The organism is Streptomyces sp. NBC_00554, assembly GCF_041431135.1.
Lineage (GTDB): Bacteria > Actinomycetota > Actinomycetes > Streptomycetales > Streptomycetaceae > Streptomyces.
The window spans coordinates 1-57,671 of record NZ_CP107799.1 but is presented as its reverse complement, the minus strand read 5'-3'; the positions used below and the strand labels follow the sequence as shown (position 1 = coordinate 57,671).

Genomic DNA, 57,671 nt, shown 5'->3' with positions numbered 1-57,671 from the left:
ACCCGGTCCCGAGCACCCGAACTACCCCGCCACCAGCGGCCATTGGGTACGGTCAAGCCGCCACTGCGGCTGAGCGCCGCGTGATGCGTGCAGGGCAGGACGTCCGGGTGAATAGGGCTTGGGCAGCTGGCAACGAGATCATGAAGGAACTGATCGGACGGGATTCTGGGGTGTGACCGGCTCTGGGATGGCCTCTCCCCGTGCAGCGATCAGCGGCCCCAGTAGCTGCGTGCCCGGCCCCACCCGCCCGCCGGGGCCTGGCAGTTGGGTCGTGTCGGCTACCGTAAGCGGCTCCCGGCAGCCGTCGCAGGCCACGACCGGCGTGGCCAGGTGCCCGCAGGCATCGTGGCGGATCTGGGCAGGCGGCCCGGCGGGCCCTGCGTACCACTTGTCGCCCCAGGTCATCAGCGCCAGCAGGACGGGGTAGAACTCCCGGCCCTTCTCCGTGGCCACGTACTCCTCGCGCGGCGGAGCGGCCTGGTACCGCTCGCGCGTCAGTACGCCCTCCTCGACCAGCACGGCCAGCCGCGCGGCGAGGGTCTTGCGGGACAGGCCGATGTCCTCCGCCAGCTCGTCGAAGCGGCGGATACCGACGAGGACGTCGCGCATGATCAGGGCCGTCCAGGCGTCGCCGAACAGATCGGTCGCGCGGGCGATCGAGCACGCGACGCCGGAGAGGGGGGTACGGGTCACGGGCCCATCGTATCGCCGCCGGGTTCCCTCAGGGAACTTACGGATGCTAGGTTTACTAAGGGAACCTGACCTGACTTGTCGAGGGAGCCTGCCATGGCCGCCGCCCCGCACATCGCACTCGACACGGCCGGACCCACGGCCGTCGACGGCCGCCACATCCGGGCCCTGACCTTTCAGTCGGTACGCCTTGAGTACCTGCGCCGCGTGCTCCCGGAGGTGGGCCTCACAGCGGCCGGCAGCCGGGCGCTCGTCGTCGGGAGCGGGCGCGGCCTTCCCGCCCGCGGCCTCGCCCAACTCGGTTTCGAGGTCGTCGCCGCCGACTCGTCCCCCGCCGCGACGGCCCTCGCCCAGGAGGCGGACGGCGGTCTCGGCATCACGTACTTAACGGCACCCGCGGAGCAACTCGGCCTGCCGGACGACTCCTTCGACCTCCTGTACTGCGCCGACACCCTTGAGATCACCGAACGTCCGGACGCAGTCCTCGCGGAGGCGGCGCGCGTGCTGCGCCCCGGCGGAACCTTCGTCTACGACACCGTGAACCGCACCCCCATCTCTCGCCTCATCTACCTCGGCGCCTTCCAGGCCTTCCCCGGCACACGGATCATGCCCCGCGGCCGCTACGCCGCACACCGGCTGCGCCGCCCGGAGGAGCTCGCCGAGGCCCTCGACCAGGCGGGACTGTCCGCGCAGGACGTCTCGGCGTTCAAGCCGCGCGACGTACGCAGCCTGGTGCGCGCGACACGCGGGCGCAGGCGCGGCACGCTGACCGACGAGCAGCTGCCGGAGCTGGTCGACATGGTGCTCGAGCCAGAGGGCAGCCCGGTGGTGACGTATCTGGGCCACGCGATCCACCGGGCATGAGCCACAGCCCCCGTCTCGGTCCGGTCACCCAGGGCGCACCTCAGAATGGCGTCGGTAGCTTTTGCCCAGCGGGCCTTGCTACGACGGAACCCGATTACGAAGTGGCCTTCTTCAGCCGTCGCCAGCAGATGAGGCTGCAGGCCAACGAGACGACGGCGTTGTGGAGTTCGAGGCGTCGTTCCCAGCGCACGGCCAGGCGTTTGAACTGGTGGAGCAGGGCGAAGGTTTGCTCGACGACGTAGCGGAGCCTGCCCAGGCCCTTGATGTTCGGGGCGCCCTTGCGGGAGATCACCGGCAGGTTCCGGCGGCGCCGCAGTTCGCGGCGTACGGCCTTGGAGCCGTGGGCTTTGTCGCCCCAGCAGGGAGTCTGGGCGGCTGCGCGGATGCTCCACCCGTCCGGCGATGGGCGGGACGCCGTCGACCAGGGTGAGGGCCTGGGTGATGTCGTTTGACCGCAGGCCGACAGGCCCTAATCGCCCTGACTCACCTGCGATGAGGGCACACGTACACCCAACTCGCGGCCGGCTTCGGGATCTGGCTGGCCACCGTCTACCGGTACATCGCCGAGGCGGTTGAGGTCCTGGCCGCTCTCGCCCCACTCTTGAGCAGGCCACGACCGTCGCCGCCAACAACGACAGCAAGGGAGCCCGCCCACCGTGGCAGACGTCAGAGTCACCTACGACAAGACCGTGGACGCAGCTTACGTGTACCTCACCGAACCGCAGGCCCGCGTGAAGTCCGCGCGCATGTATCCCTGCTATCCGGTGGACGTTGACGCCATGATCAACCTCGACTTCGACGAGCAGGGCCGTCTCATCGGCATCGAGGTGTTGGCGGCCAGCTCAAAACTGCCCGAGTACCTGCTCCAGTCCGCGGAGCGGCTGGACACCGAAGGTGCATGAAACAGTCGAGCACCGCGCTCGCGGACACCTCGGCGACGTTGAATCAGCACAGCGCGTAATCGGACCTATAGGCGATGCCGGCGGATCCCGTCGCCGGACGACGTGCGGGCGAACCAGGTCCGCGTTTCGTCTGCGGTCAGGACGCGGGTCAACTCGGCCGTGCCCGGGAGATGCGGGAAGAACCGGTCGGCGTTCCAACTGCGCTGGTATGTCGGCTCGTCGAGCACGAGCAGGCGGCGTCCCTCCACCACGGGGATGTCGTCGGGCAGCCCCTCGTTCCAGATCGTCTCGCCGTCTGCCGCGAGGAGTTCGAAGGTCCCGGTCGCGACGGTCTGGGTGCGTCCCTGGGCGGGCTCGGGGTCAGTGGCCAGGCGGACGCTCTCCGCCGAAGGCGTAGTGCCGGGCACGTGGCCGCCGCCGACGAGGACGTGGGCGAGCAGCGTGTGCAACTGGAAGTTGTCCCCGATGCCGCCGATGTGCACCTCGAACCCGGTCCCGGTGGGCCTGTGCAGCACCACAAGGGGCTCGTCGTCCAGAACCGCCAGCGCGTAGGCCAGGCATTTGAGGTCGTGCCGCTCCAGGGCCGCCAGGTCGCGGCAGGCGGGGAGGAGCGCCGATGCGTGCCGACGGCGCACCTCGGCGCTGCGGCACAGCACGGCCAGCGCGGGCGGCTGCCACTCCTCGACCGAGCACCAGGCCAGCGCCAGCCGCGTGGCCTCGTACACGTCGCCGCCCAGGCGGGCCAGAAGCGCGTCGTCAATGATCTTCTCGTCCGGCTCCGGCAGTTCGTCCTCGGCCGCGCCGGTGGCGGTCCAGCGGCGGGCGAACTCCAAGGCGTCGAGCAGGTCCCGGTGGACGCCGTCGAGGATCGGCTCGGCGCAGGCCGCCGGATCGGCCCCGCGCTCGACGCAGAAGCCGGCCGCCATCGCCAGCATGGGCCGCGGGCCAGTGGGTGGGAAGGCGGGGAGCAGGACCGCCAACCGGGGCCCTGCCACAACGCGTTCAGCGTCCGACGCCGACTGCACATCGTTCATCACTGCGGTGAAGGCACGCCCGGTGCGGCCGCCATCGCGGGCGGCAACCGCCTCCTCCAGCTCGGACACGGTGGCGGCGAGGCCCGAAGCCTCCCGCTTCCTCTTGAAGATCACCGGCACACCTTAGGCCCGAGGTCTGTCCGGCGTCATCAGGCCTGGACTGTTCGAATCTCTCGGACCGCCATCTGCTGTCGAAAGTGATGGACATTTGCTGTCGGGTCTCGTGAGCAAAAGCCACGGTGGGGCAACCTGTCCGCCGACGGCGTCTTTGCGAACGTCGTCGCGGCCGGCACCCTGGACACGCTGGCGTCCATGGAGGAGGTCTCCGAGCGGCTCGGGGTGGCGTGAGAGCCCCGCGAGGTTACGCCCGGTCATGGAGATCGCCGGTATCCCGTACGAGCTGATCGGCTGGCAGTCCACCCGCCGTCAGCAGATCGAGGACGCCAACGACGGCCAGGTCAAGAAGTACCGCGATGATCACGGGCGCGAGCCGGGGTCAGCGGGCCACCTACAAACTGGCGCTGATCGCCGCCGACCGGACCCACCCGCCAAAGGGAAACTCGCAGTCGCCCCGTGCCGAGCTGCGCCTGGCATGGGTGGTCGGCCCTTCACGCATGCCCTTTTGTCCGTCGTCTTTCACCGGCGGCCGGCGAGACTGGTCCAGGGGAAAGGTGCCGGACTATTGCCGTCGACGTCCGGGCGGAGTCGGGACGCCGCCCAGAGCGCAGGATGCGGCGCATCTCCATCCGGCTGGTACGGCTGGGGTTTGCCTCGTTAAAGGAGGCACGGATGGCCCGACTGCCAGGGGGAATGTGCACTGCACTCGGACCCGTGCCTCCTCCCGAGCCTCAGCTGTCGCTGCTTATCACTTCCACGATCACCGCCCAAAGAGCGCGAGCGCTCAATGATGCAGCAATGCGTTTGGCGAGCTCTGCAACTAGCCGTGCTCGATGGGATGACGTTTTGTCACCCATATCCCACCTCCCTTATAGGACTTCCGGCGCCTTTCAACGCCGGTTTCCCCCTGGTGGGAGTGGGTGGGACAACTCTCAATGTAGCGCTACGAGTTGGACAGCGGCATGGATTCACGACATCTCACGTACCGGCAGATCGAGATCGCCCGAGCGCCAGCGTGACCACCACCGCCGATTGGGCGCTTCCGCATGCGAGACGCGGACACCGCGGCCGCGCTCGACTTCGGCTTTCCCAGCGGATGCGACTGGCAGTGGCGGGGCAGTGCAGCGAGGGGCTGGGAGCTCTGCACCATCCACGCCCTCGTTCGGCATGCCGTCTGTGAGCGCGGCCATTGGACCAGGCGACCTCGATCACCCGTCGATGAGAGTGCGCAAGGCCCGGAATCCAGCCTTACAGGGGTGTCTCACTTGGCAAGTTTCGCGAGCTTCTCGTAGCAGGTCAGGTCAGGCGGCCAGGCCGAGGAAGGCGAGGAGGTGCGAGCCCTTTCGTTCGTATCGGACGGTGAGGCGGCGGTAGCCGAAGAGCCGGGCGATCGACCGTTCGATCTTCCAGCGGTGCCGACCGAGGCGTTCGCCGGACTCGATGCCGGGCCGCCCGATGCGCGCGACGAGCCCGCGCTCGCGCAACCAGGCCAGGTGTTCGGCGGAGAAGTACGCCTTGTCCGCGCAGAGTTCGACGAGTCGGCGCCGCGGTGGTCCCCGGCGGGACCGGACGGCGGGTATGCCGCGGATGAGCGGCTTGAGGGCGAGGCTGTCGTGCATGTTCGCGCCGGACACGACGACGGCGAGCGGGATGCCCTGGGCATCGGACAGCACGTGCGGCTTGCTGCCCTTCCTGCCGCGATCGACCGGGTTCGGCCTGGTCAGCGATCCCCCCCCTTTGGCGCGAACGGAGGCCGCGTCGACGATCGCCGAGGTCCAGTCCACCTCGCCCCGGGCCCCGAGTTCGTCCAGCACCGCCAGGTGCAGCCGACGCCACAGGCCAGCCTGGGTCCATACCGTGAAGCGGCGATGCGCGGTGGCGGGCGACGTGCCGAACGTCGGCGGTAGATGCCGCCAGGCGCAGCCGCTGGTCTGCGCGTACACCACTGCCGTGAACACGGCCCGCTCGTCACACGGAGCGGTCCCACCACCTTGCGGACGAGCAGCGAACGATGACAGCAACGGGGCGGCCGGCTCCCAGAGTTCATCGGGAACCAGACGCTTCGATGGATCAGCACCCACGACCGGCATCGTGCCGCACGAACATCACGTCACGTGAGACAACCTCTAAAAGAGCGTTTTGTCCCGGCAGGGCTGTTTCAGAAGTCGATGGTTGGTCGCCGCTCGGGGCTGCTCTGATCCCAGGAAGGGCGCCTCTGGCAAGATGACGTCATGTTCGATTTCGGCATCGCGGGCTACCAGCCAACATGGTTGGACGGCCGTAGTGACGTCGTGCAGGAGCATGGGCATCGGCTGCGTGGTCTTGCTGGCCGGACGCTCACGAGAGTCTGGATGGTCTGGGACCTCAGGGATGACGAGTGGTTCTGCGACTGCCCGGTGCTGTTCGACTTCGATGGCCAGCAGGTCGAGATCAACTATCAAAAGCTGGGCGATCTGTCCCTGACGTGGAACACGATCGACCCCACCTATCCAGTCCGGTGGCCCGGCTTCGATCTGCAGTGGCACCCGGAACCTTTTCCCGGGCTGCAGGCTCTGCGGGGGCTGCCACTCAAGGCGGCCGAACTGCTCGAATGGACGGGCGGGGACGTCGCTCAGGGAAACGTCGACATCAGCTTCGCTTTCGAGACGGGGCGCGTGACTGTCTTCAATGCACTCGACGAGAACGGGGTGAGCTTTGACCCTCCCGGTCCGAGTCAGCGATCCCACCCGTTCCATTGACGCACTCGGAGTTCAGGTATCGCGCCAGTTCGGGGTGGATTCCCTGGTCAGGCGGCGGCTTATCAGGTCGACCATCGCCAGCTTGATCATGGCTTCGGAGCGGTGGGGGTGGGTCTCGTAGTCGCGGGCGAGGCGGCGGTGGTTCATGAGCCAGCCGAAGGTCTGCTCGACGACCCAGCGCCGCGGAATCACCTTGAAACCCTTGTGGGCAGGGTCGCGGCGGGTGACTTCGAGGTCGATGCCGAGGCGGGCGCCGTGGTCGATGACTTTGGTGCGGTAGCCGGTGTCGGCCCAAGCTTTGGTGATGCGGGGGTGGTCGGCGGCGATGTGCGAGAGCACATGGATGCCGCCGGCGTTGTCGGAGACGCTGGCGGCGGTGACCAGCACGGCCAGGAGGAGGCCGAGTGTGTCGACGCCGATGTGACGTTTGCGGCCTGCGATCTTCTTGCCCGCGTCGATGCCCTGACCGGCCGCGGCCACGTTGGCTGAGGTCTTGATGCTCTGGGCGTCGAGGACGCAGGCGCTGGGCTCGGCGTCGCGGCCTTCGGCTTCCCGGACCAGTCGTCGGAGGAGACCGTTGAGCTGATCGAAGACCGCGTCCTTCTGCCAGGCGGCGAAGTATCCGTAGACGGTTTCCCACGGGGCGAAGTCGTGCGGGAGGTATCGCCAAGGGATACCGGTCCGGTCGACGTAGAGAATGGCGTCCATGATCCGGCGCAGGTCGTGCTCGGGCGGCCGCCCGATGTCCAGGCCTTTCCCTCTTCTTTCGGCCCGCCAGGCTGCCAGAGTTGGTTCCAGCAGTTCCCAACGGGCATCGGACAGGTCACTCGGATACGGCCGCTGTCGGCGAGGCATGTTTCTGTAGTACCGATGGCCGCCGTCCCGCCACAGGGCGCAAACAGGCGTGCCCGGGGGCGTGTCGGGATCAGACAGGAGCGAAGGGACCGAAACGGACCCTCGAAGCCCGTCATCCGCCACACCTGCCACAAAAAACGTCTACTGCCTCAGCCAGCCCGAAGCGGTCCGCCACCTGAACTGCACTGAAACAGCCCTGCCGGGACAAAACGCTCTTTAAGACGTCGTTTCATTTGGTTGAAGTGGGTGCTGACGACCGGCCCAGATGGGTGTCAGTGTGGTGTGAAAGTCTCCAGGCATGAGCTACGACCTGGCTGTCTGGGAAGGCGAGCGGCCGGTGGATGACAAGACCGCCGGCCGGGTCTTCAACGTCCTGCACGACCGCTATCTCGACGGTGAGGCCGTGGAGCCTCCGTCTGAACGCATTGCTGCCTACGTTGCCGCGCTTCTGGAGCGGTGGTGCGACATCACCGAGGACGAGGAAGAGACCTCGCCCTGGTCGGTTGGGCCGTTGATCGAGAGTGCAAGCGGTCCGCTCATGTACTTCGGGATGGGCTGGAGCAGGGCCGAGGAAGCTTCGGCCTACGCGGCAGACTTGGCGGACTCGATGGGACTGGTCTGTTTCGATGTGCAGGAGAACCGGCTCAGGCCTTGAGCAGGGTGGCCAATCGGCGGTTACAGATGAGGGCTGCGGCTATGCCGACGAAGGCCAGGAAGTGTTCTACCTTGCGTTCGTATCGGCGGTGGAGCCGACGGCAGCCGGCGATCGTAGTCGTAGCCCTTGTCTCCGTGGAGCTTGGAGGGGCGCCGTCGACGAGGTCCTCGACGAGACCGGATCGGCGGGATGCCCCGTACGAGTGGTTCAAGACCGAGGCTGTCGTGCATGTTCGCGCCGGAAATGCCCAGCGAGAGCGGCAGTCCGTTCCGGTCGGTGATCAGGTGGATTTTCGATCCAGGCTTGCCACGGTCGGTCGGATTCGGTCCCGTCAGAGGCCCCCTCTTGCAGCCCGCATGCTGACCGAATCGATCGCGCAGCGCGACCAGTCCAGTTCTCCGCGGGCCCCGAGTTCGTCGAGGATGACGCGGTGGAGTCGGGCCCAGACCCTGGCCCGACTCCACTGGGCGAATCGTCGGTAGACCGTCTGCCAGCTCGGGCCAAACACCGGCGGCAGCTGCCGCCACGTGCAGCCCGAGGTCGCCACGAAGATGATCGCGGCCAATGCCTCGCGGTCACCCGCTCGACGTCGGCCGCCACCTTGCGGACGTATGACTTCCGTCGGCGGCACCACCCGCCGGAACAGACCCCACAACTCGTCCGGCACCAGCCGCTCAACCAGATCCATCACGCACGGTCCAACGAACGATCACACCATTAGAAACGACGTCTGAGTCTTGATCGGTGCGGCCGATCTGGCGGCCTGCTCGATCTTCGCGCAGTGGGCTGCACGGGCTTCCTCGTCGATCGGCTGCTCGTGTTCGGGGCGCATCCCGGTCCGGCCGTCGAGGCCCTCGCGCAGGATGTCGGCGTGCCCGGCATGCCGGTTGGACTCGCCGAGGACATGGACCATGACGGCGAACAGGTTCGTGTTGAGATAGGGCTCGGGCCACCACGGCACGTGGCCGGGGGCGTCGAGGGGAAGCTCGTTGATCGTCGCGTCCGAGTGTTCCCACGTGCGCCGGTAGAACCCGATGATCTGATCGCGGGTCTCGTCCTCGGTCGCCCACAGATCGTCGCCGTTGTGGTCCTGCCATCGGGGCAGCGGTTCCGGGGAAGGGCGGTCGAAGACCTCGCCGAAGTACCTGGCCTCGACGCTGGCCACGTGTTTGACCAGGCCGAGGAGGTTGGTCCCGGTCGCTGTCAAAGGCCGGCGGGCGTCGTATTCGGACAAGCCGTCGACTTTCCAGAGCAGCGCCTTGCGGTCCCGCCGCAGTCTCCCGTGCAGGTTGTCCTTGGCGAATTCATCGATCATGCGGCATGAGCCTTCCATGGGCTGCTCGTGGTCTCAAGATCCCGTACGTGGTCCGCAACCACTGGCAGAGCCCAGGCCTGGCCATGGCCGCCGCCCTGACCTGCTACAAGGAGCTCGCGACACTTGCCACGTGAGACAACCTCCAAGTCGGGTGCTGAACCGTATGAGCTGTCGGTGTCCTCGACGCTCGCTTGCGGAGCGAGTGATTCACCATCGCCGGACAGCCGAGTGCGGATACGGTACTCGTCCGGACGGTGATGAAGGCTCCTCAGTCGGGGGTTTGGGGTGGGGCTGAGTTATCGGGATGCTATTCGCCTGCTGGGTGCGTCGGAGGAGCGTACGGTCGAGGCGTTGGACCGGTTGACGGGAGGGCTGCTGCTTGCCACCTCAGCCACGGGCGTCGGTCTGCTTTCCAGTCTGTTCGACGTGCGGGGTGAGTTGGCCCGGCTGAGTGCGGGTCTGGTGCGCAGTCTTGGTGAACAGGCGCGCGGGCTGGCCCGGTTCGATCGCAGCGAACGCCTGGCCGCGGCCCACGCGGTGGTGGTTCTTTCCGCGTATTTCGAGGTCCTCTCCGAGACGGATCTACCGTGCGATCCGCGGGATCTTGAGCTGACGGCTGCCGAACAAGCGAGCCTGGCGGGGGGTGATGCGGTGACTTCCCGGCGGCTGGGTTCTCTTGCCGCCGGCTTGCTTCGGGCCGAGGTTCCGTTGCCTGTGCCGCAGCGGCCTTACGAGACGACACTGGAAGCCCTTTCAGAGTTCTACGGGCGTCTGTCCGGTGAGGTGACCCGGTTCGTGTCGGGTCTGGCGGTGTGGGACGGTCTCGACGACACGCACAAAGAACGGTTCGCGCAGACGCTCTCGAATGATCTTCCTGGGAGGGCCGTCACTCGATATGAGGAACTCTTCAGGCAGTTGGCGCTTGAATGCCCGGAGGTCGCTTTCTGGGCCAACCTGGTGGATCACCAGGCGACCCGGGCGCGATTAGGGACGGTGAGCGCCTCCCTGGAGGGGCTGCAGGAGGTCCTCGCGCCGATCGCGCAGCGTAGACCTGCGGATGCTTGGATCACCGGTCTGGCGCGTGCTCACGCGGCGGTGCTTGATCGTCCGATCCTCACTTCCCGCGATGCCCTGGACGGGACGAGCCTGCCACTCCTGGGCGCCGCGTACGTCAATCCGGACTTCCGGGTGTGCGATGTGGGCCCGTCCGACCCATTCGCCACCGAGAGCTGGTGGCAAGAGCGGCCGGTGCGCGGCGACCTGGATGCATTCTTGCTGGGGTACTTGACGTCGGTGCAGGCCGTGCGCGTCCCGCTGCTCGTACTGGGCCAGCCGGGCTCGGGCAAGTCGGTGCTTACGCAGGTGCTGGCGGCCCGTCTCCCTCCCGCCGACTTCCTCGTCGTACGCGTCGTACTGCGGGAAGCCGCTGCTGACGCCGACCTGCAGACCCAGGTCGAGCAGGCGGTCCGCTCCTTCACCGGCGAGTCCGTAAACTGGCCCGAGCTGGTACATCGCGGCCGGCGCACGCTTCCGGTGATCATGCTGGACGGCTTCGACGAGCTGCTGCAGGCGACCGGCACCAGCCAGACGGATTATTTGCTGCGGGTGGCCGAGTTCCAGGCGCGCGAGGCCAGTCAGGGGCGGCCCGTCGCCGTCCTCGTCACCAGCCGCACGGCAGTCGCCGACCGGGCACGTGCCGCGGAGGGCATGATCGCTTTGCGACTGGAGCCCTTCAACGACCGTCAGGTGGCACAGTGGTTGGAGGTGTGGAACACCACCAACACTGCCGGCTTCGCCGCCCGCGGCCTTCAACCCCTCACTGCGGTCACCGTACTTGCGCACCGCGAGCTGGCGTCCCAGCCGTTGCTGCTGCTCATGCTGGCGCTGTACGACTCCGACCGCAACGCGCTGCAACTCCACAGTGCCGCACTGGGCCAGGCTGAGCTCTACGAACGCCTCCTCATCAGCTTTGCCGAACGGGAGGTCCGCAAGAGTGCGGCTGGGTTGACCGAGGAACAACTCGGCGAGGCGGTGGAAGAAGAGCTCACCCAGTTGTCGATCGTGGCGTTTGCGATGTTCAACCGCGGCCAGCAGTGGATCAGCGCGGCGGAACTGAACACCGACCTCGCCGCCCTCGGGCCGGAAAGCCTCTCCGCTCCCACCGGCCTGCGCGCCCACCTCACGGCCGCACAACTGCTACTGGGTCGGTTCTTCTTCGTCCACGAGGCGCGGGCCAGCCGCGAAGGCCGGACCCTGAGCGCCTACGAATTCCTCCACGCCACCTTCGGGGAGTACCTGGTAGCCCGGCTCGCCACGCAAGAACTGCACGATCTGGCCGAGTCAGTGCGCCACCCCACACGCCGCACCAGGCCGTCCACCCTGGACGACGCGTTCCTGTATGCGTTGCTGTCCTCAATGCCGCTGACCACACGCGGAACGACCGTTTCCTTCCTCGTGGAACGGTTGCAGGGCTGGCCGCGGTCGCTGCGGACGCAAACGCTCACGGTCCTGCTCAGCCTCTTCCACCGTGCGCTGCACACACGCCACGACAACCGCTACGACGACTACATGCCGCAGCGCGTGCCGGTGCCGACCCGGCCGGCGACGTACTCGCTCAACCTGATGCTCCTGGCCGTAGCCGTCACTACCCCTGAGGGGCTCCGCGCCGACGACCTGTTCCCCGACACCGGCGAAACCGTCGCCGCATGGCGCCGCCTGGCGCTGCTGTGGCGTTCCCAGTGTCCGTCGGAGGGCTGGAGCGGGCTCATCGACATCGTGGCGATCGACAGGTTCTGGGACGACGGCCGTCGGCAGATCCGGGTGCGCCTGCGAGACGATTCGGAAGCTGAGCCGTGGAGCACGGACCCGTTCTGGACGTACGACTTCGGGCCGGACCACCGGTACCGGCCCCGGACGGACGACTATTGGTTCTCTTGGATCCGGGACGACAACCATCAGTTGCAGCAGCAGGCGAAGTTCCTCTGCGACGTTGCTGATGACATCTTCGCGCATGGGCTGCAACCGTGGGCCGGTGTGTGGGGCACGGCCGTCGTCACCTTCCACGCGACCACAGGACGCCCTGTTGTATCCGCTGCGAACGCGCTTGTGCACCTGTGGCTGACCAGCGATCAGGACAGCACGCCAGCGGACCTCACCGCCGCCTTCGACGTCTGCCTTCAGATCGCTCTCAACGGCTTCGCCCCCTTCGACGCGGACACCAGACGGCGCTTTCGTCTGGTGTTTTTGCGCCGCCTTGCCGCGGACTGGGAAAGGCTCGAGCACGACTGGGTGGAGCGGGCGATACGGGCCATTCACGAAGGCGGGAAGGACGCCACGGACGAAGGCCCACAGTTCCTTGACGCGGCCCGAGAAATCTTGCCCGCCCCTCTGGCCGCGCTGTGGCCCGATGAGCAGTAGCTGACACTCCCGCCGTACCCGCGCCGCCGGCGAGCTGTCATTGAACTTGAGGCCATCGCTCCTCACCAGCGGAAAGAGCGGTCCCTCGAAGGTGGCTGCCGTATGGCTCTCAAGCAAGATCGAGAACGAGTTCAAAGAAGCGTGCGCTAAACGCCCTTCAGAACACGATCAAGTGCAGCCCGGCCTGCGGGTCCCCAGTGCGGCTTGCCGCCGGGAAGGCCCCGATCTCCGTTCTGCCCCATGAGCATCAGGAAGAGGCTCTTCATAGCGGCCAGCCCGCGGGCGCGCCGGATCGCCGCCTCGTCCGCATGCGCGTACATGTCGAAGAACCGTGAGGCCGTGCCCGCGGGTAGCAGCACCCATGCGGCGGCGAGGTCCCATGCCGGATCGCCGGCGAACATGTCACCGAAGTCGACGATGCCCGAGAGCGTTCCGTCCGAGACGACGACGTTCGCGGGATGGAGGTCGCCGTGCACCCACACCGGCGGCCCCTCCCACGCGTGGGCCGCAACGGCGTCGTCCCAGACGGCCCGGACGTCGGCAGCGATGTCGTCGGGGGCAACGGCCTGGAAGAAGTCTCGAAGCCGGCCGCGCAGTTCCTGGGATGGGCACCGCGGTCCGTAGCGATCGGCGCCTCGGCGGGCGCCTCCACATGGAGCGCCCGGAGGAAGCCCGCGAGCGTGTCGGCCGCGTGGGCGCCGCGGCTGATCGAGCCGTGGTCCAGCGGCTCGCCGGGAACCCACGTCATCACGGTCCAGTGCTTGGGGAAGCGCTCGGACGGTTCGCCGAACCGCACCGGGGTCGGCACCGGGAGCGGCAGGCGCGGGGCCAGCACGGGTAGCCAGCGTCGCTCCTTGAGCTGGAGCTCCGGGGTGGGGTCCATGCGCTGCATCCGCACGGCCAACTCGTTCCCGAGGCGCCACATTTGGTTGCCCCAGCCGCCCGCCACCTCGCGGATGGCCAGCCCCGCAAGGTCTGGATGTTGCTCCTGCAGTAGGTCGCGGACCAGGTCTGCGGTGATCTCGATCTCGGTCATGCGAAGTGACAGTACTGAGGCGGCAGGCGGAGCGGCTCTCGCTCTTACGGGCTGACCCGCGATTGATCTCGGGGGCGTGCTGGCCTGGGGTTCGGCCGGCTGGTGTTCACTCGCATATCGGCCCGCTACTCGTACCGGTACTTCAGCGAGTCTGCCTCCGTCTGTTCGATGTCGGCGATCGTCAGTTCCGGCATCCGCAGTTGGGCCAGCGTCACCTCGGCCGAGGTCGGCTGGGCGTCCGCGGGCAGCCACTGCTCCGGCTTCCAGGCCCCGCTGCGCAGCAGCGACTTGGGGCAGTGCGGGTAGACCTCCTCGATCCCCAGTACCAGCGCACTGGCCGGCGGCCTTCCCACGGCGGTCAGCTGCGACAGCAGCTCCGGGCGGGTGGAGACGACAGCCCGGCCGTTCACCCGCAGGGTGGTGGTCCGCCCGGGGATGACGAACAGTAGCCCGGCCCGTCCGGTGGCGATGACGTTCTGCAGGGTGTCCAGACGCTTGTTGCCGGTCGCGTCCGGAATCGCCACCGTCCGCGCGTCCAGGACGGCGACGAACCCGGCGGGGCCGCCGCGCGGCGAGACGTCGCAGTTGCCCTCGGCGTCCGCGCTGGCGACCAGGACCAGCGATGAGCAGCCGATCAACCGCCGGGTGTGCTCGGTGAGTTCGGTCATCTGCTTGCGCACGGCAGCGTCGCCGGGGAGTTCGTACGCCCGGCGCAATGCCTCCTGGTCGGGCACGGCGTCGAGACGGAGCGAGTCGAAGGCACTGCGGGCAAGGGGTGTCGTCATGCCTCCGACCCTAACGAGCCGACCTGCGAGAGATCTTGGTCGGTGGGGGCGGGGGCATGGAGACAGCCGCGCAAGTTGTCTGGTGTGTGACGATCCAGCAGGCTCGCGCGGCCGTGTCCCAAATTCGGTTTCAGAGAGCTGCAGACCAGAGGCTTTGGGGCGGAACGGTCCCAAAGTTCAGAGAAGGGAGGAAGAAGCCAACGCTTTCATCGCGCCAGTCCTGGGATTGCCGGAGCTGCCTTTCATTCCCTGGCCCCCCCACGGGTTCAGCCCGGAGGCGGTGTGTTCTGGAAGACGCCTGAGATCGTCGCGTGGGCGAAAGGCCGGGCGTTCGTTTGGATCGACGACGAGATCACAGAGGCCGATCGAGCCTGGGTGAAGGAACACTACGACGGTCCCGCCCTACTGCACCGGATCGACCCCCGATGCGGTCTTGCCATCGACGACTTCGCCGCGCTGACGGCATGGGCGACCGGCCTGGACTGACTTCACCGCCGGTCGACAACCGCCCCCGACGCGTTCTGCACAAACATTGCGAGACGCGATGCTGTCCCGCCAGCGGCCCGCGAGGCATTCCTCGGATACTTCCGCCACGTCGCTCGTTCACTGATGACGGGACGCCGCGAGCGAGGTCGTGCGCGCGTGCGTACAGGGACAGCCGTCAGCCATGCGATCTCGTTCGTGACATGGCACTCGCTCGTCCGGGAGGGATCGCTCACGAGCGACGAGGCTGCCGATCTCATGGAGGCGATGGTCGGCGCGGCGGCGGGATAGTGCTTCGTGTGAGCGAGCGTCGTGACGATGGGAACAGGCACGGCTTGATCTGGATCAAGGCCCTCGCGCCAACCGGATGATCACCACTATTTACGCGCCCTAGCTGCCCTTGGGATCCGCTATCTGATCCAGGATCACCTTCCTGCCCTGGCGGTGAGGTGTGGCGTCTGGCGAGACGGCCCGGCGGTGCTGCCGGGCGTGTGGTGATCTTCGGGCGCAGAGGATGGAGGCTGAGGCGGAGTTCAGCTCGGGCTCCGTGCGTGCCCAGAAAATCAGGCGACTCAGGGCACTCGATCGTCGATAATCCACGCGTGGCCACCTCGAACGTCGACAGGACTGAACGCGGCCCGTCCCCCCGATCCTCCCTGACCGCACTGGCCGGACGTTCCTTCGACGCGATTCCGCCAACGGCACTGGTACTGCTTGGCATCGTGAGCGTTCAGGTGGGCTCGGCATTGGCCAAGCACCTGTTCAGCGCGGTGGGCAGCTTCGGGACAGTCGCGTTGCGACTGTTCTTCGCGGCGGCGGTGCTGATGCTGTTGTGGCGGCCGCCGCTGCGTATGAATCGTCGCGCGTGGACCGTGGTGCTCAGTTACGGCGTGATTCTCGGCTCGATGAACCTGTGCTTCTACCTGGCGCTGGCCCGGCTGCCGTTGGGGATCGCGGTGACCATCGAGTTCCTCGGGCCGCTGGCGGTGGCCCTGGCCGGGTCGAGGCGATGGCTGGACGCGTTCTGGGCCGTGCTCGCGGCAGGCGGTGTGGTCCTGCTGGTGGAGGGGCGTGGCGACCTCAACCTTGTCGGTTTTCTGTTCGCCCTCGCCGCGGGCACGTGCTGGGGCCTGTACATCCTGGTCGGCGCGGCGCTGGGCCGCCACACCACGGAAGGCAATGGTCTGGCTCTGGGAATGGCCGTCGCGGCACTGGTGGCTGTGCCATTCGGCGTGGCCGACAGCGGAACGGCGCTGATCCAGCCGTGGGTCCTGATTGCGGGGCTCGGCGTGGCACTGCTGTCGTCGGTGATCCCGTACTCGCTGGATCTGGAAGCACTACGCAGGATCCCACCACACGTGTTCGGCATCCTGATGAGCCTCGAACCAGCGATGGCGGCACTCATCGGCCTCATCGTGCTCCAGGAGTCGCTGCACTGGTCGCAGTGGATCGCGGTGCTGTGCGTGGTGGCCGCATCGGCGGGCGCCACACGCGGCGCCCGCCCAGACGTCTAAGAACTCGCGCGGATTGGCGCGATGGAGCACCTCGGGAGCAGAAGAGGCACGGGTCCAGCGATCATGGAATCGCGTCGCCCCGCGATCACCGGGAAGACCTGTGCCTGCATTGCCATCACCGCTGCGCTTCAGCTTCAGCTGATGCGAGCTCCGACGCCGCTGACACGGACGCGCGGGTCACCCGCGCGCAGCGTCACCGTGAGTTCGCCAGGGCGTCCCAGATCCGCGCCCTGGTGCAGGGTGAGGACGGTGTCCTCGGGGACCAGGTCGAGATCGCGGGCGTAAGCACCGAACGCGGCGGCTGCGGCGCCGGTCGCCGGGTCCTCGACGACGCCGCCGACGGGGAACGGGTCACGGACGTGGAAGACGGTGGCCGACTCCCGCCACACCAACTGGACCGTGGTCAGGTCCAGTTGGTGCATCAGGGCTTCGAGGCGCGCGAAGTCGTACGCGAGATCTGCGAGGCGGGCGCGCGTCGCCGCCGCGAGAACGAGATGGCGGGCGCCGGCGAAGGCGATACGGGGTGGGAAGGCCGGGTCGAGATCGGCGGCCGGCCAGTCGAGCGCGGCGAGCGCCTCCGCGAGGTCGGCGTCGGCGATCTCCTCGATGTGCGGCTCGACACTGGTGAGCGTGGCCCGGAGTGTCCCGCGCACCTCGGTCACCTCCACCGGCACGGTGCCGGCACGCGTCGCGAACACCAACTGCCCGGGACCGATCCGCTCGGCGAGCGCGACGGCGGTCGCGACGGTGGCGTGCCCGCAGAACGGCACCTCGGCCTTGGGGCTGAAGTAACGGATGCTGTACGCCCGCCCCTCTTGGCCGCTGAGGCCCTCCGGGGGCGCAGTCAGGAACGCGGACTCCGAGTATCCGAGGTCGGCGGCGATGGCCAACATGTCGCTGTCGTCCAGTGCGGTGGCGTCCAGAACGACACCGGCGGGGTTTCCGCCGTCGGGGTCGCTGGAGAAGGCGGTGTATCGCAGCACCTCGGGCCTCGGCGTATTCGTCGTCATGCTCGTGGCAACGCGGGGCGGGGTCATGGCGTTCCCGGACGCTGGTGGAGGCGGAGGTGGGCGCCTGCGGCGAGCCCACGCGGGGAGTTGGCGTCGAGGCATTTGGCCGCCATGGGGCAATTGCCGTTGTGGTTGCCGGTGGTCGGCCCGCCGGCCACGTGCTGAATCAACCAACGTCGGTCTGCCGATGCGGATCTGCTGTTCCGCTGGGGGTTGGGTTGGCCGCCGACATCAACCTCCGGGATTCGCGTTGAGCAGGTTACGCGGAGGGTGAGGGCGGCCTGGACGAGTGCGGTGATGCGGGTGATACGGCACCGTTTCGTGGGCGAGGAAATCGGTCGCGCCCCGTGAGGCGAGCCGTTAACTTCCCCCCTGAGCGCAGTGAGGTACGAGACGCGACTGCGAAGGGAACCCGGCATGGGGACAGAGGGCGCGCGGACCGACCGCTTGGGCTTACTGCTCGACCAGTTCGACCGTGCCAGGGAGATGGCGCAGGTGCGGCTGGCGGGGCTCAGCGATGAGGAGTACCTGTGGGAGCCGGTGCCCGGTTGCTGGTCGATCCGGCGGCGGGGTGTGGCGGTGACGCCGAGGGCGTTCGGGCCGGGGGAGTGGGTCCTCGACTTGGGCGCCGCGGACATCCCGGCGAACGAGTATGCCGAGGTTGCCCGGCAGGCTGCCGGTGGCATGACCGTGGCGAAGATTGCCGATGACTGGGGCGTGAGTGTCGGGCGGGTTGAGCAGGTCCTGTCCCACACTGGTGTTCCGGAGCCCGACGCGGCGCCGGTCACGACCATTGCGTGGCGGCTGGGGCACCTGCATTCCTGCTTTGCGGGTGGGTGGGAGTGGACCTTCGGTGAACGGCGCGAGGATCCGAAACTGTTGGTCGACTTCACTCCCTTCGCGGCTTTGGCGCTGGAGCGGTTCTGGGCGGTTGTCGACTGCTGGCGTGGCAGTGTCGCGGCTGTCACTGACGAGGAGTTGGACAGGGTCGGTTTCTCGCAGTATCCGTACGGTTCCGATCCCGACGACCGGTACGTCGAGGTGCTGTCGGGGACCAACCTCGAATTCATCCACCACATGGCCGAGATCGCTCTGCTCCGTGACCTGTGGGGAGCCCGCTTCACCGCTCGAGGGTAGGTCCGGGTGCGCTGCGGGGGTGTTCAAGGGTGTTTCCGGTCCACATGCCGGTGAGCGGTTTGCGACCTGCGGCGTGTGCTTGCCGGTTGGGCTGGCGGGCGGCCTCGGAGCCCCGTACTACCAGCGTGCCCAGACCCTCGCCGCCCTCGGTGACCACATTGGTGCAGCCGAAGCTCACACCACCGCCTCCCTGCGTGCCCGGACCCGCGGCGAACACCAAGCCCGCACACTCACGACTGGGGCGGCAACCCGGTCCAGACCGGCACCGAATCTTAGTTGTGCTGTCTCATGAGGTTGGTGCCACGGCCTCGATCACTGGCTCTCCGGCCGGACTTCGGGGATCGGTCCGCTCAGCGACGAGCCGCCGGTAGTTCGGGCACTGGGTGACGTCCTCGTACTCGCAGCTCAGGCCTCCCTCGATGAGCTCCAACGAGGCCTGGGCCGCTGCGATTCTCGACCGGAGTTCCTCGGCCGCGGGATGCAGGATCTCGTGCCGGGAGGCGCGGTCGACGGTTGCGGACAGGCTCCTGATGGTGTTCAGGCCAAGGCCGGCCTCCTTCAGGATGAGGATCGTCGCCACGCGGGTGAGGTCGTCCGCACCGTAGCGGCGGCGCCCTCCAGCGTCCCGCCCGGGGTGGAGCAGGCCCATCGCCTCCCAATGCCGCAGCACGTGCGTGGCCAGGCCGAACCGTGCCGCGAGGGCGCCGATGCTCAACGTGCCAAGGGCGCCGTCTTCGCTTGACTTCATGCCGACATTAAGTCGCAGCATGACGTCCATGTCCAAGAATCAGGAAGCGGTGGAAGAGCACCGCGACACCGAAGCCCTGCTGGCCGTCCTCGACGCTGCGGACCAGATGCCGAATGCCACTCGGCTGCGGGCCCGCTCGTACGAACTGCTGTCCCTCGTCCCGGGCTCGACCGTCGTGGACGTCGGCTGCGGCGCCGGACGAGCCGTCGCCGAACTGGCCGAACGCGGCGTCCACGCGGTGGGCGTGGATCCCAGCCCATGGATGCTGGCCGCGGCCCGGGAGCGGTGGTCGGAGGCCGAGTTCCGGGAGGCGAGGGCGGAGGATCTGCCGTTCTCCGACAAAAGCGTGCGCGGCTACCGTGCCGACAAGGTCTTCCACGTACTTCAGGAGCCAGGGCGCGCGGTGGCGGAGGCCCGACGGGTCCTCTACCCGGGCGGCAGGATTGTCCTGGTCGGTCAGGACTGGGACGCCATCATGATTGACTCGGATGACGCGGCGCTCACCCGCACGATCGTGCACGCCCGCGGCGACCTACTGGGCACGCCCCGCGCCGGCCGCCAGTACCGCAGCCTGCTCCTGGCCGGCGGCTTCGACGATGTCACCGTCGAGGTGCACACCAGCGTGTTCACCGACCCCTCAATGCTGTCGCTGCTCGCGAGGCTCGCCGAGCCGGTCTGCGCCAGCGGCGCCGTCGGCCGTGACCAGGCTGACGAGTGGCTCGCCGAACAGCGCCGACGCGCCGAGGCAGGCCGCTTCCTCGTCGCCATTCCGTTCTTCGTGGCCTCCGCCTCCGCCTAAGCGCTGTCCGACCACCTGCATCGGAAGCCGTTCGAGAACTTCGTGGAACCAACGTCTTGAGACACCACAGACCTGCCCACCGGTGAGACCGCTGCTCACGTTGAATGCGTGATGTCGACCGTTGCGCTGGAGGTCACGGCAGGAATTGTCCCGGTCCCCGTTGCCGAGTCTGGAGCCGTCGGGGCACGGCATGATTCGTATCGTGTCGAATGAATCTTCAGGACCGCGTCGCCCGCCCCTGCTGTGGGAGCAGCACTGCTGCCTGCCGTTGGAGAGGCGTGCGGATGTCGGTGAACTGGCCCGCTACCGCAGGCCGGGGGGCAGCTTCGTTTCGGTGAACGTGGGCTATGCCCCCCACAGCACTGATGACGTCACCGGTCTGATCGCGAGTTGGCGGGAACGGATCGCCGCGGATGAGCGTTTGCGGCTGGCTGCGAGCGTCGACGACGTCGAAGCCGCCGGGGCAGCGGGTGACGTGGCGGTCGCCTTCGACCTGGAGGATTCCGGTCCGCTCGATGGGCAGTTGGACCGAGTGCGCCACTTCTACGATCTCGGTGTCCGCACGATGCTGCCGAGCTACAACAACCGCAACGCGGCCGGCGGAGGCTGCCTGGACGAGGTCGACGAGGGGCTCACCGCCTACGGGCGGGCGCTGATACGGGAGATGAACGCCGTCGGCATGGTGGCGGACGGCTCTCACTGCGGGGCCCGTACCGGGCTGGACATGTGCGAGGTTTCCGAGCAGCCGGTGATCTACAGCCACTCCTGTATGCGTTCGGTGTGGGACCACCCCCGCAACGTCACCGACGAGCAGGCCAAGGAGTGTGCCGCCACGGGTGGGGTCATCGGCATCACCGGTGTCGGGATCTTCCTCGGCCCCAACGATGCCACCGTCGACGCGCTGGTACGGCACATCGACTATGCCGTCGAGCTCGTCGGCCCGGAACACGTCGGAGTGTCGACCGACTACCCGTTCGACCACGAGGACTTCAACGCGATGCTCGAACAGAGCCCGGAGCTGTTCCCCGACTGCTACACCCGCTGGGGGCCGATCAACTTCATGCCCCCGGAAGGCCTGCTGAGCGTCGAAGACGCGCTTCTGGCGCGGGGATACCCCAACGACGCCGTGACCGCGATCCTGGGCGGCAACTTCCGCCGGGTCGCCGGACTGGTGTGGCAGTAGCTCGAACCGCAACCTTGCTCATGCTGATCTGCCGCTCCTGATCAAGCCTGTGCCGACCAGGCAGCCGTCGATCAGTCCCGGACCGTACTGGATCATCGCCCTGAGACCAGGCGTTCGCCCGTTCCGACGGCAGCTCAAGATACCTCCGGACGCCGCTGACGACGCCCGGCCGACAAGGCATCCGAAGAACTTGCCGATGGCAGCAGGTTCCTCGCGATAGACGGTCATCAAAAATCCTCTCCTGAGCAGCGGACCAACACCGTGCAGGCGTTCCACTTCCATCCGCTTTCGGGGAACTGCTCAAGCAGGGCAGACAGCGAAGCCGCCTGGTGGATGGCGGACGACCAGTCCTGCGCGGATACGTCGATCAGGACCAGAGGCGGAGGGTCCTGTCGGAAGTCGTAGGTGAGCATTTCGCGGCTTCCGTCCCCGCCGATGACGAGGCTCCCGGGGAAGCGTTGTTGGAATTCTCCGGCCTCGTTCACATCGACGAGCTCAGCAACGTCATTGATCATCAGGTAGTCGTCTACTGGGGGAACGAACCGGCTCATGCTCCGCTGCGTGGCCAGGAAATGCCGGTAGTCCTGCGGAAGACGGACTCCGAAGTGACGCTCGGCCTGCGTGATCTCATCGTTGGTTGAGCTCATGAGGCCGTTCTCATCAATGCTGAGTCGTGCCGGATGGCGGGGGCGGCCCTGAACTGCAGTGAGCAGGACGCGCTTCCGGAGGAGGGGGCGTTTGGCGCGTCCGAACATCTGACGCTTGATCATTTTGATGTCCGCGGCGGGCGGCGAAGCCATCGACGCCCAGCACCCTCGGAGCGGTCCAGGCCGGATCGGCCAAGGGCATGACCGCCCGAAGCAGCGTCGTCCGACTCACCGGTGCGTGCAGGACAGTCGCGAGTCGGCTTCCGGGCCGGCCAGCCAGCGCGACGGCGACATCCTCGAGAACTCTCTGGGCGGCAGGCGTGCGACGGCCGTAGCGAACGGTCAACCCGTCCACCTGCTCGGCGAATGTACGCCGCGAACAACGAATGTTCTCGCAGTACAGCCTCCGCACCGGCAGCTCGATCAGCACCGGCCGGTCTCCAACCGGCGTGTCAGCAAGGCGTCTTCCAAGTGAGGGCAGCACTGTCGGCGGTCTGCGGCACGGCCGCCGTCACCGCCAGCGCCGGCACCAGGGATCCCAAAACCGCGGTAAGGGGGTGTGTGGCCTGTTGGGTTCGGGGTCTGTCGGCGCCGTTGCTGTGAACCGTCCATCCGGTATATTTTTGCGTTGTTCGTACGGCTGGGTGGGTGGGGTGGTTCAACTCCTATGTGGGGATGGGGAGTTGTTCGGTATAGGTGGCCGGTGTGTGCCGGGTCCCTTGCGGGTTCTTCCGGGTTGCTTGTGGTTTTGCTGGTGTGCTGGTCCGCGTCCGTGTCTGGGGGAGGTTTTCGGTGGTGCGTGGCATACAGGCGCAGGTGGTGGTGGTTGGTGGAGGCCCGGTGGGGTTGGTTGTTGCGTGTGTGTTGGCGGGGCGGGGGGTGTCTGTGGTGGTGGTGGAGGCGGAGTCGGGTGTGTGCGAGCGGCCGAAGGCGACGACGGTGCATGCGCGTGCGGTGCAGTGTCTGGTGCGGGGTGGTCATCTTGCCGGTCTTCCCGGGTTTGCGGGGGCCGGTGCGGGGGTCGCCGGGGCCGGTGGTGCTGGGGCTGGCGGTGTAGAGGCTGGGGTCGGCGCTGTGGGTGCCGGGGGGGCGGGTGGTGCGTTTCATTTCGCGGGGATGCGGGGGCTGTCCATCTCGGTGCCGGTGGGGGAGCCGGTGCCGGTGTTGAAGTGTGCGCAGGACGTGTTGGAGCGTCACTTCGAGGGGCGTGCGCGGGCGTTGGGGGTGCGGGTGTTGCGTGGTCATCGGGTGGTGGGGGTGTGGCAGGAGGCGGACGGGGTGCGTGTGACGGCGGAGGGTCCGGGTGGCCGGGTGGAGTGTGCGGGTGCGTATCTGGTGGGTGCGGACGGGGCGCGCAGTCTGGTCCGGGAGGAGGCGGGCTTCGCCTCGCGGACGTATCCGGCAACGGTCTCGGCGATGGCGGGGGATGTGCGTTTTGAGGGGGGTGGGGGTTTTGCGGCGGGGTGGCATCGCACGCCGCGGGGCTGGATGGTGGCCAAGGAGGCGGGGGGTGGGGTGGTCCGGTTGCGGACTCTGAACTGCGGGGGTGCGCATGTGGGGCGTGGTGTGCCGCCGACGGTGGAGGAGTTGCGGCGCGAGGTGTCCTGGATCGCGGGGCGGGAGGTGGCGGTGCGGGATGCCAGGTGGCTGAGCAGGTTCAGCGATTTCTCCCGGCTGGCGGGGTGTTATCGCAGGGGGCGGGTCTTTTTGGCGGGGGATGCGGCGCATGTGCATTTCCCGATCGGCGGACAGGGGCTGAGTACGGGGTTGCTGGACGCGGTGGATCTGGGCTGGAAGCTGGCGTTCGCGGTGCGCGGGATGGCGGGTCGGGGGCTGCTGGACACGTATGACCAGGAGCGGCGGCCCGCTGCGCAGCGGGTCATCGACCACACGCGGGCGCAGCTGGCGCTGATGCGGCCCGGGCCCGAACTCGAGCCGCTGCGGGCGCTGTTCGGTGAGTTGCTGGCCCGGGGCGGGGAGAGCGGGATGCTGGCGGCGATGGTGAGCGCGCAGGACACGGTGCTGCCGGTGCGGGGTGCGGATGCGCCGGAGTGGGAGGGAAGGTTTCTGCCCAACGCCGGGCTGGTGACCGGGGAGGGCCGCACCGATGTGATCGGCCTGTTGGGGGAGGGGCGGCCGCTGCTGCTGCTGTTCGGCGGGCCGGGCTGCGCCGGGTATGAGGAGCAGGCCCGTGGGTGGGCGGGGGTGGTGCGGGTGGTGCATGCGGAGCCGGTGCCCGAGTTCGGGTGTGAGGCGCTGCTGGTGCGGCCGGACGGTTACGTCGCCTGGGCGTCGGGGGGTGAGGGGCCGGCCGGCGTGCTGCGGGCGTACTTCGGAGCGGGAGCGGGTGAGGGTGAGGGCGCGGGGGGTGTTCTTGCGGAAGCGGCCGGCTGACGGGGCCGGGCCGCGGTGCGGATGCCGTGCGGTGCGTGGCGTCTTCGCTGCCGGTTGCCTGGTCGGCCTCGTGCGTCGCGGGGGTGTTCTCGCGGGGGGTGGCCTGCTGGCGGGGGCCGGGCCGCGGTGTGTGGGGGTCAGGTGGGTGGTGGGGGTCAGGTGGCTGTGGTGGTGGCTGGTGCCGTGGCTGGTGTGGTGGGTGTGGGTGTGGGTGTGGGGTGGGTTTGTTGTTGGGTGTGGACGGTGGCGCCTCGGGTGGGGGTGAGGTCGATGGCGGCGAGGATGGAGGGGATGGCGATGCTGGGGAGGAGGTGGCGTAGGAGGGCGCTGACTCTGGGGGGGAGGTCTTGGTAGTTGTGGAGGGCTTGGGACATGGCCTGGACGCCGGCGAAGGCGCCGACGACGACGTCGGCGGTCTCGGTGGGGGTGACGTGGGGGAGGAGTTCGCCTTGGGCCTGGGCTTTTTCGAGGAGTTCGACGCCGATGGCGCTCCAGTGGAGGAAGGGGCCGCTGCGGTCGAGTCCTTGGGCTTGTTGGTCGAGGGAGAGGCGGACTCCTGCGCGGACCATGGGGTCGGTCTGGAGGCGGTAGGCGTGGAGGAGGACGGTGTCGGTGAGTTGTTGCATTTTGCAGGCGCGGTCGGGGATGGGCAGGCGTTGGTCCTGTTCGTGCAGGACGCCGTCGGCGAGGTGTTCTTTGGAGGGGAAGTGGAAGTAGAGGGCTCCTTTGGTGACGCCGGCGGCGGCGAGGATTTCGCTGATGGTTGCGGCTTGGTAGCCGTGTTCTTCGAAGACCTTGGCTGCTGCCAGCAGGATCGTCTGTCGGGTGCGGATCGCCCGGTCCTGCTTCACCACGTGGGGCCTCCTGAGGTTGATGAGCCCGGAGACCCATAAAAAACCGTCCAGTTTGTATATTACAGCTGTTTGTGTTGGGTGCAGCCCTCTGGGTCGTACCGGATTCAAGGAAGTGCGGAAAACCGTTGTTGTGTGGAGGGGGAGTGCGGTGGTGGGGGCCGGGCGGGGGCGGGGGCGGGGCGGGGGGGCGTGTGGGGGTGGGGGTGGGGTGATTCTGGTGACGGGGGCGACGGGGACGGTGGGCCGTGCGGTGGTGGAGCGGTTTCCTGCTGGTCTGCGTCTTCGGCTGATGGCGAGGGATCCGGCGCGGATTACGGGGGGCGGGCCGGGGGTGGAGCGGGTTGCGGGGGAGTACGGGGATCCGCGGTCGCTGGGGCGGGCGCTGGCGGGGGTGTGCACGGCGTTCCTGGTGACCACGCGGGTCGGCGGGGGGGATGATGCGGCGTTCGTGGGGGCTGCGCGATTGGCCGGAGTGCGGCGGGTGGTGAAGCTTTCCGCGGCTGCGGTCCTGGACGAGGGGGCCGGTGATCTCATCACGCGGTGGCAGCGTGAGGGGGAGGAGCTGCTGTGTGCCTCGGGGATGGAGTGGACGCTGCTGCGTCCGCGCGCGTTCATGTCCAACTCGCTGTCGTGGGCGGCTTCGGTGCGGTCCGAGGGCACGGTGCGCGCGCTGTACGGGGGGTCGGGCAATGCGTGTGTGGATCCGCGGGACGTCGCGGAGGCTGCGGTGCGGGTGCTGACGGAGGAGGGGCATGCCTCGCGTGCCTACACCCTGACCGGGCCCGAGGCGGTCACCGCGGTGGGGCAGACGCGGGAGCTGGGCCGGCTGCTGGGGGTGGGCCTGCGTTTTGAGGAGCTGAGTGTGGGCCAGGCGCGCGCCGCGCTGGCGGGGCGTTATCCGGCGCCGGTGGTGGAGGCGCTGCTGCAGAGCGCGCAGCGTCAGCGGGCGGGTGCCAAGGCCGGGGTGGGCGACGGGGTCGCCGCGCTGACCGGCCGCCCGGCGGGCACCTTCACCGCCTGGGCCCGGGACCATCTCGCGGCCTTCGCCCCGGCCCCGGCCACCGATGGGGCCGGGACGTAGCCGCCGGGCGGGCGTCTTCGCCGTGTGGGCCCGGGGCCGTCTGGCGGCCTTCGCACCGGTGCCGGTGCCGGTGCCGGTGGCGGAGACGGAAGGGGCCGGGGCATGGCGGGCGGGCGCCTTCGCCGTGTGGGCCGGGGGCCGTCTCTCGGCGTTCGCGCCGGTCCCGGTCACGGCGGGGCCGGGAGGTAGTCGCAGGGCGGGCACCTTCACCGCCCGGGCCCGGGACCATCCCGCGGCCTTCGCGCCGGCCCCGGTCACGGATGGGGCCGGGACGTGGCCGCCGGGCGGGCGTGTTCGCCGCCTGGGCCGGGGCCGTCTGGCGGCCTTCGCGCCGGTCCCGGTCATGGATGGGGCCGGTCACGGAGGGGGCGGGGAGGCGGCCGCCGACGGGCGTGTTCGCCGTGTGGGCCGGGCACCGTCTGGCGGCCTTCGTGCCTGCCCCGGTCACGGCAGGGCCGGGAGGGAGCGGCAGGGCGGGCACCTTCACCGCCCGGGCCCCGGGCCGTCTCGCGGCCTTCGCCCCGGTCCCGGTCACGGATGGAGCCGGGGCGTAACCGCCGGGCGGGCGTGTTCGCCGCCTGGGCCCGGGACCATCTCGCGGCGTTCGTGCCGGTGCCGGTCACGGAGGGGGCGGGGAGGCGGCTGCAGGGTGGGCGCTTTTGCCGTGTGGGCCCAGAGCTTGTCTGGCGGCCTTCGCGCCGGTGCCGGTCACGGCGGGACCGGGAGGTAGCGGCAGGGCAGGCACCTTCACCGCCCGGCCCAGGATCATCGGCGCCTTCGCCGTGTGGGCCCGGGGCCGTCTTGCGGCGTTCGGGCCGGTGCCGGTCACGGATGGGGCCGGGGCGTAGCTGCCGGGGTGGGCGCCGGCGGTGCCCCGGCATCGGCGGGTTCCGCCGGGTCCGGCCCCGGCAGCGGCGCCCCGGGGTGCAGCTGCCGGCTGTTGTGTCCCGGCGGCTGCGCCCCGGTGGGGGCAGGTCTGCCCGGGGCGTCGGGGGCCGTCCCGGGCAGACCTGGGTTCGCGGGGGTGGGGGTGGTCAGATGGCGGGTGGGGCCATGGTCACGGTGCAGCGGAAGACGGGGGTCTGGTCCTGGTGGGCGGTGACCAGGACGCTCTCCGCGCCCGCGGTGCCGGTGCCGGTGGTGGGTATGCGGTGGGCCTCGATGAGGCAGGGGGCGTCCAGTTCGACGTAGCGCTGGAACTGGCTGGTGACCGCCAGGGGCAGGGAGGCGTGTCCCAGGGTGGCGGTGGCGGCCTGGCGGGCGGCTTCGAGGAGGACCATGCCGGGGACGTGGTCGACCATGTGGTCGAAGAGCACGGGGTGGCGGGTGTCCAGGCGCAGCTGCCAGCGGTGCGGTTCGCCGACGGGGGACAGGACCACGTCGGTGGGCGACATGCGCCCGACCGTCTGGGGGGGTTCGGGGGCGGTCAGCGCGATGACCGCCGGGCGCTGGGGGCCGGCCGGCCGGGCGGCGCGCAGCCTTTGGTAGACCCGGGGGGTGATGCAGGCCAGCGCGCCGCCGCCGGTGGCGGCGAGGGCGCCGTCGCGGTGGACGGCGACCTCGATGCGGAACCCGGTCACCGCGCCGGCGCGCTCCTTGATACCGGAGCAGCGGACGTCGAGCTCGAGCGAGGCGGGGGCCCAGCCGACGCGTACGTGCTCGGGGCGCACGGCCACGTCGAGGTCGCTGACCAGGAAGTGGTGGCCGAGGGGGACCCCGTACTCGGCGTGGGCCAGGAGGATGCCGGCCTGGCGGATCGTTTCGGCGGCGATCAGCGGGTCGTGACAGCCGTCCACGGTGGCGAAGAAGCTGTGCCCGCGGGGCCACTGGGCGGCGACGGTGAAGCGGTGCTCTTCCACGCGCGCCCAGTCGGTCAGCATGACCTCGGCGACGCTCGCGCGGTGGACGAGTTCCTTGGGAACGGTGGAGGTCAGAGACCTGAAGGGGAGGGCGCCGGGCCGGGCGGGGGCCGGATCGCTCTCGCTGGACGTGACTGCCGTGCCGGGTAGCGCGCGGTGCATGCGGAACGTGCTGACAGACATGGTTCCCCCTGAGCCGCCGTGGCTTGAATGTGAGTGGTGGATCCCTCAGGAGAGCGAAGATACATACCATCCGGTTTAGTTTCTAGAAGGAATGCCCTACTCCAGGGCGCGATAAATGGAGCGATGCGTTCCCAGATGTGCAGATGATCAGCGGGCGGCCTGCGGGCCGCCCCGGGTCCCGCAGGTCCCCCGGGTCACACCCCGCGCGGGGCGCCGGGAGCCCCGCGGTGCCCGCGGGGCGCCGCCCGCGTGCCGCCTCCAGCGGTCCCAAAGCCGTTCTTGAGTGGCCTCCCCGACCGTGTCCACAGGCCCGACACGAAGGGGGAGTGGACGCATGGACAGTACAGAAGCCCTGATCAGGGTGGAGCGGGGGCGGGTGGACGAGGCGGAGCTGGCCGCCGTGGTCGCGGTGCTGCTCGCCGCGCGGGCGGGCGCGCAGCAGGCGCCCGGGGAGCCGGCGGCGGCCCAAATCCGCTGGTGGCGCGAGCCGGACGGGTACGCGGCGCCCGAGGGCTGGCACTGATGCCGGGGCGCATCTCCCGAGTTCCTTCACCTCTCAACAAGAAACCGCACAAGTGGTTTGTTATGATGGCTTCACGGACCCGGGGCGGGACCTCCTCGGCCTTGTCCCAGGAAGGCACCTGACATGGCTATGACGAACCGGGCATCGGCTCAGGCGGGGCCCGCCTCCCTGCGCGGGCGCGTGGCGGAGCTGGACAGCATCCGCGAGCAGGCGCTGGCCGGCCCCGACCGCAGGGCGACCGCGGCGCAGCACGCCAAGGGCAAGCTGACCGCCCGCGAGCGGATCGCCCTGCTGCTGGACGAGGGTTCCTTCCAGGAGGTCGAGCAGCTGCGCCGGCACCGGGCGAGCGGGTTCGGGCTGGAGGTGAAGAAGCCGTACACGGACGGTGTGATCACCGGCTGGGGGACGGTGGAGGGCCGTACCGTCTTCGTGTACGCGCACGACTTCCGCATCTTCGGCGGTGCGCTGGGCGAGGCGCACGCCGAGAAGATCCACAAGATCATGGACATGGCCCTCACGACCGGGGCTCCGCTGGTGTCGCTGAACGACGGCGCGGGAGCCCGTATCCAGGAGGGTGTCTCGGCGCTCGCCGGCTACGGCGGCATCTTCCAGCGCAACACCCGCGCCTCCGGTGTCATCCCGCAGATCAGCGTGATGCTGGGGCCGTGCGCGGGCGGCGCGGCCTACAGCCCCGCGCTCACCGACTTCGTGTTCATGGTCCGCGGCACCTCGCAGATGTTCATCACGGGCCCGGACGTCGTCAGGGCCGTCACCGGCGAGGAGATCACCCAGAACGCTCTGGGCGGCGCCGACGTGCACGCGGAGACCTCCGGTGTCGCGCACTTCGCCTACGACGACGAGCAGACGTGCCTGGCGGAGGTGCGCTACCTGCTGTCGCTGCTGCCGCAGAACAACCGGGAGGCGCCGCCCCGGGTGCGCGGCGGCGACCACCTCAACCGGCGCTCGCAGGCGCTGCTGGACCTGGTGCCGGCCGATGGCAGCCGGCCCTACGACATGGCGGCCGTGATCGGGGAGGTCGCCGACGACGGCGAGTACCTTCAGGTCCACGAGGGCTGGGCGCCCAACATCATCTGCGCGCTGGCCCGCCTGGACGGGCAGGTCGTGGGCGTCGTCGCCAATCAGCCCCAGGTGCTGGCCGGCGTGCTGGACATCCAGGCCAGCGAGAAGGCCGCACGCTTCGTCCAGATGTGCGACGCCTTCAGCATCCCGATCGTGACCTTCCTGGACGTGCCCGGCTTCCTGCCCGGGGTCGACCAGGAGCACGGCGGGATCATCCGGCACGGCGCGAAGCTGCTGTATGCGTACTGCAGCGCGACGGTGCCCAGGATCTCGCTGATCCTGCGCAAGGCCTACGGCGGCGCGTACATCGTCATGGACTCCCAGTCCATCGGCGCGGACCTCACCTACGCCTGGCCGACCAACGAGATCGCCGTGATGGGCGCGGAGGGCGCCGCCAACGTCATCTTCCGCCGGCAGATCGCGGAAGCGGAGGATCCCGAGAGCATGCGGCAGAAGATGGTCAAGGAGTACCGGGCCGAGCTCATGCACCCCTACTACGCGGCCGAGCGGGGCCTGGTGGACGACGTGATCGACCCGACCCGGACCCGCGAGGTCCTCATCCGCTCGCTGGCCATGCTCCGCAGGAAGCACGCCGACCTGCCGTCCCGCAAGCACGGCAACCCCCCGCAGTAGCAGTACGTTCCCAGGGATGGGGGATGCCGGTGCGGTGCCGGTTTCCGGCGTCCCCCGTCCCAGGAGAGAGCACATGGTCCAACAGGAGCGGGCGGCCCGCACCCGGCACGCACTGATCCAGGCCGCGGCCGCGGTCTTCGCCGAGGAGGGCTTCGTCACCGCCTCGCTGAGCACCATCAGCAGGCGGGCCGGGGTCAGCAACGGCGCGCTGCACTTCCACTTCGCCAACAAGAGCACCCTCGCGGACGCGGTCGAGGCGGAGGCCGCCGAGGCGGTCCGCCGCATCACCGAGTCGGCGCGGGCCTGGCAGGGCGACTCCCTGCAGGCGGTGGTGGACGCCACCCACGAGCTGATGGGCAGCCTCGCCCGCGACGTGGTGGTCCGCGGCGGCTTCGAGCTCGCCGGCGACAGCGCCCACCGCGGGGAGCCCTCCCTGCGCACCCAGTGGCGGCACTGGGTCGAGGACAGCCTGCGCCGCGCCGAGCGCAGCGGGGCCCTGGCGGAGGGCGTGTCCTGGGCGGACAGCGCCCGCGTCATCGTCGCCGCGACCGCGGGCTTCGAGGTCCTGGGGGGAGATGACACCTCCTGGCTGTCGCGGCAGAACGTCACCCGCTTCTGGGAGGTCATCCTGCCCCGGCTCGCCGGGGGCCACGGCCTGGCCTCCCTGGTCAGCGCCGGCTCACGGCCGCCGGCCGCCCTCCCCCCGCCGCCCCCGGCCGGCCGCCCCGGACCATAGCAGACCGCAAGGTCTGTTTATCTGTCGATCTCCACCCGTCCCGCCCCGTTAGACCCTGGGGGACCGCTCCAGGACGCCTCGAATCCCGCTGGAGAACCCGAAGAACCCCTGGCCGGCGCCCGTACGCCCCTGGGTACCGGCTAGGAAAATACAGGATATGCGGTTTGATATTGACAGACCGCGTGTGCTGTTTTTAGTCTGGTCACGGCGCCGGACTGGCATCTGTCGACGGCCGCGGACCGACCGGAGCACTCGGGCACACAACAGGGGAGATCGCGTGGACATCGAGGTACTGGGCGCACTGGCCGTACAGGAGAACGGGGTCTCCGTCACACCGACGGCCCCCAAGCCGCGGCAGGTGCTGGCACTGCTGGCACTGCACGCCGACCGGGTGGTACCGGTCTCCGCGCTGATCGAGGAGCTGTGGGGCACCACCCCGCCGCGCAGCGCCCGCACCACCCTGCAGACCTACGTCCTGCAGCTGCGCGAACTCATCGCCGCGGCCCTGGACGGGGGCGGCCGGGACAGCGCACCGGGGGACAGTGCGGACGGTGCACGGGGGGAGCGCGGGCCGCGCAGCGCCAAGGACGTGCTGGTGACGATGCCCAGCGGCTACCTGCTGGCCGCCGGCGACGGCGAGAGCGACGTCCGCGCCTTCGAACGCCTCGCGGGCACCGGATACCGGGCCATGGACGCGGGCGACTTCCCCGGCGCCGCACGCCAGCTGCGGCAGGCACTGGCCCTGTGGTCGGGGACCGCCTTCGCGGACGTGCAGGCCGGGGTGCAGCTGGACATGGAGACCAGGCGCCTGGAGGAGAGCCGGCTGTGCGCGCTCGACCAGCGCATCGAGGCCGACCTGCGGCTGGGACGCCACCGCGAGCTGCTCGCCGAGCTGACCGTCCTGGTGAGCCGCTACCGCGCACACGAGAGCCTGCACGGCCAGTTCATGCTCGCGCTGTACCGCTCGGGACGGCGCGGCGAGGCCCTGGAGGTCTACCAGCGGCTGCGCACCACACTCGTACGGGACCTCGGCCTGGAACCGTCGGCGGGACTGCGGCGCCTGCAGCGCTCCATCCTCACGGCCAGCCCCGAGACCGCCGTACCGCCGCCCGGGGCCGCCAAGGAACGCCTGGTCCCCACGAGCTGACCGTCCCTCCCCTCTTCCCAGGGCCGGTGCGCAGCCGGGTCACCCGGCTGCGCACCGGCCCTGGGAAGCGGCATGTCCGGACCCCCCCCCCGGGGGGCGGGGGGAGGGGAGCGCGGAGCCGTCCATGCCGCCCCCGCTGCACACCGTGCGCTGCCACCAAGCCGCCGGCCCTGCACACCGTGCGCTGCCACCAGGCCGCCGGGCCCGCACACCGGGCGCCGCCGCCGGGCCGCCGGGCCCGCACACCGGGCGGGCGGCCCCCGAAAAAATGAAGGGTCCTCGTGGCCAGCGGCGGCGAGGGCGGCGGGCGGCGCGTGGCGGGCGGATCGCGGATCGCCGGCGGCGCGCCGCTGGCCCCTTGCGGCGGGCCGGTGTCCTGCGCGGTCCGCTGCCGCCGGGGCCGCTCTGCCGGCCGGGCCTCCTCGCGGTGCCCGTGATGCCCGCCGGGCCCTCGCAGGTGCCGGCCCGCCCGCACGTCACGCCGCCGGGGTGTGGCCCCGCTGCCGCAACGGCTGCGGCCCGGTGCCGGGGGGAGGGGCGGCACCGGGCCGGGTACGGCCCGCCGTCAAAGCGGCACCGCACATTCCGTAATTCGGTTTCTCCGCAACCGAATTCAATGGAAAAGGTAACGCGGCAGAGTGTTCCGCGCCGCGGTGTACACCTTTTCTTCCAGCGGTCGTTCACGGGCTCTTGAGTGGATCAATTTCCGGACTGTGGGCCTCAGTTGAAACACTCTCAAGCCCTGGTCGAGGGAGGTCGGGTGTGGCGTGAATCCGGCTAGTGTGCTGACGGTGACGGAATTCAGCCACGAGGGGAACTCGACGAGGTGCGGAGGAACGCAGTGAAGATACAAGTTCTGGGTCCGTTGAGTGCCGAAGTCAACGGGGGGTCGATTGTCCCGACGGCCGGCAAGCCGCGGCAGATTCTTTCCCTGCTCGCTCTCTATCCCGGACGGGTGATGCCTGTCCCCACGCTCATGGAAGAAATCTGGGGAACCGAGTCGCCGCAGAGCGCGCTCACCACCCTGCAGACCTACATCCTGCAACTGCGCCGCCGCCTGGGCACCGCCATGGGACCCGACGCCCCCGGCGCGGCCAAGGAAGTCCTCGCCACCCGGCACGGCGGCTACCTGCTGCAGATACCGCCCGAGAGCGTCGACGTCCACGAGTACGAACGCCTGGTCACCGAGGGGCGGTCGGCGTTCGAGGCCGGGGACGACGCGACCTCGGCCAACTGCTTCCGCAAAGCGCTCGATCTGTGGCGCGGCCCCGCACTGGTCGACGTACGGGTCGGACCGATTCTCGGGATCGAGGTCATGCGCCTGGAGGAGAGCCGGCTGGGCACCGTGGAGCGGCGGATCGACGCCGATCTGCGGCTGGGACGGCACTCCGAACTCATCGCGGAGCTCGCCGAACTGACGGCGCGCTACCCGCAGCACGAAGGCCTGTACTCGCAGGCCATGGTGGCGCTGTACCGGTCGGGGCGGCAGGCATCGGCCCTCGCCGTCTACCGCAAGCTGCGCATCCGGCTCATCGAGGAACTGGGCGTCGAGCCCTCGCCGCAGGTGCAGCGGCTGCACCAGGCCATGCTGGCCGTCGACCCGCAGCTGGACGTCGCCGCCGGCGCACGGCGCACCTCGACCTTCGACCTCTACGCCGCCTGAGGCCGGCCGGAGCGGGGGCTCGAGCCGTACTCACAGGTCATCTCCCACCACCACCGCCTCCTCCCGGAACCGCCTCCCCGGAACCCGTCCGGTTCCGCGCTGCCGGGCGGTGCCGGGGGAGCGGCCCGCCGGAGCGCGACGGCGGGATACCGGACCGGCCATGGCCAGGCGGAACGCCGCCCGGAGCGGCGCGGAGGCAGCACAGGTCCGCGGGCCGGGCGGCCCGCGGAACACCACCCGCCCGGCACCCACCTGGCACCTGCCCGGCACCTGCCCGGCGGCCCGCAGCCGCGGCCGCCGCCCCAGCGCCGAGGACAACGCCGTACTCCACCCTGGTCCTCCCCTTTTCTCCTTCTGCGGCCGTGCGGTGCGGGACGGGACGGCCGGGGCGGCCGGCCCCGGCCGCGCGCACTCCTCCGGCCGGCAGCCGCCCTTGAAGCAGACCAGGCCCGGCCGCGCCGTGCGCCGGAGGGCGCGAAGACCTCCGCGCGGTGAGCTCCCGGACGGCTCCACCGCACCGCAGGCCTTCCCCGGATCACACCCTTCGCCCGCGCGGCCGGGCCGCCCCGGGCCGGCCTCCGCCCGCCCTCCAGCGGTCTTCGAGGCCGTCCGGCGATTCTCGAACCCCGCCCCGTGCGACCGGGGGCGCAGGGAGAGGAGGATGCCATGTCGGACGGACAGCCGGTGCGACTGCACTGTTTCGCACACTCCGAGGGAGGCCTCTCGCTCTTCGACCACTGGGGCGCGAGTACCGGAGGCGGTGTCGAGGTGCGGGCGGTTGCCCTGCCGGGCGGCGCCCGGCGCCGCTCCGAGCCCCGGGCGACCACCCGTGAGGCACTGCTCGCCGATGTGCTGCCCCACTTCACCGGGGCGCAGCCGGGCCCCTACGTCCTGTACGGGCACGGTCTGGGCGCCATGGTCGCCTTCACCGTGACGCGCGCCCTGCACGAGGCGGGCCTGCCCGGCCCCGCGCTGCTGGCCGTCGGCGCCTGCCCGCCGCCGCACACCCCCTGCGCGTTGCCGGACGTCCGCGCCGTCACGGACGCCGAACTGCTGGACGTCCTGGGCGGCAAGGGCGCCGTGCCGCCGCACAGCGACGAGGGGATCTGGCTGCGGGCCATGCTGCCGGTGCTCCGCGCCGACCTGGAACTGGCCCAGGCCCTGGAGGAAGCGGCCCGCACCCCCTCGTCGGCGGGGCCGCTCACCACGCCCGTCCTCGTGCTCGCCTCGCAGCACAACCCGCTGGCGCCGCCCGCGATCGCCGCCGGCTGGCGGCAGTGCACCCAGGGGCCCACATGGCTGCGTACCGTCCCCGGCCGGCACTTCTTCGCGACCGGCCGCGAACTGCCCGCTCTCCTGGGCCGGGCCTGCCGCGTCACCCGCCGCCTCGCCCGGCAGAGCGTGCCCGCCGGCTGACCCCGCACCCCCGGCCCCCCGGGGGGCAGCCGGGCGCGGCCCGCGCGCCCCCGGTATCCGCGCGCGATTGCGGCGGCCGGCAGTCCGGCGTGCCGGCGCCGTCCGATCTGCTTTCCGCTCATTCCCCAGCGGTTTTCATCCGGCCGCCCGAATTCTGTTCGCGTACTCGTCGGCGCAATTTCATAGGAGAGGTGTTCAGATGTCTGTTGAGCTCGCGGACAAAGCGACGCACAAGGTCCATGTGTCCGCACCCGCCGGTGTGGTCTACGCACTGATAGCCGACGCGGTGAACTGGCCGCTCCATTTCGCCCCGAGTATTCATGTGGAACGGCTGGAGTTCGACGGCGAACGGGAGCGGCTGCGGACATGGTGCTTCCTGGACGGCCGGCTGAAGTCGTGGACTTCGTGGCGGCACCTGGACCCGGTGAAACGCCGTGTGGAGTTCCGCCAGGAACTGCCCGCGGCCCCGCTGAGCGCGCTGGGCGGCACCGTGAGCGTCACCCCCCTCGGACCGCACACCTCCGAACTCGAGCTGCTGTACGACTTCAGCGTCACCGGCGGCCTGCCCGACGACGTGGCATGGGCGGAGCGGGCCACCGACGGCCACGGCCGCATCCAGCTCGCCGGCCTCAAAGCGGTCGCCGAGCGATGGACGCGCCTGGACGAACTGATCCTGACCTTCGAGGAGTCCGTACACGTCAACGGCCCCGCCGAGCTGGTCTACGACTTCCTCTACCGGGCCGGGGACTGGCCGCAGACGGTGGGGCACGTCACCCGCGCCCACCTCACCGAGGACGTCCCCGGAGTGCAGCGCATGACCATGGAGACGCTCACCGAATACGGCACGCACACCACGGACTCCGTGCGGATCTGCTTCCCGCACGCCGAGCGCATCGTCTACAAGCAGACCGCCGCCCCCACCCTGCTGGAGGCGCACACCGGCGAATGGTCCGTCGTCCCCGACGAACGGGGCGTGACCGTCACCGCGCAGCACACCGTCGTGCTGCGCGAGGAGAGCATCGCCGCCGAACTGGGCGCCCACGCGAGCCTGGCACAGGCCCGCCGGCACGTGCGCGAGGCCCTCGGCCGCGACTGCCGGGTGCTGCTCGCCCACGCCAAGCAGCATGCGGAGAGCGCCGTCCGCATGCTGTGACCGCGACAGGGAACCCCACCCCCGCGGGCGGGCACCCCTGCCCGCCGCTCATGGACGGCCCCGGGCGGGCTTGGGCACCGCTGTACACCGGCTTGGGAAATCGGACGGCGGGCGGCTCTGCCGTTAGCGTGCTGAGTCGGACCGTTGCGGATATCCGCTGACCAGGAGGCGTCATGGAGGCGAGAGGGCGGGGCAGCGCACCCGGCCGCCGCCGCGCGCGCCGGCCGCGCCGCCTCTCCTGCCACCGGGTGCGCCCACGCCCCCTCGGGCACGCGCGCACACCGCCCGCCCCGCCGGCCACCCGCCCTGCGGCGCACCCCCGCCCGGGCCGGCGCCCGGTGGGGCGCGGCCGGGCGCGCACCGCCCCGCACGCCGTCAGACCCGCAGGCGGCGGGTCACCACCCGCCGGCGCGGCGCCCCCGCGGCCGCCAGGGCCCGGCGGGCGCCGTACCGCAGCTCATCCAGCGCCTACAGAGGAGAGGAGGGAGGGGACCTCACCGGTCACTACGGACCGCACGTCCCCGCACACGCATGACTGTTTCCCGCTCCTCCCACGCGGCGATCTCCGTGGTCGTCGACCCGGGGCCCCCTCCGCACACGGCCCCGTGGGACCTCGAGCTCCGCGGACCGCTCGACCCCGCCAGGCTCCAGGACGTGCTGGGCGAACTCGCCTGCGCAGGCGAGGGCCGGCCCCGGCTGCTGCGGCACGGCCCCGACCACCACACGCTCCGCTTCCTGCGCCGGGACGGCGCGCCGGCCGCGGAGCGGGTGATGGCGGGCCGCATCGCCGATCTGCTCACCGCCCCGCCCCGCCCCGCCCTGCTCGTCCCGGCCCAGTGCGCGGTCCTCACCCGTCCCGCACGCCACCGCTATGAGGCGGTGTTCCTCGAGACACCGGCCCGCCTGGACGCGGGCGCGGTGCGCGCGGCGCTGCGCACCGTGGTGGCCGCCCACCCCCAGCTGCGCTCCCGCCCCGACACCAGGGCCGGGAGGCCGGCCGGGGAGATGGCGCGGGGGCAGGGCCAGGACCCGCTGACGGAGGGCGAGTTCACCGACGAGGCCGGCTTCGCCGCCACCGTCGCCTCGATCGGGGGCACTCTGGACGCGGACCTCGGCGTCCGGCTGCGGGCCCATCTCGCCCGCGACCGCCGCCCGGCGGGGCCGCGGGCCGACCGGCTCGCCGTCATCGTCCACCAGCTCGCCGTGGACGCCGCGTCCTGGCAGATCCTGCTGGAGGACCTGGCCGCCGCCCTCGGCACCACCCCCGCCCCGGCCCCCGCCCCCGCTGCGGTCCCCGCTGCGGCACCGGCCGTTGTTCCTCCGCGGCCCGGGCAGGTGCCGGACGCCCTGGCCCACTGGGCGGGCGGACTGCGGGAACTGGCCCGCGATCCCGAGGAGGCCCGGCACTGGGCGCGCGTCGCCGACCGCAGGTCCCGGGCGCCGGGCGCCCGCCGCTCCGCGGCGGTGACCCCCTCGGGCGACACGGGCGGCCTCCTGCCGGCCCACGCCCGGCACGGCCGCCCGCAACCAGGCCGCCACCTCGACCTCGCCGTGGACCAGGACGTCGCCCAGCGGATCACCCAGACCCTGGCCCGGCGCCTCGCACTGACCGCCGGGCAGGTCCTGACCGGCGCGTTCGCCCTGGCCCTGGCCCGCTGGCAACGCGTCGAGGAGGTCGGCTTCGACGTACGCAGCGACCCCAGGGCGGGCCACCCGGGCCTGCGGCGCCACGTGGGCCGGCTCACCGACGTGCACCCCGTCCACCTCACCCTCGACCCCGCCCTGGACCCCCTGGGCCAACTGGCCGCCGCGGCAGGCCCGCTGGCGGCCGGCGCCGGACAGGCGGCGGGCGGCGCCGGCTTCGGGGCCTGCCGGGAATGGAGCCCCGACCCGCTGCTGCGCGACACCCTGCGTCACCTGGCGCCCGCCCCCGCCTGTCTGATCCTGCACGGCCCCGCCGAACTGCTGCCCGGCGCCGCCCGCCCCGTGCCCGGCAGCCCGCCGGGCCGGCCCGCCCACCGCCTCGAGGTGCGCATCCAGAACGTCGTCGGCGGCAGGCTGCACCTGGGCCTTCACTGGGTGCCCGACCCGGCCCACGGCATCACCGACACCTCCGTGGCCGCCCTCGGGGACCTGCTGCGGGAAGTGCTGGGCGAACTGGCCGACGCCTCCGCCGCCCCCCTCCCCTCCGTCTTCCGCGCCACCCCCCAGCAGTCCGCGCTCTACACCGGGGGCCAGGCGCAGCCCGGCACCGGCCACCACGTCGAGCAGCTCGTCTGGGTCTGGCACGGCCCACTGGACCTCGAACGCTTCACTGCGGCATGGCAGTCGGTCGCCGACTGCGAAACGGTGCTGCGCACCGCGTTCACCCCCGGCCCCGAAGTGCAGCTCATGGTGCACAGCCGGGCCACCGCCGAGATCACCGTCCGGATCCAGCGCGGCGACGAGGACCTGACCTCCCTGCTGGAACGCGACCGGCGGCGCGGCTTCGACCTGCGCTGCCCCCCGCCGCTGCGCCTCACCCTGCTGGCGACCGAGCAGCGCCCGCTGGAGAACCCCGCCGCACCCACCCGGATCGTGCTCACCTACCACCGGGCCCTGCTCGACAACTGGAGCGCGCACATCCTGCTGCGCGAGTTCCACCGCGCCTACCTCGCCGGCGGCACCCTGCCCGGCGGTGAGCGCCGCCCCGACCTGCGGGACTACACCGCATGGATCGCGGCCCAGGACCCGCAGCCCGCAGCGGCGTTCTGGGCGGACGCCGCGCCGCCCGCCGGCGCGGCATCGCGGCCCGGACGCTCCGCCACGGCCACCGGCCTGACCGGTACCGGCCGTTCCCGGCTGCGCCTGGACCCTGCAGAAACCGTTCGCCTCGCGCGCTGGGCAGGCATCTGGGGCATCGCGGAGAGCAGCGTGCTGCAGGCCGTCTGGGCGGTGCTCATCTACCGCGCCTCCGGCGCCGCCGGACCGGCCCCGGTCGCTTTCGCGGTGACCGTCCCCGGCCGCGGCATACCGCTGGAGGGCGCGGCCCGGATGCTGGGCCCGCTGCGCAACCCGCTGCCGGTGTCCGTCGAGGTGGACCCGGCCGGCACCCTGCCGGACCTGATGCGGCACCTGCGCGACCACGCCCTGGACATGGCCGCCTACGAATGGCTCCCCGCCGACTGGATCCCCGCCCCCGCCCGCCCCGCACCGGCCCGCGGCACGGATCCCGCCGGCACCCCCACCGCCGGCACCGCCGGTACCGGCACGGTCATCGTCTTCGAGGATCCGCCGCACCCGGTGGAGGGCCTGGAGGGCGAACTCGCCGCGCAGGGCATCCGGGCCGAGTTCCCGGGCACCGTCCCCGCCCGCTCGGTGCTGCCCGTCGCCCTGCTCGCCCACCACGACGGTGCGGGCGCCCTGGTCCTCACCGGGGTGCACGACCGGGACGTGCTCGACGAGGAGGCGGCCGCCGAGCTGCTGGTGCAGAGCGCCCTGCTGCTGTGCGAACTCCCCGTGCGGGCAGGGGAGTCCACCACCGTCGCGGAGGTGCTGGAGCTCCTGGACGGCAGGGCCGTACCCCCCATGCCCGAGACCTCGGCGGCGGGCCGGGACACCCCGCTGGTCACCCTGCGCGCCGCGGCCAAGGAGCGGGCGGGCACGGTCTGCCTGGTCCCGCCGCCGGGCTCGCCCGCGACCTGCTACGACCTCTTCGCCCGCACCTATCCGGGCCCCCAGGAGCTGCTGGTGCTCACCGCCGACACCGACGGTGCCCGGCCCGCCCTGGCCGCCCGCGCAGCCGCCTCGTCCCTGCTGCTCGGCGGGTTCTCCGGAGCCGGCGCCCTCGCCTGCGACCTCGCCGGGCGCATCGCGGCAGCCGGCGGCCGGCCGCCGCGCGTGGTGCTCGCCGGCGCCTGCGCGGACGAACAGGAACGGGCCCGCGACCTCGCCCGCGCCCTCCAGGACGCCACCGCGCCGGACGCCTGACACCGGTGCCGGTGCCCGGGACGGACCCGGGCGCCACACCACCGGCGCACCCGGCGCACCCACGCGACGTACCGACGCGAGGTACCGGCGGACCCGGGGTGCGGCCGCACCTGCACCCCGGCCCTGGCGGGCCGGGCCGCCGGAACGCCGTTCTCCGCTCCTGTTCCGCCACTGTTCGAGCGCTTCTCTTTCGAGGTCGTTCATCTTGGCTGTGGCACCGGTGCCCCCGCCCGGTCTCTGACGCCGTTCGTGCCTTGGGCCGCAACCATCTGGAGAGTCATGTCCCGTCGTCTTTTCACCTCGGAGTCCGTGACCGAGGGGCATCCCGACAAGATCGCCGACCAGATCAGTGACGCGATCCTCGACGAGCTGCTGCGCCGGGACCCCGCTTCACGGGTCGCCGTGGAGACGCTGATCACCACCGGTCAGGTGCACATCGCCGGCGAGGTGACGACATCCGCGTACGCGGACATCGCCCAGATCGTGCGCGACACCGTCCTGAGGATCGGCTACGACTCCTCGGCCAAGGGCTTCGACGGCGCTTCGTGCGGGGTGTCGGTGTCCATCGGCGCGCAGTCCCCGGACATCGCGCAGGGCGTCGACACCGCCTACGAGCAGCGGGTCGGGGGCGACGGCGACGAACTGGACCGGCAGGGCGCCGGCGACCAGGGCCTGATGTTCGGCTACGCGTGCGATGAGACGCCCACCCTGATGCCGCTGCCGATCGACCTGGCGCACCGGCTGTCCCGCCGCCTGGCCGAGGTCCGCAAGGACGGCACCGTCCCCTACCTGCGGCCCGACGGCAAGACCCAGGTCACCATCGAGTACGACGGCGACCGCGCGGTCCGCCTGGACACCGTGGTGGTCTCCTCGCAGCACGCCGCCGGCATCGACCTGGACGCGCTGCTGGCCCCCGACATCCGCGAGTTCGTGGTCGAGCACGTCCTCGCGCAGCTCGCCGCCGAGGGCATCAAGCTGGACACCGAGGGCTACCGCCTCCTGGTGAACCCGACCGGCCGCTTCGAGATCGGCGGCCCGATGGGCGATGCGGGCCTGACCGGCCGCAAGATCATCATCGATACGTACGGCGGGATGGCCCGCCACGGCGGCGGCGCGTTCTCCGGCAAGGACCCCTCCAAGGTGGACCGCTCCGCGGCGTACGCGATGCGCTGGGTCGCCAAGAACGTCGTCGCCGCGGGCCTGGCCACCCGCTGCGAGGTGCAGGTGGCGTACGCGATCGGCAAGGCGGAGCCGGTGGGCCTGTTCGTGGAGACCTTCGACACCCACACCGTCCCGGTCGGCGTGATCGAGGACGCCATCGGCGAGGTCTTCGACCTGCGCCCGGCCGCGATCATCCGTGACCTGGACCTGCTGCGTCCGGTCTACTCCCAGACCGCCGCCTACGGCCACTTCGGCCGCGAGCTGCCCGACTTCACCTGGGAACGCACCGACCGCGCCCAGCAGCTCCAGGCGGCCGCGGGCCGCTGAGCCCGACACCCGGCACCTGGACGGCCGCGCGGCCGCGGCCGCCGCCGCGCACCGCCGGCGGCAAGCGGCCCAAGCGATTGAAGGAGTTCCCATGCGCATCGCGGTGACAGGGTCTATCGCCACCGACCATCTGATGGTTTTCCCCGGGCGGTTCGCGGACCAGCTGCTGCCCGACCAGCTCGCCCACCTCTCGCTCTCCTTCCTCGTCGACGGGCTCGAGGTGCGCCGGGGCGGCGTCGCTGCCAACATCGCCTTCGGGCTCGGCGGCTTCTCACTGTCGCCCCTGCTGGTCGGGGCGGTCGGCACGGACTTCGCCGAGTACGAGGTGTGGCTCAAGGAGCACGGCGTCGACACCGGGGGAGTGCGCGTCTGCGCCGAACAGCAGACGGCCCGCTTCATGTGCATCGCCGACCAGGACGCCAACCAGATCGCCGCCTTCTACGCGGGCGCGATGACCCAGGCGCACGACATCGGCCTGAGCGCACTTTTCACCGGCCCCGAACGCCCCGGCCTGGTCCTCATCTCGCCCAACGACCCATCCGCGATGCTGCGCCACACCGCCGAGTGCCGGGCCCTGGGCATCCCCTTCGCGGCCGACCCCTCGCAGCAGCTGGCCCGCCTGGACGGCGGCCAGGTCCGTGCCCTGGTGGACGGCGCCGCCTGGCTGTTCACCAACGAGTACGAGGCCGCGCTGCTGAAGGAGCGCACCGGCTGGAGCCATCAGGAGGTCCTCGCGGCCGCCGGCACCTGGGTCACCACCCTGGGCGGCAAGGGCGTACGGGCCGAACGCGCCGGACAGCCCCCGCTCGTCGTCCCCGCGGTCCCCGACACCCGGGTGGCCGACCCGACCGGTGCCGGCGACGCCTTCCGCGCCGGTTTCCTGGCCGCCGTCAGCCACGGGGTGCCGCTGGAGCCCGCGGCCCGGCTGGGCTGCGCGCTGGCCTCGGTGGTCCTGGGCGTGGTCGGCTCACAGGCCCACCGCATCGACCTGGCGCAGCTGGCCGGCATCGTCGAGCGGACCTACGGCCCCGGCGCGGCCGAGGCGCTCGCGTCCGTCCTGGGAGCACAGTCGTGACCGCCGGTGACCGGGCCCGTATCGCCGCGCTCCGCGAGGCACTCGCCACCCGTGTGGTGGTCGCCGACGGGGCGATGGGCACCATGCTCCAGGAACAGGAGCCGTCCCTGGAGGACTTCGAGCAGCTCGAGGGCTGCAACGAGATCCTCAATGTCACCCGCCCCGACATCGTGCGCGCGGTGCACGAGGAGTACTTCTCCGTGGGCGTGGACTGCGTCGAGACGAACACCTTCGGCTCGAACCACTCGGCGGCCGGCGAGTACGACATCGCCGACCGGATCTTCGAACTGTCCGAGTCGGGCGCCCGGATCGCCCGCGAGGTTGCCGACGAGTTCGGCGCCAAGGACGGCCGCCAGCGCTGGGTCCTCGGCTCGATCGGCCCGGGCACCAAGCTGCCCTCGCTCGGTCACATCGCGTACGACGTACTGCGCGACGGCTACCAGCAGAACGCCGAGGGCCTGCTCGCCGGTGGCGCGGACGCGCTGATCGTGGAGACCACGCAGGACCTGCTGCAGACCAAGTCCAGCCTGGTCGGTGCGCGCCGTGCGATGGAGGCGCTGGGTCTGGAAGTGCCGCTGATCTGTTCGCTCGCCTTCGAGACCACCGGCGTCATGCTGCTCGGCTCGGAGATCGGTGCGGCGCTGACCGCGCTGGAGCCGCTCGGTATCGACCTGATCGGCCTGAACTGCTCGACCGGCCCGGCCGAGATGAGCGAGCACCTGCGCTACCTGGCCCGCCACTCCCGCACCCCGCTGCTGTGCATGCCGAACGCGGGCCTGCCCATCCTCACCAAGGACGGCGCCCACTTCCCGCTCGACCCCCAGGGACTGGCCGACGCGCAGGAGCACTTCGTCCGCGACTACGGCCTGAACCTGGTCGGCGGCTGCTGCGGCACGACCCCCGAGCACCTGCGCCAGCTCGTGGAGCGGGTCCGCCAGGCCACGCCCACCGAGCGCAACCCCCAGCCCGAGCCGGGCGCCGCCTCCCTCTACCAGACGGTCCCGTTCCGCCAGGACACCGCCTATATGGCGATCGGTGAGCGGACGAACGCCAACGGGTCGAAGAAGTTCCGGGAGGCGATGCTGGAGGGCCGCTGGGACGACTGCGTGGAGATGGCCCGCGACCAGATCCGCGAGGGCGCCCACATGCTCGACCTCTGTGTCGACTACGTGGGCCGCGACGGCGTCGCCGACATGAAGGAACTGGCCGGCCGCTTCGCCACCGCCTCCACCCTCCCGCTCGTCCTGGACTCCACCGAAGTCCCGGTCATCCGGGCCGGTTTGGAGAAGCTGGGCGGCCGTGCGGTCATCAACTCCGTCAACTACGAGGACGGTGACGGCCCCGAGTCCCGCTTCGCGAAGGTCACCCGCCTCGCCCAGGAGCACGGCGCCGCGCTCATCGCGCTGACCATCGACGAGGAGGGACAGGCCCGCACCGTCGAGCACAAGGTCGCGATCGCCGAGCGGCTGATCGCCGACCTGACGACCAACTGGGGTATCCACGAGTCGGACATCCTCATCGACACCCTGACCTTCACGATCTGCACCGGCCAGGAAGAATCGAGGGGCGACGGCATTGCGACGATCGGGGCGATCCGCGAGCTGAAGCGGCGTCACCCCGACGTCCAGACCACGCTGGGCCTCTCCAACATCTCCTTCGGCCTGAACCCGGCCGCCCGCGTGCTGCTCAACTCGGTCTTCCTGGACGAGTGCGTGAAGGCGGGCCTGGACTCGGCGATCGTGCACGCGAGCAAGATCCTGCCGATCGCGCGGTTCACCGAGGAGGAGGTGCAGACGGCCCTCGACCTGGTCTACGACCGCCGCGCGGAGGGTTATGACCCGCTGCAGAAGCTGATGGCTTTGTTCGAGGGCGCTACCACCAAGTCCCGGACGGCGGGCCGCGCCGAGGAGCTGGCCGCCCTCCCGCTGGACGAGCGCCTCAAGCGGCGCATCATCGACGGCGAGAAGAACGGCCTGGAGGCCGATCTCGCCGAGGCCCTGCAGAGCCGCCCCGCCCTGGACATCGTCAACGACACACTCCTGGACGGCATGAAGGTGGTCGGCGAGCTGTTCGGCTCCGGCCAGATGCAGCTGCCGTTCGTGCTCCAGTCCGCCGAGGTGATGAAGACCGCGGTGGCCTATCTGGAGCCGCACATGGAGAAGTCCGACGCGGAGGGCAAGGGCACCATCGTGCTGGCCACGGTGCGCGGCGACGTCCACGACATCGGCAAGAACCTGGTCGACATCATCCTGTCGAACAACGGCTACAACGTGGTCAACCTCGGGATCAAGCAGCCGGTCTCGGCGATCCTGGACGCCGCGCAGGAGCACCGGGCCGACGTGATCGGCATGTCCGGGCTGCTGGTCAAGTCCACGGTGATCATGAAGGAGAACCTCCAGGAGCTCAACTCCCGCGGCCTGGCGGCCAATTACCCGGTCATCCTCGGCGGCGCCGCTCTCACCCGCGCCTACGTCGAGCAGGACCTGTACGAGATCTACGAGGGCGAAGTCCGCTACGCCCGCGACGCGTTCGAGGGCCTGCGCCTCATGGACGCGCTCATCGCGGTCAAGCGGGGCGTCCCCGGAGCCGTGCTGCCCGAACTCAAGCAACGCCGGGTCAGGCCGGCCGCGCGGGCCCTCGAGGTCGAGGAGCGCCCCGAACAGGGGCACGTCCGCTCCGACGTCGCCGTCGACCACCCGGTGCCCGCCCCGCCGTTCTGGGGCACCCGCGTCATCAGGGGCATCCCGCTCAAGGAGTACGCCTCCTGGCTCGACGAGGGCGCCCTGTTCAAGGGCCAGTGGGGCCTGAAGCAGACCCGCGCCGGCGGCGGACCGACGTACGAGGAACTCCTGGAGAGCGAGGGCCGGCCCCGGCTGCGCGGCTGGCTGGACAAGCTGCAGACCGGCAACCTGCTGGAAGCGGCCGTCGTGCACGGCTACTTCCGTGCCGTGTCCAAGGGCGACGACCTGATCCTGCTGGACGAGAACGGCTCCGAACTGACCCGCTTCACCTTCCCGCGCCAGCGCCGCGGCCGCCGGCTGTGCCTGGCGGACTTCTTCCGGCCGCAGGAGTCCGGCGAGACCGACGTCGTCGGCCTCCAGATCGTCACCGTCGGCTCCCGGATCGGCGAGGAGACCGCCAAGCTGTTCGAGGCCGACGCCTACCGCGACTACCTCGAACTGCACGGCCTGTCCGTGCAGTTGGCCGAGGCGCTCGCCGAGTACTGGCACGCCCGGGTGCGCTCCGAACTCGGCATCGCCGGGGCCGATCCGGGCTCGCTGGACGGCATGTTCCGTACCGAGTACCAGGGCTGCCGCTACTCCCTGGGCTACCCGGCCTGCCCCGACCTGGAGGACCGCGCCAAGATCGCCGCCCTGCTGGGGCCGGAGCGCATCGGCGTCCACCTGTCCGAGGAGTTCCAGCTGCACCCCGAGCAGTCCACCGACGCGATCGTCCTGCACCACCCCGAGGCCAGCTACTTCAACGCCGGAGGCCGGCCATGACCACACTGCGCGACACCCTCGACGCGGGGACCCCCTCGTTCTCCTTCGAGTTCTTCCCGCCGAAGACGGCCAGGGGGGAGCGGACACTGTGGGAGGCGATCCGCCGGATCGAGCCGCTGGCACCGGCGTTCGTCTCGGTCACCTACGGGGCCGGCGGCTCCTCCCGGGACCGCACCGTGGAGGTGACCAAACGGATCGCGGCCGAGACGACCCTGCGCCCTGTCGCCCATCTGACCGCGGTCGGCCACTCGGCGGCGGAGCTGCGCCGCATCATCGGCCAGTACGCCGACGCCGGCGTCCGGGACGTCCTGGCCCTGCGCGGCGACCCGCCCGGCGACCCGAACGCCCCCTGGATCCCGCACCCCGACGGCTTCACCCACGCCCATGAACTGGTGCGTCTGGTCAAGGAGTCGGGGGAGTTCAGCGTCGGTGTGGCGGCCTTCCCGGAGCGTCATCCGCGCTCGGCCGACTGGGACAGCGAGATCCGGCACTTCGTCGCCAAGTGCCGGGCGGGCGCCGACTACGCGGTCACCCAGATGTTCTTCGACGTCGAGGACTACCTGCGGCTGCGCGACAAGGTGGCCGCCGCGGGCTGCGACACCCCGATCATCCCGGAGATCATGCCGGCCACCGACGTCCGCCAGATCGCCCGCTTCGCCCAGCTCAGCGGCGCCGCCTTCCCCGAGGACCTGGCCCACCGCCTGGACGCCGTGCGCGACCGCCCCGCGGACGGCCACCGCATCGGCGTCGAGTACGCCACCGCGATGGCCCGGCGGCTCCTGGCCGAAGGCGCCCCCGGGCTGCACTACATCACGCTGAACCGCTCGACGGCGACGCTCGAAATCCACCGCGACGTGACGAACTCAAGGAGTGCCCCGCATGCCCTCGCAGCCCAGCGCTGACTTCACGGACTTCAAGGTCGCCGACCTCTCCCTGGCCGCGTTCGGCCGCAAGGAGATCACCCTCGCCGAGCACGAGATGCCCGGCCTGATGGCGATCCGCAAGGAGTACGCCGAGGCGCAGCCCCTGGCGGGTGCCCGGATCACGGGCTCGCTGCACATGACCGTGCAGACCGCCGTCCTCATCGAGACGCTGCTCGCCCTGGGCGCCGAGGTCCGCTGGGTCTCCTGCAACATCTTCTCCACCCAGGACCACGCCGCCGCCGCCGTCGCGGTCGGCCCGCACGGCACGCCCGACAACCCGCAGGGCGTCCCGGTCTTCGCCTGGAAGGGCGAGAGCCTCAAGGAGTACTGGTGGTGCACCGAGCAGGCCCTGACCTGGCCCGGGCACGCCGGCCCGAACATGATCCTCGACGACGGCGGTGACGCCACCGTCCTGGTCCACCAGGGCGTCGAGTACCACAAGAGACGGCGAGGTGCCGGCCGTCGACACCGCCGAGTCCGACGAGCACCGCGTCGTTCTCGAGCTCCTCACCCGCACCATCACCGAGGGCTCGCAGAAGTGGACCCAGCTCGCCTCCCAGATCCGCGGCGTGACCGAGGAGACCACCACCGGCGTGCACCGCCTGTACGAGATGCACCGCGACGGGGCCCTGCTGTTCCCGGCGATCAACGTGAACGACGCGGTGACGAAGTCGAAGTTCGACAACAAGTACGGCTGCCGGCATTCGCTGATCGACGGCATCAACCGCGCGACCGATGTCCTGATCGGTGGCAAGACGGCGGTCGTGTTCGGGTACGGCGATGTGGGCAAGGGCTGTGCGGAGTCGCTGCGCGGGCAGGGCGCCCGGGTCATCGTCACCGAGATCGACCCGATCTGCGCGCTGCAGGCGGCGATGGACGGCTACCAGGTCACGACGCTCGACGAGGTCGTCGAAGTGGCGGACATCTTCGTCACCACGACGGGCAACAAGGACATCATCATGGCCGCCGACATGGCCCGGATGAAGCACCAGGCGATCGTGGGGAACATCGGCCACTTCGACAACGAGATCGACATGGCGGGCCTGGCGCAGGTCGAGGGCATCGTCAAGGACGAGGTCAAGCCGCAGGTCCACACCTGGACGTTCCCCGACGGCAAGGTCCTCATCGTGCTGTCCGAGGGCCGCCTGCTGAACCTGGGCAACGCCACCGGTCACCCCTCGTTCGTGATGTCCAACTCGTTCGCGGACCAGACGCTGGCCCAGATCGAGCTGTTCACCAAGCCCGAGGAGTACCCGACCGACGTGTACGTGCTGCCCAAGCACCTGGACGAGAAGGTCGCCCGCCTCCACCTGGACGCGCTCGGCGTGAAGCTGACGACGCTGCGCCCGGAGCAGGCCTCCTACCTCGGCATCGAAGTCGAGGGCCCGTACAAGTCGGACCACTACCGCTACTGAGTTCCCCGCCGAGCAGCGGTACCACCGCTCGGCGTACGGATGTCAGCAGGCCCTCGCCGTCACGGCGGGGGCCTGTCCCCGATGAGGACCTGAACCCCCATGCCCCGCGGCCGCTATTCGCTCCATGATCCGCACGATCACACCCCCCTCGCCGAAGAACACTTCCACTGCGCGCCCGGCCCCTCCGGCTGGCGCTACGTCTCCCAACTCACCACCCCCTCCGGCGACCATGCCGGCTCCGTCGACCTCGCGCTCGACGACCTCGGCCGCCCCATCCGCCTTGAACTGAACGCCGCGAGCTGGCAGATCCGCGGCGCCGCGCTCGACGGCGTCACCTGGGTCCGCACCGACCCCACCGGCACGCAGGCCACCGAAGGCAACGTCCGCGCCCACGCCTTCACCGGCTCGTCCCCGGCGTTCCTCATCGCCACCGCACGTCTCCTTCGCCTCACCCCTTCCACCCCCGCCTCCGCGACCCGCGTACGCCTCGTCGCCTTCACCGACCCGGTCCTCGCCCCGCGCACCCTCGACCAGTCCTGGGCCTTGATCTCGAGAGAAACACACGCCACTGACAACGGCCCCCTGACCGTGGACGAATACCAGGTCACAGCCCTGGACACCGGTGAACAGCACGCCGTACACATCGCGGGAGACGTGGTGCTCGCGGCACCCGGCATCGAACTGGAACACCTCGAATCGCCCCCGTCGGTCTTCGCCTGACGAGACGTCGGCGCCGTTCGCCGCTCGGCGCCGACACCGGTGGTTATGCGGGCGGCGCGAAGCCGGTCGAGGGACGGTCGGCCTGGTCCTGCTGCGGTGCGGCGGGCGGCGGTGGGACAGGCAGCGGTGCGATGTTCTGCGGCGACTGCGGCGTCGGCGATGCCTGTGGTGACGGGGCTCCCGGAATCGCCGGCGGATAGGGGTAGATGCCTGGTTGCACCGGCGCAGGTCCGACCGCGCCCGGCATCGCCATCACCGGTCCACCCGGGCCCCCATGGCCGCCCATGGCGACGCCACCGCCAAAGGATCGCCGAGCCTCCCGCGCCTGCCGCTCCTGAACCACGGCCGCCAGATACGCGGCCGGCGGGACCCCGTGCGGCGCCGGAGTCCCCGTACGGGTGGCCAGATCCATCGCGAGCCGCTCCGCCATCGCCCCACCGACCTGCGGATCCAGCTGCTGCATACGCGTCAGGTACTGCCGGATGGCCAACCACAAGCCGTCCGGAACCGCGGACAGATCAAGCTCGGAGAATCGCCCCGCCAGCCAGGGCGGCGGTGGAGGCACGAAAGACGTGCGGCCGGCCGGAATCCTTTCCCGTACGACAAGGGTCCCCGCGAACACGTCACCCAGCCGCCGCCCGCGCGCCGACACGAGCGAGGCGATGCACGCGATGACCCCGAACGTCATCAGAAGCTCGACCACACCGACGGCACCGCGCACCAGCGCATGCCGGAACCGGATCGGCCCGCCGTCGTCCCGCACCACCCGCAGCCCGAACGCCAGCTTCCCCAGCGAACGCCCGTGGCTGAGTGTCTCCACCGCGATCGGCCCGCCCACCAGCACGAGCAGGAAAGCCGCGATCGAGACCGCGACCTGCGCCGCTTCGTCCAGCGCAGCCGTCGCGGCCACCAAGCCGATGGTCACGAGGACGTAGACGGTCATCGTCACGACCAGGTCCAGCAAGACGGCCAGGGCCCGGCTCGGCAGTTTCGCGGGGCGCAGCTCCAGCGCCACCGCCTCGCCCGTCACTAGCTCACTCACGCTTGCCGTCCTTCCCCTGACCTGCCTCGAGAACGGCCAGTCTGCCAAGCTGAGGGCACATCGCGCCGCAGTACGACAAGCTGACACTTACGACGAGCAGCCGAGGAGCAGCCAACCAGATGGACCTCGACGTCTTCGTGTCCGCCCACCGCGCCGAGTGGGACAGGCTCGACGCACTGATCCGCCGCCAACGCCGCCTCACCGGGGCCGAGGCCGACGAACTCGTCGCCCTGTACCAACGCACCGCCACCCACCTCTCCCTGATCCAGTCCAGCGCCCCGGACCCTCAGCTGATGGGCCGCCTCAGTCAACTGGTGGCACGCGCGCGTAGTGCAGTGACAGGCACCCGCCGCGCCTCCTGGCGCGATGTCACCCGATTCCTGACGCACGGCTTCCCGGCAGCGGTCTACCGCTCGCGCCACTGGTGGGTTCCCACCGCTCTCCTGTCCACCCTGGTCGCGGCCCTACTGGGATGGTGGATCGGTACGCACCCCGAGGTCCAGTCCTCGATCGCGGCGCCCAGCGACCTGCGCGAGCTCACTCGCCCCGGTGGCCAGTACGAGACCTACTACTCCAGCCACCCGGCCGCGTCCTTCGCGGCCCAGGTGTGGACGAACAACGCCCAGGCCGCCGCGATGTGCCTGGTCCTGGGCGTCTTCCTGGGCCTGCCGGTCATCTGGATCCTCTTCGAGAACATGCTCAACCTTGGTGTCGGCATAGGCCTGATGTCCTCGGCCGGCCGCCTCGACACCTTCCTGGGCCTCGTCCTCCCACACGGCCTCCTGGAATTGACGGCCGTCTTCGTTGCCGCCGGCACAGGTCTGCGACTGGGCTGGACCCTGATCGACCCGGGTCCCCGTCCCCGTCGCACGGCACTCGCCGAAGAAGGCCGAGCCGCCCTGGGCATGGCAATAGGCCTGGCCCTGATCCTCTTTGTCTCAGGCGCCATCGAAGGCTTCGTCACACCGTCCGGACTCCCCACCTGGGCCCGTATAGGCATCGGAATCGCGGCTGAACTGGCCTTCCTCGCGTACGTCTATGTACTGGGCGGTCGTGCGGCACGCGCCGGTGAAACCGGCGACGTCGACGAGGCCGAGCGCAGCGCCGTCCTCCCGACGGCTGCCTGATGTGCGACCCCCCTCGCTGACCTGCTAGTCTCCTCTTCGCCCCACAAGAACCGTTGACACGGAACGAGCGGGGAGGTAGATTCGAACAGTTGCCTAGAACTGGACAGCTCCAGTGGCAGCGGTTAGGGTCTGCCTGCTTCTGGAAACGTCGTTTTCCGAGAGGCCCCTCCCGATGATTCAGAAATGGATGCCGGTCAGTCCGGCCCAAAACCTCTGATAAAGTCGGAACCGCCGGAAAGGGAAACGCGAAAGCGGAAACCTGGAAAGCACCGAGGAAATCGGATCGGGAAACGGTCTGATAGAGTCGGAAACGCAAGACCGAAGGGAAACTGCCCGGAGGAAAGCCTGAGAGAGTCTCTCGGGTGAGTACAAAGGAAGCGTCCGTTCCTTGAGAACTCAACAGCGTGCCAAAAATCAACGCCAAGTTTGTTGATACCCCGTCTCCAGTCATCATGGCTGGGACGAGGTTCCTTTGAAGTAAAACATCAGCGAGGACGCTGTGGACCGTGGGGATTATTCCTCCCTTCGGTTCCGCTCTCGTGGTGTCGTCCCGATTACGGGAAAACATTCACGGAGAGTTTGATCCTGGCTCAGGACGAACGCTGGCGGCGTGCTTAACACATGCAAGTCGAACGATGAAGCCCTTCGGGGTGGATTAGTGGCGAACGGGTGAGTAACACGTGGGCAATCTGCCCTTCACTCTGGGACAAGCCCTGGAAACGGGGTCTAATACCGGATAACACTCCTGCCCGCATGGGTGGGGGTTAAAAGCTCCGGCGGTGAAGGATGAGCCCGCGGCCTATCAGCTTGTTGGTGAGGTAGTGGCTCACCAAGGCGACGACGGGTAGCCGGCCTGAGAGGGCGACCGGCCACACTGGGACTGAGACACGGCCCAGACTCCTACGGGAGGCAGCAGTGGGGAATATTGCACAATGGGCGAAAGCCTGATGCAGCGACGCCGCGTGAGGGATGACGGCCTTCGGGTTGTAAACCTCTTTCAGCAGGGAAGAAGCGAAAGTGACGGTACCTGCAGAAGAAGCGCCGGCTAACTACGTGCCAGCAGCCGCGGTAATACGTAGGGCGCAAGCGTTGTCCGGAATTATTGGGCGTAAAGAGCTCGTAGGCGGCTTGTCGCGTCGGTTGTGAAAGCCCGGGGCTTAACCCCGGGTCTGCAGTCGATACGGGCAGGCTAGAGTGTGGTAGGGGAGATCGGAATTCCTGGTGTAGCGGTGAAATGCGCAGATATCAGGAGGAACACCGGTGGCGAAGGCGGATCTCTGGGCCATTACTGACGCTGAGGAGCGAAAGCGTGGGGAGCGAACAGGATTAGATACCCTGGTAGTCCACGCCGTAAACGGTGGGAACTAGGTGTTGGCGACATTCCACGTCGTCGGTGCCGCAGCTAACGCATTAAGTTCCCCGCCTGGGGAGTACGGCCGCAAGGCTAAAACTCAAAGGAATTGACGGGGGCCCGCACAAGCAGCGGAGCATGTGGCTTAATTCGACGCAACGCGAAGAACCTTACCAAGGCTTGACATACGCCGGAAAGCATCAGAGATGGTGCCCCCCTTGTGGTCGGTGTACAGGTGGTGCATGGCTGTCGTCAGCTCGTGTCGTGAGATGTTGGGTTAAGTCCCGCAACGAGCGCAACCCTTGTTCTGTGTTGCCAGCATGCCCTTCGGGGTGATGGGGACTCACAGGAGACTGCCGGGGTCAACTCGGAGGAAGGTGGGGACGACGTCAAGTCATCATGCCCCTTATGTCTTGGGCTGCACACGTGCTACAATGGCAGGTACAATGAGCTGCGATGCCGCGAGGCGGAGCGAATCTCAAAAAGCCTGTCTCAGTTCGGATTGGGGTCTGCAACTCGACCCCATGAAGTCGGAGTTGCTAGTAATCGCAGATCAGCATTGCTGCGGTGAATACGTTCCCGGGCCTTGTACACACCGCCCGTCACGTCACGAAAGTCGGTAACACCCGAAGCCGGTGGCCCAACCCCCTTGTGGGGAGGGAGCTGTCGAAGGTGGGACTGGCGATTGGGACGAAGTCGTAACAAGGTAGCCGTACCGGAAGGTGCGGCTGGATCACCTCCTTTCTAAGGAGCATCTAGGCCGCCAGGCATTGTCTGGTGGTCCAGGGCCAGTACATCGGCGTACGTCCGGTGCTGGTTGCTCATGGGTGGAACGTTGATTATTCGGCACTCTCAGTCATCTCGGGCTGCAAGTACTGTCCTTCGGGGCGTGGAAAGCTGATCATGAGTGGCGAGGGTGCCGGGCACGCTGTTGGGTGTCTGAAGGTACGGGCTGTTCGAGCTTGTTTCTTCAGTGCCGGCCCCAGTGAACTCGCCCGTGAGGGTGGGGTGGTGGGTGGTTGGTCGTTGTTTGAGAACTGCACAGTGGACGCGAGCATCTGTGGCCAAGTTTTTAAGGGCGCACGGTGGATGCCTTGGCACCAGGAACCGATGAAGGACGTGGGAGGCCACGATAGTCCCCGGGGAGCCGTCAACCAGGCTTTGATCCGGGGGTTTCCGAATGGGGAAACCCGGCAGTCGTCATGGGCTGTCACCCATACCTGAACACATAGGGTATGTGGAGGGAACGCGGGGAAGTGAAACATCTCAGTACCCGCAGGAAGAGAAAACAACCGTGATTCCGGGAGTAGTGGCGAGCGAAACTGGATGAGGCTAAACCATATGCGTGTGAGACCCGGCAGGGGTTGCGTATATGGGGTTGTGGGATTTCTCTTTCACGGTCTGCCGATCGTGAGACGAGTCAGAAACCGTTGATGTAGGCGAAGGACATGCGAAAGGTCCGGCGTAGAGGGTAAGACCCCCGTAGTCGAAACGTCAACGGCTCGTTTGAGAAACACCCAAGTAGCACGGGGCCCGAGAAATCCCGTGTGAATCTGGCGGGACCACCCGCTAAGCCTAAATATTCCCTGGTGACCGATAGCGGATAGTACCGTGAGGGAATGGTGAAAAGTACCGCGGGAGCGGAGTGAAATAGTACCTGAAACCGTGTGCCTACAAGCCGTGGGAGCGTCGGAGTGCATGCTTGCATGCACTCTCGTGACTGCGTGCCTTTTGAAGAATGAGCCTGCGAGTTTGCGGTGTGTTGCGAGGTTAACCCGTGTGGGGAAGCCGTAGCGAAAGCGAGTCCGAATAGGGCGATTTAGTAGCGCGCTCAAGACCCGAAGCGGAGTGATCTAGCCATGGGCAGGTTGAAGCGGCTGTAAGAGGTCGTGGAGGACCGAACCCACCAGGGTTGAAAACCTGGGGGATGACCTGTGGTTAGGGGTGAAAGGCCAATCAAACTCCGTGATAGCTGGTTCTCCCCGAAATGCATTTAGGTGCAGCGTCGTGTGTTTCTTGCCGGAGGTAGAGCACTGGATAGGCGATGGGCCCTACCGGGTTACTGACCTTAGCCAAACTCCGAATGCCGGTAAGTGAGAGCACGGCAGTGAGACTGTGGGGGATAAGCTCCATGGTCGAGAGGGAAACAGCCCAGAGCATCGACTAAGGCCCCTAAGCGTACGCTAAGTGGGAAAGGATGTGGAGTCGCACAGACAACCAGGAGGTTGGCTTAGAAGCAGCCACCCTTGAAAGAGTGCGTAATAGCTCACTGGTCTAGTGATTCCGCGCCGACAATGTAGCGGGGCTCAAGCGTACCGCCGAAGTCGTGTCATTCCAGCACATACCCCCAACGGGGGCTGGGATGGGTAGGGGAGCGTCGTGTGCCGGGTGAAGCCGCAGCGGAAGCTAGTGGTGGACGGTTCACGAGTGAGAATGCAGGCATGAGTAGCGATACACACGTGAGAAACGTGTGCGCCGATTGACTAAGGGTTCCTGGGTCAAGCTGATCTGCCCAGGGTAAGTCGGGACCTAAGGCGAGGCCGACAGGCGTAGTCGATGGATAACCGGTTGATATTCCGGTACCCGCTGTGAAGCGTCAAACATTGAATCCAGTAATGCTAAGCCCGTGAAGCCGTCCTGATCTCTTCGGAGTTGAGGGAAGTGGTGGAGCCGGTGACCCGAGCTGGTAGTAGGTGAGTGATGGGGTGACGCAGGAAGGTAGTCCATCCCGGGCGGTGGTTGTCCCGGGGTAAGGGTGTAGGCCGTGTGATCCAGGTAAATCCGTACAGCACATTAAGGCTGAGACCTGATGCCGAGCCGATTGTGGTGAAGTGGATGATCCTATGCTGTCGAGAAAAGCCTCTAGCGAGTTTCATGGCGGCCCGTACCCTAAACCGACTCAGGTGGTCAGGTAGAGAATACCGAGGCGTTCGGGTGAACTATGGTTAAGGAACTCGGCAAAATGCCCCCGTAACTTCGGGAGAAGGGGGGCCATCACCGGTGATAGCACTTGCTGCTTGAGCTGGGGGTGGCCGCAGAGACCAGCGAGAAGCGACTGTTTACTAAAAACACAGGTCCGTGCGAAGCCGTAAGGCGATGTATACGGACTGACGCCTGCCCGGTGCTGGAACGTTAAGGGGACCGGTTAGTGCACTCTTCGGGGTGGCGAAGCTGAGAACTTAAGCGCCAGTAAACGGCGGTGGTAACTATAACCATCCTAAGGTAGCGAAATTCCTTGTCGGGTAAGTTCCGACCTGCACGAATGGCGTAACGACTTCTCGACTGTCTCAACCATAGGCCCGGTGAAATTGCACTACGAGTAAAGATGCTCGTTTCGCGCAGCAGGACGGAAAGACCCCGGGACCTTTACTATAGTTTGATATTGGTGTTCGGTTCGGCTTGTGTAGGATAGCTGGGAGACTGTGAAGCTTGAGCGCCAGCTCAGGTGGAGTCGTCGTTGAAATACCAGTCTGGTCGTGCTGGATGTCTAACCTGGGTCCGTGATCCGGATCAGGGACAGTGTCTGATGGGTAGTTTAACTGGGGCGGTTGCCTCCTAAAGAGTAACGGAGGCGCCCAAAGGTTCCCTCAGCCTGGTTGGTAATCAGGTGTTGAGTGTAAGTGCACAAGGGAGCTTGACTGTGAGACCGACGGGTCGAGCAGGGACGAAAGTCGGGACTAGTGATCCGGCGGTGGCTTGTGGAAGCGCCGTCGCTCAACGGATAAAAGGTACCCCGGGGATAACAGGCTGATCTTCCCCAAGAGTCCATATCGACGGGATGGTTTGGCACCTCGATGTCGGCTCGTCGCATCCTGGGGCTGGAGTCGGTCCCAAGGGTTGGGCTGTTCGCCCATTAAAGCGGTACGCGAGCTGGGTTTAGAACGTCGTGAGACAGTTCGGTCCCTATCCGCTGCGCGCGCAGGAATATTGAGAAGGGCTGTCCCTAGTACGAGAGGACCGGGACGGACGAACCTCTGGTGTGCCAGTTGTCCTGCCAAGGGCATGGCTGGTTGGCTACGTTCGGGAGGGATAACCGCTGAAAGCATCTAAGCGGGAAGCCTGCTTCGAGATGAGTATTCCCACCCCCTTGAGGGGTTAAGGCTCCCAGTAGACGACTGGGTTGATAGGCCAGATGTGGAAGCCCAGTAATGGGCGAAGCTGACTGGTACTAATAGGCCGAGGGCTTGTCCTCAGTTGCTCGCGTCCACTGTGTTGGTTCTGAAACCACGAACAACCGTCGTAGCCATGCCACGGCTCCGGTTGACAAGTTTCACCGTGTTTCGGTGGTCATAGCGTGAGGGAAACGCCCGGTTACATTCCGAACCCGGAAGCTAAGCCTCACAGCGCCGATGGTACTGCAGGGGGGACCCTGTGGGAGAGTAGGACGCCGCCGAACTATCTTTAGAG

The 57,671-nt window shown here is 69.2% G+C and carries 41 protein-coding genes, 3 rRNA genes and 4 pseudogenes; 33 read left to right on the top strand and 15 right to left on the bottom strand.

The annotated features are described in order from the left end of the window. Positions 1–138: 138 nt before the first annotated feature. Positions 139–693 (bottom strand): winged helix-turn-helix transcriptional regulator, encoded by a 555-nt coding sequence (locus OG266_RS00240; RefSeq protein WP_371541234.1) that lies wholly within the window; start codon positions 691–693, stop codon positions 139–141. Positions 694–786: 93 nt separating this feature from the next. On the opposite strand from OG266_RS00240, the gene OG266_RS00235 reads away from it, so the two are divergent. Then, positions 787–1,554: a class I SAM-dependent methyltransferase gene (locus OG266_RS00235; RefSeq protein WP_371541231.1), complete on the top strand. Its 768-nt coding sequence runs from the start codon at positions 787–789 to the stop codon at positions 1,552–1,554. Positions 1,555–1,648: 94 nt separating this feature from the next. On the opposite strand, the gene OG266_RS00230 is transcribed toward OG266_RS00235, so the two are convergent. After that, entirely contained in the window at positions 1,649–1,939 is a 291-nt protein-coding gene (locus OG266_RS00230) for a transposase (protein ID WP_371552586.1), read from the bottom strand. Positions 1,940–1,999: 60 nt separating this feature from the next. Here OG266_RS00230 and OG266_RS00225 point away from each other — a divergent pair. Next, positions 2,000–2,161: pseudogene (locus tag OG266_RS00225) on the top strand (transposase family protein); the annotation flags it as partial. A 49-nt stretch (positions 2,162–2,210) separates the two neighbouring features. Further along, the gene (locus OG266_RS00220; protein ID WP_371541228.1) at positions 2,211–2,456 is read left to right on the top strand and encodes a DUF2283 domain-containing protein; all 246 of its coding nucleotides are present in this window, start codon (positions 2,211–2,213) and stop codon (positions 2,454–2,456) included. Between the two features lie 65 nt (positions 2,457–2,521). Here the strand turns inward: OG266_RS00220 and OG266_RS00215 are convergent, their stop codons facing one another. Beyond that, positions 2,522–3,604, bottom strand: coding sequence for a hypothetical protein (locus tag OG266_RS00215; protein WP_371541225.1), 1,083 nt, complete (start codon positions 3,602–3,604; stop codon positions 2,522–2,524). Positions 3,605–4,868: 1,264 nt separating this feature from the next. Next, positions 4,869–5,688, bottom strand: a protein-coding gene (locus tag OG266_RS00210) for an IS5 family transposase (RefSeq protein ID WP_371541222.1) whose coding sequence is annotated in 2 segments (ribosomal slippage) — positions 4,869–4,910 and positions 4,912–5,688 — 819 coding nt in all. Because the reading frame shifts where the segments join, the coding sequence is not laid out codon by codon here. Positions 5,689–5,838: 150 nt separating this feature from the next. Here OG266_RS00210 and OG266_RS00205 point away from each other — a divergent pair. Beyond that, the gene (locus OG266_RS00205) at positions 5,839–6,345 is read left to right on the top strand and encodes a hypothetical protein (RefSeq protein WP_371541220.1); all 507 of its coding nucleotides are present in this window, start codon (positions 5,839–5,841) and stop codon (positions 6,343–6,345) included. A gap of 12 nt (positions 6,346–6,357) precedes the next feature. Here the strand turns inward: OG266_RS00205 and OG266_RS00200 are convergent, their stop codons facing one another. Continuing rightward, positions 6,358–7,200 carry an IS5 family transposase gene (locus tag OG266_RS00200; RefSeq protein WP_371541217.1) on the bottom strand — a complete coding sequence of 281 codons (843 nt, stop codon included), beginning with the start codon at positions 7,198–7,200 and terminating at the stop codon, positions 6,358–6,360. Between the two features lie 298 nt (positions 7,201–7,498). Between OG266_RS00200 and OG266_RS00195 the strand changes: the two genes are divergently transcribed. Continuing rightward, positions 7,499–7,855: a hypothetical protein gene (locus tag OG266_RS00195; protein WP_332880837.1), complete on the top strand. Its 357-nt coding sequence runs from the start codon at positions 7,499–7,501 to the stop codon at positions 7,853–7,855. Here the strand turns inward: OG266_RS00195 and OG266_RS00190 are convergent. Both OG266_RS00190 and OG266_RS00185 read right to left on the bottom strand, forming a co-directional pair. Next, positions 7,845–8,543, bottom strand: a pseudogene (locus OG266_RS00190) (IS5 family transposase). The gene OG266_RS00195 and the pseudogene OG266_RS00190 sit on opposite strands and share 11 nt — an antisense overlap. Before the next feature lie 21 nt (positions 8,544–8,564). Then, complete coding sequence (locus OG266_RS00185) at positions 8,565–9,170, bottom strand: DinB family protein (RefSeq protein WP_371541214.1); 606 nt, start codon at positions 9,168–9,170, stop codon at positions 8,565–8,567. A gap of 5 nt (positions 9,171–9,175) precedes the next feature. Between OG266_RS00185 and OG266_RS00180 the strand changes: the two genes are divergently transcribed. Next, positions 9,176–9,304 carry a hypothetical protein gene (locus tag OG266_RS00180; RefSeq protein WP_371541212.1) on the top strand — a complete coding sequence of 43 codons (129 nt, stop codon included), beginning with the start codon at positions 9,176–9,178 and terminating at the stop codon, positions 9,302–9,304. 151 nt (positions 9,305–9,455) lie between these two features. Further along, complete coding sequence (locus OG266_RS00175; RefSeq protein ID WP_371541210.1) at positions 9,456–12,587, top strand: NACHT domain-containing NTPase; 3,132 nt, start codon at positions 9,456–9,458, stop codon at positions 12,585–12,587. A gap of 146 nt (positions 12,588–12,733) precedes the next feature. Here the strand turns inward: OG266_RS00175 and OG266_RS00170 are convergent. Together OG266_RS00170 and OG266_RS00165 are read right to left on the bottom strand one after the other, a co-directional pair. Beyond that, positions 12,734–13,623: pseudogene (locus OG266_RS00170) on the bottom strand (aminoglycoside phosphotransferase family protein). Positions 13,624–13,748: 125 nt separating this feature from the next. Continuing rightward, complete coding sequence (locus OG266_RS00165) at positions 13,749–14,408, bottom strand: MSMEG_1061 family FMN-dependent PPOX-type flavoprotein (RefSeq protein ID WP_371541207.1); 660 nt, start codon at positions 14,406–14,408, stop codon at positions 13,749–13,751. Between the two features lie 282 nt (positions 14,409–14,690). Here OG266_RS00165 and OG266_RS00160 point away from each other — a divergent pair, with 282 nt between their 5' ends. The 3 genes from OG266_RS00160 to OG266_RS00150 all read left to right on the top strand — a co-directional run bounded on the left by OG266_RS00160 (position 14,691) and on the right by OG266_RS00150 (position 16,405). Beyond that, entirely contained in the window at positions 14,691–14,894 is a 204-nt protein-coding gene (locus tag OG266_RS00160) for a hypothetical protein (protein ID WP_371541204.1), read from the top strand. A 156-nt stretch (positions 14,895–15,050) separates the two neighbouring features. Beyond that, on the top strand, positions 15,051–15,182 hold the full coding sequence (locus OG266_RS00155) for a hypothetical protein (RefSeq protein WP_371541201.1): 132 nt from the start codon (positions 15,051–15,053) through the stop codon (positions 15,180–15,182). A 311-nt stretch (positions 15,183–15,493) separates the two neighbouring features. After that, complete coding sequence (locus OG266_RS00150; RefSeq protein ID WP_371541198.1) at positions 15,494–16,405, top strand: DMT family transporter; 912 nt, start codon at positions 15,494–15,496, stop codon at positions 16,403–16,405. A gap of 134 nt (positions 16,406–16,539) precedes the next feature. Here OG266_RS00150 and OG266_RS00145 read toward each other — a convergent pair whose 3' ends face one another. Continuing rightward, on the bottom strand, positions 16,540–17,415 hold the full coding sequence (locus OG266_RS00145) for a PhzF family phenazine biosynthesis protein (RefSeq protein WP_371552583.1): 876 nt from the start codon (positions 17,413–17,415) through the stop codon (positions 16,540–16,542). 417 nt (positions 17,416–17,832) lie between these two features. Between OG266_RS00145 and OG266_RS00140 the strand changes: the two genes are divergently transcribed. Then, the gene (locus OG266_RS00140; RefSeq protein ID WP_371541196.1) at positions 17,833–18,552 is read left to right on the top strand and encodes a DinB family protein; all 720 of its coding nucleotides are present in this window, start codon (positions 17,833–17,835) and stop codon (positions 18,550–18,552) included. A 286-nt stretch (positions 18,553–18,838) separates the two neighbouring features. Here OG266_RS00140 and OG266_RS00135 read toward each other — a convergent pair whose 3' ends face one another. Continuing rightward, a complete protein-coding gene (locus tag OG266_RS00135) occupies positions 18,839–19,300 on the bottom strand; it encodes a MerR family transcriptional regulator (RefSeq protein ID WP_371541193.1) in 462 nt (153 codons plus the stop codon). A gap of 28 nt (positions 19,301–19,328) precedes the next feature. On the opposite strand from OG266_RS00135, the gene OG266_RS00130 reads away from it, so the two are divergent. Continuing rightward, entirely contained in the window at positions 19,329–20,099 is a 771-nt protein-coding gene (locus OG266_RS00130; RefSeq protein ID WP_371541190.1) for a methyltransferase domain-containing protein, read from the top strand. A gap of 202 nt (positions 20,100–20,301) precedes the next feature. Beyond that, positions 20,302–21,282: a dipeptidase gene (locus OG266_RS00125; RefSeq protein WP_371541188.1), complete on the top strand. Its 981-nt coding sequence runs from the start codon at positions 20,302–20,304 to the stop codon at positions 21,280–21,282. Between the two features lie 227 nt (positions 21,283–21,509). Here OG266_RS00125 and OG266_RS00120 read toward each other — a convergent pair whose 3' ends face one another. After that, the gene (locus OG266_RS00120) at positions 21,510–22,082 is read right to left on the bottom strand and encodes an SMI1/KNR4 family protein (RefSeq protein ID WP_371541186.1); all 573 of its coding nucleotides are present in this window, start codon (positions 22,080–22,082) and stop codon (positions 21,510–21,512) included. Between the two features lie 603 nt (positions 22,083–22,685). On the opposite strand from OG266_RS00120, the gene OG266_RS00115 reads away from it, so the two are divergent. Next, positions 22,686–24,323, top strand: coding sequence for an FAD-dependent monooxygenase (locus OG266_RS00115; RefSeq protein ID WP_371541183.1), 1,638 nt, complete (start codon positions 22,686–22,688; stop codon positions 24,321–24,323). 155 nt (positions 24,324–24,478) lie between these two features. Here the strand turns inward: OG266_RS00115 and OG266_RS00110 are convergent, their stop codons facing one another. Next, positions 24,479–25,177 carry a ScbR family autoregulator-binding transcription factor gene (locus OG266_RS00110; RefSeq protein ID WP_371541181.1) on the bottom strand — a complete coding sequence of 233 codons (699 nt, stop codon included), beginning with the start codon at positions 25,175–25,177 and terminating at the stop codon, positions 24,479–24,481. A 208-nt stretch (positions 25,178–25,385) separates the two neighbouring features. Here OG266_RS00110 and OG266_RS00105 point away from each other — a divergent pair, with 208 nt between their 5' ends. Then, positions 25,386–26,258 carry an NAD(P)H-binding protein gene (locus OG266_RS00105; RefSeq protein ID WP_371541178.1) on the top strand — a complete coding sequence of 291 codons (873 nt, stop codon included), beginning with the start codon at positions 25,386–25,388 and terminating at the stop codon, positions 26,256–26,258. Between the two features lie 1,034 nt (positions 26,259–27,292). On the opposite strand, the gene OG266_RS00100 is transcribed toward OG266_RS00105, so the two are convergent. Next, positions 27,293–28,300, bottom strand: coding sequence for a ScbA/BarX family gamma-butyrolactone biosynthesis protein (locus OG266_RS00100; protein ID WP_371541175.1), 1,008 nt, complete (start codon positions 28,298–28,300; stop codon positions 27,293–27,295). 334 nt (positions 28,301–28,634) lie between these two features. On the opposite strand from OG266_RS00100, the gene OG266_RS00095 reads away from it, so the two are divergent. The 14 genes and pseudogenes from OG266_RS00095 (at position 28,635) to OG266_RS00030 (ending at position 49,744) form a co-directional block, all read left to right on the top strand. After that, complete coding sequence (locus OG266_RS00095; protein ID WP_332880849.1) at positions 28,635–28,823, top strand: acyl-CoA carboxylase epsilon subunit; 189 nt, start codon at positions 28,635–28,637, stop codon at positions 28,821–28,823. 123 nt (positions 28,824–28,946) lie between these two features. After that, the gene (locus OG266_RS00090; protein ID WP_371541172.1) at positions 28,947–30,536 is read left to right on the top strand and encodes an acyl-CoA carboxylase subunit beta; all 1,590 of its coding nucleotides are present in this window, start codon (positions 28,947–28,949) and stop codon (positions 30,534–30,536) included. Between the two features lie 73 nt (positions 30,537–30,609). After that, entirely contained in the window at positions 30,610–31,272 is a 663-nt protein-coding gene (locus OG266_RS00085; protein WP_371541169.1) for a ScbR family autoregulator-binding transcription factor, read from the top strand. A gap of 277 nt (positions 31,273–31,549) precedes the next feature. Next, complete coding sequence (locus OG266_RS00080) at positions 31,550–32,419, top strand: BTAD domain-containing putative transcriptional regulator (RefSeq protein WP_371541166.1); 870 nt, start codon at positions 31,550–31,552, stop codon at positions 32,417–32,419. A gap of 841 nt (positions 32,420–33,260) precedes the next feature. Beyond that, positions 33,261–34,082, top strand: coding sequence for an AfsR/SARP family transcriptional regulator (locus OG266_RS00075; RefSeq protein WP_329543457.1), 822 nt, complete (start codon positions 33,261–33,263; stop codon positions 34,080–34,082). A 666-nt stretch (positions 34,083–34,748) separates the two neighbouring features. Then, complete coding sequence (locus OG266_RS00070) at positions 34,749–35,498, top strand: thioesterase II family protein (RefSeq protein ID WP_371541163.1); 750 nt, start codon at positions 34,749–34,751, stop codon at positions 35,496–35,498. Positions 35,499–35,697: 199 nt separating this feature from the next. Continuing rightward, positions 35,698–36,651, top strand: coding sequence for an aromatase/cyclase (locus tag OG266_RS00065; RefSeq protein WP_329543455.1), 954 nt, complete (start codon positions 35,698–35,700; stop codon positions 36,649–36,651). 531 nt (positions 36,652–37,182) lie between these two features. Continuing rightward, entirely contained in the window at positions 37,183–40,620 is a 3,438-nt protein-coding gene (locus OG266_RS00060; protein ID WP_371541161.1) for a condensation domain-containing protein, read from the top strand. A gap of 279 nt (positions 40,621–40,899) precedes the next feature. Beyond that, positions 40,900–42,108 carry a methionine adenosyltransferase gene (gene metK / locus OG266_RS00055; protein WP_371541159.1) on the top strand — a complete coding sequence of 403 codons (1,209 nt, stop codon included), beginning with the start codon at positions 40,900–40,902 and terminating at the stop codon, positions 42,106–42,108. 91 nt (positions 42,109–42,199) lie between these two features. Further along, positions 42,200–43,183, top strand: coding sequence for a carbohydrate kinase family protein (locus tag OG266_RS00050; protein WP_371541156.1), 984 nt, complete (start codon positions 42,200–42,202; stop codon positions 43,181–43,183). Continuing rightward, complete coding sequence (metH, locus tag OG266_RS00045) at positions 43,180–46,686, top strand: methionine synthase (protein WP_371541152.1); 3,507 nt, start codon at positions 43,180–43,182, stop codon at positions 46,684–46,686. Before OG266_RS00050 ends, metH begins: the two co-directional genes overlap by 4 nt. Then, entirely contained in the window at positions 46,683–47,588 is a 906-nt protein-coding gene (gene metF, locus OG266_RS00040) for a methylenetetrahydrofolate reductase [NAD(P)H] (RefSeq protein WP_329543449.1), read from the top strand. The genes metH and metF overlap by 4 nt, the downstream gene beginning before the upstream one ends. Continuing rightward, positions 47,566–49,024, top strand: a pseudogene (gene ahcY / locus OG266_RS00035) (adenosylhomocysteinase). Before metF ends, ahcY begins: the two are co-directional and overlap by 23 nt. Before the next feature lie 99 nt (positions 49,025–49,123). Then, on the top strand, positions 49,124–49,744 hold the full coding sequence (locus OG266_RS00030) for a hypothetical protein (protein ID WP_371541150.1): 621 nt from the start codon (positions 49,124–49,126) through the stop codon (positions 49,742–49,744). Between the two features lie 43 nt (positions 49,745–49,787). On the opposite strand, the gene OG266_RS00025 is transcribed toward OG266_RS00030, so the two are convergent. Further along, the gene (locus OG266_RS00025; protein ID WP_371541148.1) at positions 49,788–50,786 is read right to left on the bottom strand and encodes an RDD family protein; all 999 of its coding nucleotides are present in this window, start codon (positions 50,784–50,786) and stop codon (positions 49,788–49,790) included. Between the two features lie 119 nt (positions 50,787–50,905). Here OG266_RS00025 and OG266_RS00020 point away from each other — a divergent pair, with 119 nt between their 5' ends. From OG266_RS00020 to rrf, 4 genes are all read left to right on the top strand, one after another. Then, entirely contained in the window at positions 50,906–51,913 is a 1,008-nt protein-coding gene (locus tag OG266_RS00020; protein WP_266460695.1) for a stage II sporulation protein M, read from the top strand. A 567-nt stretch (positions 51,914–52,480) separates the two neighbouring features. Next, a 16S ribosomal RNA gene (locus OG266_RS00015) occupies positions 52,481–54,008 on the top strand. A gap of 318 nt (positions 54,009–54,326) precedes the next feature. Then, a 23S ribosomal RNA gene (locus OG266_RS00010) occupies positions 54,327–57,456 on the top strand. A gap of 87 nt (positions 57,457–57,543) precedes the next feature. After that, positions 57,544–57,660, top strand: a 5S ribosomal RNA gene (gene rrf / locus OG266_RS00005). The 16S, 23S and 5S rRNA genes sit together here, the layout of an rRNA operon. Positions 57,661–57,671: the final 11 nt, after the last annotated feature.

Bases quoted from the DNA above. Each gene is read 5' to 3' on its own strand.
- OG266_RS00235 (WP_371541231.1), top strand. From the start codon at position 787: ATGGCCGCCGCCCCGCACATCGCACTCGACACGGCCGGACCCACGGCC.
- OG266_RS00120 (WP_371541186.1), bottom strand. From the start codon at position 22,082: ATGGCTTCGCCGCCCGCCGCGGACATCAAAATGATCAAGCGTCAGATG.
- OG266_RS00185 (WP_371541214.1), bottom strand. From the start codon at position 9,170: ATGATCGATGAATTCGCCAAGGACAACCTGCACGGGAGACTGCGGCGG.
- OG266_RS00050 (WP_371541156.1), top strand. From the start codon at position 42,200: ATGCGCATCGCGGTGACAGGGTCTATCGCCACCGACCATCTGATGGTT.
- OG266_RS00060 (WP_371541161.1), top strand. From the start codon at position 37,183: ATGACTGTTTCCCGCTCCTCCCACGCGGCGATCTCCGTGGTCGTCGAC.
- OG266_RS00030 (WP_371541150.1), top strand. From the start codon at position 49,124: ATGCCCCGCGGCCGCTATTCGCTCCATGATCCGCACGATCACACCCCC.
- OG266_RS00165 (WP_371541207.1), bottom strand. From the start codon at position 14,408: ATGACGACACCCCTTGCCCGCAGTGCCTTCGACTCGCTCCGTCTCGAC.
- OG266_RS00020 (WP_266460695.1), top strand. From the start codon at position 50,906: ATGGACCTCGACGTCTTCGTGTCCGCCCACCGCGCCGAGTGGGACAGG.
- OG266_RS00200 (WP_371541217.1), bottom strand. From the start codon at position 7,200: ATGCCTCGCCGACAGCGGCCGTATCCGAGTGACCTGTCCGATGCCCGT.
- metF (WP_329543449.1), top strand. From the start codon at position 46,683: ATGACCACACTGCGCGACACCCTCGACGCGGGGACCCCCTCGTTCTCC.
- OG266_RS00100 (WP_371541175.1), bottom strand. From the start codon at position 28,300: ATGTCTGTCAGCACGTTCCGCATGCACCGCGCGCTACCCGGCACGGCA.
- OG266_RS00090 (WP_371541172.1), top strand. From the start codon at position 28,947: ATGGCTATGACGAACCGGGCATCGGCTCAGGCGGGGCCCGCCTCCCTG.
- OG266_RS00145 (WP_371552583.1), bottom strand. From the start codon at position 17,415: ATGACGACGAATACGCCGAGGCCCGAGGTGCTGCGATACACCGCCTTC.
- OG266_RS00195 (WP_332880837.1), top strand. From the start codon at position 7,499: ATGAGCTACGACCTGGCTGTCTGGGAAGGCGAGCGGCCGGTGGATGAC.
- OG266_RS00065 (WP_329543455.1), top strand. From the start codon at position 35,698: ATGTCTGTTGAGCTCGCGGACAAAGCGACGCACAAGGTCCATGTGTCC.
- metK (WP_371541159.1), top strand. From the start codon at position 40,900: ATGTCCCGTCGTCTTTTCACCTCGGAGTCCGTGACCGAGGGGCATCCC.
- OG266_RS00070 (WP_371541163.1), top strand. From the start codon at position 34,749: ATGTCGGACGGACAGCCGGTGCGACTGCACTGTTTCGCACACTCCGAG.
- OG266_RS00135 (WP_371541193.1), bottom strand. From the start codon at position 19,300: ATGAAGTCAAGCGAAGACGGCGCCCTTGGCACGTTGAGCATCGGCGCC.
- OG266_RS00130 (WP_371541190.1), top strand. From the start codon at position 19,329: ATGTCCAAGAATCAGGAAGCGGTGGAAGAGCACCGCGACACCGAAGCC.
- OG266_RS00085 (WP_371541169.1), top strand. From the start codon at position 30,610: ATGGTCCAACAGGAGCGGGCGGCCCGCACCCGGCACGCACTGATCCAG.
- OG266_RS00180 (WP_371541212.1), top strand. From the start codon at position 9,176: ATGAGCCTTCCATGGGCTGCTCGTGGTCTCAAGATCCCGTACGTGGTC.
- OG266_RS00205 (WP_371541220.1), top strand. From the start codon at position 5,839: ATGTTCGATTTCGGCATCGCGGGCTACCAGCCAACATGGTTGGACGGC.
- OG266_RS00140 (WP_371541196.1), top strand. From the start codon at position 17,833: ATGGGGACAGAGGGCGCGCGGACCGACCGCTTGGGCTTACTGCTCGAC.
- OG266_RS00095 (WP_332880849.1), top strand. From the start codon at position 28,635: ATGGACAGTACAGAAGCCCTGATCAGGGTGGAGCGGGGGCGGGTGGAC.